At 66.8% G+C, this 57476-nt stretch carries 51 protein-coding genes (2 of these 51 running past the window's edge); 34 read left to right on the top strand and 17 right to left on the bottom strand.

Features of this window, described 5'->3' with window-relative positions; all coding sequences use genetic code 11:
• The 6 genes in view from AB4Y68_RS02070 to AB4Y68_RS02045 are tightly spaced (at most 7 nt apart) and all read left to right on the top strand, a layout consistent with a single transcriptional unit that may run on beyond the window.
• Positions 1-249 carry the final stretch of an NADH-quinone oxidoreductase subunit M gene (locus tag AB4Y68_RS02070; protein ID WP_441453620.1) on the top strand. 1239 nt of this gene lie to the left of the window's left edge, so the window shows 249 of its 1488 coding nt (coding positions 1240-1488); its start codon lies beyond the left edge, outside the window; it ends in the stop codon at positions 247-249.
• Between the two features lie 7 nt (positions 250-256).
• Entirely contained in the window at positions 257-1699 is a 1443-nt protein-coding gene (gene nuoN / locus AB4Y68_RS02065; protein WP_441453618.1) for an NADH-quinone oxidoreductase subunit NuoN, read from the top strand.
• A 6-nt stretch (positions 1700-1705) separates the two neighbouring features.
• A complete protein-coding gene (locus tag AB4Y68_RS02060) occupies positions 1706-2452 on the top strand; it encodes a biotin--[acetyl-CoA-carboxylase] ligase (RefSeq protein WP_441453617.1) in 747 nt (248 codons plus the stop codon).
• On the top strand, positions 2449-3222 hold the full coding sequence (locus AB4Y68_RS02055) for a type III pantothenate kinase (protein WP_441453811.1): 774 nt from the start codon (positions 2449-2451) through the stop codon (positions 3220-3222). The genes AB4Y68_RS02060 and AB4Y68_RS02055 overlap by 4 nt, the downstream gene beginning before the upstream one ends.
• 6 nt (positions 3223-3228) lie before the next feature.
• Positions 3229-4902: a ribonuclease J gene (locus AB4Y68_RS02050; RefSeq protein ID WP_441453615.1), complete on the top strand. Its 1674-nt coding sequence runs from the start codon at positions 3229-3231 to the stop codon at positions 4900-4902.
• Entirely contained in the window at positions 4902-5240 is a 339-nt protein-coding gene (locus AB4Y68_RS02045; RefSeq protein ID WP_441453613.1) for a DUF3088 family protein, read from the top strand. Before AB4Y68_RS02050 ends, AB4Y68_RS02045 begins: the two co-directional genes overlap by 1 nt.
• Before the next feature lie 51 nt (positions 5241-5291).
• Here AB4Y68_RS02045 and AB4Y68_RS02040 read toward each other — a convergent pair whose 3' ends face one another.
• Positions 5292-5651 carry a 5-carboxymethyl-2-hydroxymuconate Delta-isomerase gene (locus tag AB4Y68_RS02040; RefSeq protein ID WP_441453611.1) on the bottom strand — a complete coding sequence of 120 codons (360 nt, stop codon included), beginning with the start codon at positions 5649-5651 and terminating at the stop codon, positions 5292-5294.
• A 90-nt stretch (positions 5652-5741) separates the two neighbouring features.
• Between AB4Y68_RS02040 and AB4Y68_RS02035 the strand changes: the two genes are divergently transcribed.
• Genes AB4Y68_RS02035 through AB4Y68_RS02020 form a run of 4 tightly spaced genes read left to right on the top strand, consistent with a single transcriptional unit; the run spans position 5742 to position 9390 of the window.
• Positions 5742-6008 carry a DUF1467 family protein gene (locus AB4Y68_RS02035; RefSeq protein WP_441453609.1) on the top strand — a complete coding sequence of 89 codons (267 nt, stop codon included), beginning with the start codon at positions 5742-5744 and terminating at the stop codon, positions 6006-6008.
• 58 nt (positions 6009-6066) lie between these two features.
• The gene (gene proS, locus AB4Y68_RS02030) at positions 6067-7383 is read left to right on the top strand and encodes a proline--tRNA ligase (protein ID WP_441453608.1); all 1317 of its coding nucleotides are present in this window, start codon (positions 6067-6069) and stop codon (positions 7381-7383) included.
• Positions 7380-8690, top strand: a complete 1311-nt coding sequence (locus AB4Y68_RS02025; RefSeq protein ID WP_441453606.1) for a lipoprotein-releasing ABC transporter permease subunit — start codon at positions 7380-7382, stop codon at positions 8688-8690. Before proS ends, AB4Y68_RS02025 begins: the two co-directional genes overlap by 4 nt.
• 4 nt (positions 8691-8694) lie before the next feature.
• Positions 8695-9390 (top strand): ABC transporter ATP-binding protein, encoded by a 696-nt coding sequence (locus AB4Y68_RS02020; RefSeq protein WP_441453604.1) that lies wholly within the window; start codon positions 8695-8697, stop codon positions 9388-9390.
• Here AB4Y68_RS02020 and msrA read toward each other — a convergent pair whose 3' ends face one another.
• Complete coding sequence (gene msrA / locus AB4Y68_RS02015) at positions 9391-10035, bottom strand: peptide-methionine (S)-S-oxide reductase MsrA (RefSeq protein WP_441453602.1); 645 nt, start codon at positions 10033-10035, stop codon at positions 9391-9393. It lies immediately after the preceding gene.
• A 320-nt stretch (positions 10036-10355) separates the two neighbouring features.
• On the opposite strand from msrA, the gene dnaE reads away from it, so the two are divergent.
• The 18 genes from dnaE (at position 10356) to lpxB (ending at position 29495) form a co-directional block, all read left to right on the top strand.
• A complete protein-coding gene (gene dnaE / locus AB4Y68_RS02010) occupies positions 10356-13811 on the top strand; it encodes a DNA polymerase III subunit alpha (protein ID WP_441453600.1) in 3456 nt (1151 codons plus the stop codon).
• A gap of 17 nt (positions 13812-13828) precedes the next feature.
• Positions 13829-14224, top strand: a complete 396-nt coding sequence (locus tag AB4Y68_RS02005) for a DUF3224 domain-containing protein (protein WP_441453599.1) — start codon at positions 13829-13831, stop codon at positions 14222-14224.
• Between the two features lie 14 nt (positions 14225-14238).
• Complete coding sequence (locus AB4Y68_RS02000; RefSeq protein WP_441453597.1) at positions 14239-14589, top strand: GFA family protein; 351 nt, start codon at positions 14239-14241, stop codon at positions 14587-14589.
• 164 nt (positions 14590-14753) lie between these two features.
• Positions 14754-15602, top strand: coding sequence for a 30S ribosomal protein S2 (rpsB, locus tag AB4Y68_RS01995; protein ID WP_441453595.1), 849 nt, complete (start codon positions 14754-14756; stop codon positions 15600-15602).
• 101 nt (positions 15603-15703) lie between these two features.
• Positions 15704-16645 carry a translation elongation factor Ts gene (gene tsf, locus AB4Y68_RS01990; protein WP_441453594.1) on the top strand — a complete coding sequence of 314 codons (942 nt, stop codon included), beginning with the start codon at positions 15704-15706 and terminating at the stop codon, positions 16643-16645.
• Between the two features lie 138 nt (positions 16646-16783).
• A complete protein-coding gene (pyrH, locus tag AB4Y68_RS01985) occupies positions 16784-17521 on the top strand; it encodes a UMP kinase (RefSeq protein ID WP_441453592.1) in 738 nt (245 codons plus the stop codon).
• Between the two features lie 40 nt (positions 17522-17561).
• Positions 17562-18119 (top strand): ribosome recycling factor, encoded by a 558-nt coding sequence (gene frr, locus AB4Y68_RS01980; protein WP_441453590.1) that lies wholly within the window; start codon positions 17562-17564, stop codon positions 18117-18119.
• A gap of 30 nt (positions 18120-18149) precedes the next feature.
• Positions 18150-18917, top strand: a complete 768-nt coding sequence (gene uppS / locus AB4Y68_RS01975; protein WP_441453588.1) for a polyprenyl diphosphate synthase — start codon at positions 18150-18152, stop codon at positions 18915-18917.
• A complete protein-coding gene (locus AB4Y68_RS01970) occupies positions 18917-19735 on the top strand; it encodes a phosphatidate cytidylyltransferase (protein WP_441453586.1) in 819 nt (272 codons plus the stop codon). Before uppS ends, AB4Y68_RS01970 begins: the two co-directional genes overlap by 1 nt.
• The gene (gene dxr / locus AB4Y68_RS01965; protein WP_441453584.1) at positions 19732-20928 is read left to right on the top strand and encodes a 1-deoxy-D-xylulose-5-phosphate reductoisomerase; all 1197 of its coding nucleotides are present in this window, start codon (positions 19732-19734) and stop codon (positions 20926-20928) included. Before AB4Y68_RS01970 ends, dxr begins: the two co-directional genes overlap by 4 nt.
• 23 nt (positions 20929-20951) lie before the next feature.
• Entirely contained in the window at positions 20952-22169 is a 1218-nt protein-coding gene (locus AB4Y68_RS01960; protein ID WP_441453582.1) for a M50 family metallopeptidase, read from the top strand.
• A gap of 53 nt (positions 22170-22222) precedes the next feature.
• Positions 22223-24613 carry an outer membrane protein assembly factor BamA gene (gene bamA, locus AB4Y68_RS01955; RefSeq protein WP_441453580.1) on the top strand — a complete coding sequence of 797 codons (2391 nt, stop codon included), beginning with the start codon at positions 22223-22225 and terminating at the stop codon, positions 24611-24613.
• A 32-nt stretch (positions 24614-24645) separates the two neighbouring features.
• Positions 24646-25230 (top strand): OmpH family outer membrane protein, encoded by a 585-nt coding sequence (locus AB4Y68_RS01950; RefSeq protein ID WP_441453578.1) that lies wholly within the window; start codon positions 24646-24648, stop codon positions 25228-25230.
• Between the two features lie 9 nt (positions 25231-25239).
• On the top strand, positions 25240-26253 hold the full coding sequence (lpxD, locus tag AB4Y68_RS01945; protein WP_441453576.1) for a UDP-3-O-(3-hydroxymyristoyl)glucosamine N-acyltransferase: 1014 nt from the start codon (positions 25240-25242) through the stop codon (positions 26251-26253).
• On the top strand, positions 26250-26714 hold the full coding sequence (fabZ, locus tag AB4Y68_RS01940) for a 3-hydroxyacyl-ACP dehydratase FabZ (protein ID WP_441453574.1): 465 nt from the start codon (positions 26250-26252) through the stop codon (positions 26712-26714). The genes lpxD and fabZ overlap by 4 nt, the downstream gene beginning before the upstream one ends.
• Positions 26711-27499, top strand: coding sequence for an acyl-ACP--UDP-N-acetylglucosamine O-acyltransferase (gene lpxA / locus AB4Y68_RS01935; protein ID WP_441453572.1), 789 nt, complete (start codon positions 26711-26713; stop codon positions 27497-27499). Before fabZ ends, lpxA begins: the two co-directional genes overlap by 4 nt.
• Positions 27496-28332 (top strand): UDP-2,3-diacylglucosamine diphosphatase, encoded by an 837-nt coding sequence (gene lpxI, locus AB4Y68_RS01930; protein WP_441453570.1) that lies wholly within the window; start codon positions 27496-27498, stop codon positions 28330-28332. Before lpxA ends, lpxI begins: the two co-directional genes overlap by 4 nt.
• On the top strand, positions 28329-29495 hold the full coding sequence (lpxB, locus tag AB4Y68_RS01925; protein ID WP_441453568.1) for a lipid-A-disaccharide synthase: 1167 nt from the start codon (positions 28329-28331) through the stop codon (positions 29493-29495). Before lpxI ends, lpxB begins: the two co-directional genes overlap by 4 nt.
• Before the next feature lie 18 nt (positions 29496-29513).
• Here lpxB and AB4Y68_RS01920 read toward each other — a convergent pair whose 3' ends face one another.
• From AB4Y68_RS01920 to gltX, 3 genes are all read right to left on the bottom strand, one after another.
• The gene (locus tag AB4Y68_RS01920; RefSeq protein WP_441453810.1) at positions 29514-29672 is read right to left on the bottom strand and encodes a hypothetical protein; all 159 of its coding nucleotides are present in this window, start codon (positions 29670-29672) and stop codon (positions 29514-29516) included.
• A 161-nt stretch (positions 29673-29833) separates the two neighbouring features.
• Complete coding sequence (gene gltA, locus AB4Y68_RS01915) at positions 29834-31135, bottom strand: citrate synthase (RefSeq protein WP_441453567.1); 1302 nt, start codon at positions 31133-31135, stop codon at positions 29834-29836.
• A 65-nt stretch (positions 31136-31200) separates the two neighbouring features.
• On the bottom strand, positions 31201-32616 hold the full coding sequence (gene gltX, locus AB4Y68_RS01910) for a glutamate--tRNA ligase (RefSeq protein ID WP_441453565.1): 1416 nt from the start codon (positions 32614-32616) through the stop codon (positions 31201-31203).
• A 79-nt stretch (positions 32617-32695) separates the two neighbouring features.
• Between gltX and AB4Y68_RS01905 the strand changes: the two genes are divergently transcribed.
• Positions 32696-34789, top strand: coding sequence for a ComEC/Rec2 family competence protein (locus AB4Y68_RS01905; protein WP_441453563.1), 2094 nt, complete (start codon positions 32696-32698; stop codon positions 34787-34789).
• Here the strand turns inward: AB4Y68_RS01905 and lexA are convergent.
• The 4 genes from lexA to AB4Y68_RS01885 all read right to left on the bottom strand — a co-directional run bounded on the left by lexA (position 34770) and on the right by AB4Y68_RS01885 (position 37983).
• A complete protein-coding gene (gene lexA / locus AB4Y68_RS01900; protein ID WP_441453561.1) occupies positions 34770-35462 on the bottom strand; it encodes a transcriptional repressor LexA in 693 nt (230 codons plus the stop codon). The genes AB4Y68_RS01905 and lexA overlap by 20 nt on opposite strands.
• Before the next feature lie 66 nt (positions 35463-35528).
• The gene (gene trpC, locus AB4Y68_RS01895; RefSeq protein ID WP_441453559.1) at positions 35529-36338 is read right to left on the bottom strand and encodes an indole-3-glycerol phosphate synthase TrpC; all 810 of its coding nucleotides are present in this window, start codon (positions 36336-36338) and stop codon (positions 35529-35531) included.
• Entirely contained in the window at positions 36335-37387 is a 1053-nt protein-coding gene (gene trpD / locus AB4Y68_RS01890; protein WP_441453557.1) for an anthranilate phosphoribosyltransferase, read from the bottom strand. The genes trpC and trpD overlap by 4 nt, the downstream gene beginning before the upstream one ends.
• A gap of 5 nt (positions 37388-37392) precedes the next feature.
• A complete protein-coding gene (locus tag AB4Y68_RS01885) occupies positions 37393-37983 on the bottom strand; it encodes an anthranilate synthase component II (RefSeq protein ID WP_441453555.1) in 591 nt (196 codons plus the stop codon).
• A gap of 118 nt (positions 37984-38101) precedes the next feature.
• Between AB4Y68_RS01885 and AB4Y68_RS01880 the strand changes: the two genes are divergently transcribed.
• On the top strand, positions 38102-38281 hold the full coding sequence (locus AB4Y68_RS01880) for a hypothetical protein (protein ID WP_441453808.1): 180 nt from the start codon (positions 38102-38104) through the stop codon (positions 38279-38281).
• Here the strand turns inward: AB4Y68_RS01880 and trpE are convergent.
• Together trpE and AB4Y68_RS01870 are read right to left on the bottom strand one after the other, a co-directional pair.
• The gene (trpE, locus tag AB4Y68_RS01875; protein WP_441453553.1) at positions 38278-39816 is read right to left on the bottom strand and encodes an anthranilate synthase component I; all 1539 of its coding nucleotides are present in this window, start codon (positions 39814-39816) and stop codon (positions 38278-38280) included. The two genes, AB4Y68_RS01880 and trpE, sit on opposite strands and share 4 nt — an antisense overlap.
• Complete coding sequence (locus AB4Y68_RS01870; RefSeq protein WP_441453551.1) at positions 39813-41726, bottom strand: SurA N-terminal domain-containing protein; 1914 nt, start codon at positions 41724-41726, stop codon at positions 39813-39815. Before AB4Y68_RS01870 ends, trpE begins: the two co-directional genes overlap by 4 nt.
• Positions 41727-41857: 131 nt before the next feature.
• Between AB4Y68_RS01870 and tpiA the strand changes: the two genes are divergently transcribed.
• The 4 genes from tpiA to AB4Y68_RS01850 all read left to right on the top strand — a co-directional run bounded on the left by tpiA (position 41858) and on the right by AB4Y68_RS01850 (position 45107).
• On the top strand, positions 41858-42607 hold the full coding sequence (tpiA, locus tag AB4Y68_RS01865; RefSeq protein WP_441453549.1) for a triose-phosphate isomerase: 750 nt from the start codon (positions 41858-41860) through the stop codon (positions 42605-42607).
• A 107-nt stretch (positions 42608-42714) separates the two neighbouring features.
• Positions 42715-43128: a preprotein translocase subunit SecG gene (gene secG / locus AB4Y68_RS01860; RefSeq protein WP_441453547.1), complete on the top strand. Its 414-nt coding sequence runs from the start codon at positions 42715-42717 to the stop codon at positions 43126-43128.
• A gap of 121 nt (positions 43129-43249) precedes the next feature.
• Positions 43250-44902, top strand: coding sequence for a CTP synthase (locus AB4Y68_RS01855; RefSeq protein ID WP_441453545.1), 1653 nt, complete (start codon positions 43250-43252; stop codon positions 44900-44902).
• Positions 44903-44981: 79 nt separating this feature from the next.
• Positions 44982-45107, top strand: a complete 126-nt coding sequence (locus tag AB4Y68_RS01850) for a hypothetical protein (RefSeq protein WP_441453543.1) — start codon at positions 44982-44984, stop codon at positions 45105-45107.
• 64 nt (positions 45108-45171) lie between these two features.
• On the opposite strand, the gene AB4Y68_RS01845 is transcribed toward AB4Y68_RS01850, so the two are convergent.
• The 6 genes from AB4Y68_RS01845 to AB4Y68_RS01820 form a co-directional block, all read right to left on the bottom strand.
• Positions 45172-47961 carry a M14 family metallopeptidase gene (locus AB4Y68_RS01845; protein ID WP_441453541.1) on the bottom strand — a complete coding sequence of 930 codons (2790 nt, stop codon included), beginning with the start codon at positions 47959-47961 and terminating at the stop codon, positions 45172-45174.
• Positions 47962-48556: 595 nt separating this feature from the next.
• Positions 48557-49120, bottom strand: a complete 564-nt coding sequence (locus AB4Y68_RS01840; RefSeq protein WP_441453540.1) for an RcnB family protein — start codon at positions 49118-49120, stop codon at positions 48557-48559.
• Between the two features lie 86 nt (positions 49121-49206).
• On the bottom strand, positions 49207-50622 hold the full coding sequence (locus tag AB4Y68_RS01835; protein WP_441453538.1) for an efflux transporter outer membrane subunit: 1416 nt from the start codon (positions 50620-50622) through the stop codon (positions 49207-49209).
• Positions 50623-50631: 9 nt separating this feature from the next.
• On the bottom strand, positions 50632-53841 hold the full coding sequence (locus AB4Y68_RS01830; protein ID WP_441453536.1) for an efflux RND transporter permease subunit: 3210 nt from the start codon (positions 53839-53841) through the stop codon (positions 50632-50634).
• Positions 53838-56924, bottom strand: coding sequence for an efflux RND transporter permease subunit (locus AB4Y68_RS01825; RefSeq protein WP_441453534.1), 3087 nt, complete (start codon positions 56922-56924; stop codon positions 53838-53840). Before AB4Y68_RS01825 ends, AB4Y68_RS01830 begins: the two co-directional genes overlap by 4 nt.
• On the bottom strand, positions 56921-57476 hold the final stretch of the coding sequence (locus AB4Y68_RS01820) for an efflux RND transporter periplasmic adaptor subunit (RefSeq protein ID WP_441453532.1). 668 nt of this gene lie beyond the right edge of the window; 556 of the gene's 1224 nt are visible here — the last part of the coding sequence; its start codon lies off the right edge, out of view — the gene reads right to left on this strand; the stop codon is at positions 56921-56923. Before AB4Y68_RS01820 ends, AB4Y68_RS01825 begins: the two co-directional genes overlap by 4 nt.

Here is a 57476-nt window from a genome sequence, read left to right as displayed (position 1 = left end):
ATCGCCGCCTCGGGCGTCATCTTCTCGGCGGTCTATGCCCTGACGCTGTTCCGCAACGTCATGTACGGCGAGATCACCAACCCGGCGCTGAAGACCATCACGGACATCGACAAGCGCGAGCTGCTGATCTTCGTGCCGCTGATCGTGGGCACCATCTGGCTGGGTCTCTATCCCAACGCCGTCCTCGACTACACCGGGCCGACCGTTGAGGCCCTGACGACCGCCTATCGCGCAGCCATTGGCGGGTGAGAGCATAATGACTGATCTGTCCTCCGCCCTTCACCTTGCAGCCCCCGAAGTGACCCTCGCGGTCGGCGGGTTGGTGCTGCTCATGCTCGGCGCCTTTACCGCCGAAAAGTCGACGCGCCTGATCTCGGGCCTGTCGATTCTGCTGCTGGCTGTCGCCGCGGTGCTGGCCGCCGTCGGCCCGCTGGGCACGGCCTTCAACGGCGCCTATGTGGCCGATCCGCTGGCCGTCTATGGCAAGGTCGCCATCTTCCTGTCGGCGGCGGTCGCCATCGTCCTGGGCGACGGCTGGATCCATCGCAACGGCATCGCCAAGTTCGAGTATCCCGTCCTGATCGTGCTGGCCTCGGTCGGCATGTCGATGATGGCGTCCTCGGGCGACCTGATCTCGCTCTACATTGGCATCGAGATGCACTCGCTGGCCCTGTACGTGCTGGCCGCCTATCACCGCGACAACCTGAAGGCCTCGGAAGCGGGTCTGAAGTATTTTGTCCTGGGCGCCCTGTCGTCGGGTCTGCTGCTGTACGGCGCCAGCCTGATCTACGGCTTCGCCGGTTCGATGCGCTTCGTCGACATCGCCGCCTTCGCCACCGCCAACCCCGGTCCGGGCCTGATCTTCGGTCTGGTCTTCCTGATCTGCGGTCTGGCGTTCAAGGTTTCGGCCGCGCCGTTCCACATGTGGACCCCGGACGTTTATGAAGGCGCCCCGACCCCGGTCGTGGCCCTGTTCGCCACGGCGCCCAAGATCGCGGCCATGGTGCTGATCATCCGTGTCCTGATCGAGGGCTTCGGCATTGCGCACGCCCAGTGGGCCCAGGTCATCATCCTGATCTCGCTGATCAGCTTCGCCGTCGGTTCGTTCGGCGGTCTGATGCAAAAGGACATCCAGCGCCTGCTGGCCTATTCCTCGATCATCAACATCGGCTACGCCCTGCTGGGCGTGGCGGCGGGCACCCATGCGGGCGTCCAGGCCACGCTGATGTTCATGAGCTTGTACGCCATCGACCAGTTCGGCTTCTTCGCCGTCCTGCTGTCGCTGAGCCGCAACGGTCGTCCGATCCGCAAGGTCGCCGATCTGGCAGGCCTGAGGAAGGATCGTCCGCTGACGGCGGTGGCCCTGACCATCCTGTCGCTGTCGGCCGTGGGCATTCCGCCGATGTCGGGCTTCTGGGGCAAGTTCTTCGTCTTCGGCGCTGCCGCCGACGCGGGCTACTGGATGGCCGGCGCCGCCGGTCTGGTCGCCTCGGTTGTGGCCGGCTTCTACTATCTGCGCATCATCAAGGTGATGTGGTTCGATACGCCGGAGTTCGACGTGACGACGGACAAGGCTCCGGCCGAGGCCCAGGCGATCGCCCTTGCGGCCGCCGCTTTCTGCTTCCCGCTGGTGATCGTCGCCCTGACCTGGCTGGAGCCGCTGACCCGCGCCGCCGCCGCGGGCGTCGGGGCCGGGTAAGGGGCTTTGGCCGCCCCGGTCCTGATCCTCGACGAAACCGACTCCACCAACGCCGAGGCGCGACGCCGCGCCGAGGGAGGCGAGTTCGGCCCGCTGTGGATCACGGCGCGGCGCCAGACGGCCGGTCGCGGCCGTCGTGGACGCAGATGGGAGAGCGAGAGCGGCAATCTCGCCTCCACCCTGCTGTTGTTGACGCCCAAGTCGCCGGCCGAGGCAGCGCAGCTGACGTTCGTCGCGGCCCTGGCCGTGGCGGAACTGCTGGACCGCTATGTCCCGTCGGTCCTGGTCACGATCAAATGGCCCAACGACGTGCTGCTGGACGGGCGCAAGACGTCGGGCGTGCTGATCGAGTCCGGCCCGGCGCCTTCTGGCGGTCTGTGGCTGGCGGTTGGCATCGGCGTGAACCTGAGCCAGACGCCGGGCGACACCGAACGGCCCGCCACCTGCATCGCCGAACACCTGCGCCACGACGTGACCGCTGCGCCGACCGTCGAGGAGGCGGCGCAAGGGCTGGCCGAGACATTCGGCGTCTGGTTGGACCGATGGACGACGCTGGGCTTCCAGCCCATTCTCGACGCCTGGATCGCGCGGACGCCCGGTCTGCACGGTGCCTGCACGGCGCGGCTGACGCATGAGACCCTGACCGGCACGGCCGACGGGGTCGAGGCCGACGGGTCGCTGCGGCTGAAACTCCCGGACGGATCGCGGCGGGTGATCTCGGCGGGCGACGTCTTTTTCGGAGGGGCCGCCTGATGCTGCTGGCGATTGAGCAAGGCAACACCAACACCCTGTTTGCGATCCACGACGGGGCGGATTGGATCGCTCAGTGGCGGACCTCGACCTACGCCAATCGTACGGCCGACGAATACGCCGTCTGGCTGCACCAGTTGCTGACCATGCGCGGGCTGGAGATCGTCCAGTTGGACGGCTGCATCATCTCCAGCGTGGTGCCGCAGTCGATCTTCAACTTGCGTAACCTGTCGCGGCGCTACCTGAAGGTCGAGCCGCTGGTCATTGGCGACAATGTCGAACTGGGTATTCCGGTGCGTATTCTGAAGCCGAGCGAGGCGGGGTCCGACCGCCTGGTCAACGCCATCGGCGCGCACCTGGCCTATCCGGGCGACCTGATCGTCATCGACAGCGGCACGGCGACGACCTTTGACGTCATCGCGGCCGACGGCGCCTTTGAGGGCGGCGTCATCGCGCCCGGCATCAATCTGAGCCTGCAGGCGCTGCACGAGGCGGCGGCTATGCTGCCGCGCATCGCCATTCAGAAGCCCGATCGCGTGATCGGCAAGGACACGGTGTCCAACATGCAGTCCGGGGTCTTCTGGGGCTATATCGCCCTGATCGAAGGCCTGGTGGATCGCATGAAGGCCGAGTGGGGCAAGCCCATGACGGTCATCGGCACCGGCGGCGTCGCCTCGTTGTTCGAGGGCGCAACACAATCAATCGACCGGTTCGATCCGGACCTGACTATCCGCGGCCTACTCGAAATCTGGCGGCGGAATACCCACCTTTAGGGCCATATGAAAAAATCTGACTCCAACGAACTCGTTTTCCTGCCGCTGGGCGGCTCGAACGAGATCGGCATGAACCTCAACGCCTACGGCTTCGGCCCGGCGCATGACCGCAAATGGATCATCGTCGATGTCGGCGTGACCTTCGGCGATCCTTCCACGCCCGGCGTGGACGTGATCGTGCCTGATCCCTCCTTCCTGGAAGGAGAGAACATCCTGGGCATCGTGCTGACGCACGCTCACGAAGACCATATCGGCGCCCTGGGCTGGCTGTGGCCGCGCATCCAAGCGCCGCTGTATGCGACGCCCTTCACCGCCTATCTGATCCGCGAGAAGCTGCGCGACGCCAATATCCTGGATCAGGTCGAGCTGAACGAAGTGCCGCTGGGCGGCGACCTGAACCTGGGTCCGTTCGACGTGACCTTCGTGACCATCACCCATTCGATCGCCGAGCCGAACGGCCTGGCCATCAAGACCCCGCTGGGCACGATCCTGCACACCGGCGACTGGAAGATCGACAACGATCCGGTCGTGGGCGAGCGCACCGACGTGGAGACGATCAAGCGTCTCGGCGACGAGGGCATCCTCGCCATGGTGTGTGACAGCACCAACGTCTTCGTGGACGGCGTGGCCGGTTCCGAGGGCGATGTGAAGGTGGCCATGGCCGCCCTGATCTCGGACCTGAAGGGCCGCGTCGCGGTGGGCTGCTTCGCCTCCAACGTCGCGCGCATGGACAGCGTGATCCGCGCCGCTGAGGCCGCCGGTCGTCGCGTGGCCCTGGCCGGGCGTTCGATGCACCGCATCAGCGCCGCCGCCAAGTCGGTCGGCATGCTGAGCGACGTGAAGCCCTTCCTGAGCGAACAGGAAGCCCGCGTCTGGCCCGCCGACGAGATCCTGTATCTCTGCACTGGCAGCCAGGGCGAAGTCCGCGCGGCCCTGTCGCGCGTCGCCGAGGGCACGCACCCCTTCATCAAGCTGGGCAAGGGCGACCACTGCATCTTCTCCTCGCGGGTCATCCCGGGCAACGAGCTGTCGATCGGTCGCCTTCAGGACAAGATGGCCGACCGGGGCGTGCGCCTCTACACTGAGAAGGACCATCCGGGCATCCACGTCTCCGGCCACCCATGCCGTGACGAACTGCGTCAGATGTACAGCTGGGCCCGTCCGCAAATCGCGGTGCCTACCCACGGCATGCGCCGTCACCTGATGGAGCACGCCAATCTGGCCAAGGACATGCAGGTCCCGGAAACCGTGACGCCGCGCAACGGCGACATGGTGCGTTTGGCCCCTGGACCCGCGGCCATCATCGACGAAGTGCCCTCGGGCCGTCTGTTCGTTGACGGCGGCATGCTGGTCGAAGAGGCGGGCGAGGCCCTGCGTGAGCGTAAGCACGCGGCGACCAACGGCGTGCTGATCGTCAGCTTCGCCATGGACAAGCGCGGCAAGATCGTCAGCGACATCGATGTGCGCGGCATCGGCCTGCCGGGCGATGAAGACCGTCCGCTCGGCGACATTCTGGACGATCTGGCCGAGCGCGCCGAGCAGGCGGTTCGCAAGCTGAAGGGCGAGGCGCTGGACGACGAACTGGTGGTCGAACAGGCCGTCAGTCGTGTTCTGAAGAAGGCCAGCCAGCAGATCTGGGACCGCCGTCCCATCGTCGAAACCGTGATCCTGCGGCTGTAATGACCGACCGGCTTTATCTGCTGAACGCCGACTGGTTCGACGATCAGGGCGGGCCCTGGTATTGCCCGCCCGGCGCTCGCATCGAGGGCGTGTTGGGGCTCTATCCACGCCTGCGCGAGCAGGTTCAGGTCACGCATCTGGACCATCCTCGTCCGCGCGCCGCCGTGGTGGCCGAGGTGGGAGAGACGAACCAGAGCTGTCCGCTGCTGGTTCTGGACGGCGAGTTTGACTGGCCCGACGCCCAAGTCAGCGCGGAGACCGGCGCTCGGTTCCTGCAGGACGACGACATCCTGGCCTACTGGGCGGCTCGCTACGGCATCGGTCGGCCGCACCCGTAAGGCTGCCTCTTTCCTCCCCATGAAATGGGGAGGAAAGCCGGGGTCTGAGGCTCAACCTCCCAGCGTGATTTTGCGATAGTTGTCCCTGTCCAGGTTTCCGATCTCGACGGAGATCTGGGCCGGGCCCGCATAGGGCTTCACTCCCGCCAGCAGGGCCGCCTGCACCGCTTCGCCCAGAGCCGTCTTCTGCTCCTGGGTGCGGCCGGTCAGGATGCGCAGGTCGCAATGGACCATGGCCTGGGCCGGGTCGCCGTCGGCGATGATCAGGTCGTCGCAGCGCACGATGCGCGTCTTGCAGGCCTGGGTGGTGGCGCCGACCACGTCGACGCACAGCCGGTGGATCTCCAGCGCCAGGGCGCGCCAATCGGTCCCGTCGAAATGGGGGGAGTGTTCGAGGGTGATCTGTGGCATGAGGACGTCCTTGTTTCGCGCCTTTCCTTAGCCTGCCGACGACGCGGGCGGAATGCGAAGGGCGCACGAACCGTTGGATGGAATGTCCCGATGCCTCTTGGCCCCTTTACCCTGGTGGCGCTGTATCTGACCGCGTGGTGGATCGTGCTGTTCATGATCCTGCCGCTGGGATCGTCGAAGCAGGTCGAGACGCCGCCGACCGACGGCAGCCAGTGGGGCGCCCCCGCGGACCCGCAACTGAAGAAAAAGTTCATCACCACCACCTGGGTGTCCGCCATCGTCTGGGTGGTGATCGTCGCGATCATCTGGTCCGGCTGGATGCCGCTGCCGGACTTCTCGCGCGCGCCTGCGCTCTAGCTTTCGCCCCATTCGCCCGGTTAAATCTCGGGCCTGACTGATTTTGCCGAGAATCCACATGCGCCTGTCGCGCTTTTTCCTGCCGACCCTCAAAGAAGCCCCTTCCGACGCCCAGATCGTGTCGCACCAGCTGATGCTGCGCGCCGGCATGATCAAGCAGGAGGCCGCCGGCATTTATGCCTGGCTGCCGCTGGGCCTGCGCGTGCTACGCAAGATCGAAGGCGTCGTGCGTCAGGAGCAGGAGCGGGCAGGGGCGGTCGAACTGCTGATGCCGACGCTGCAACTGGCTGACCTGTGGCGCGAGAGCGGCCGCTATGACGCCTACGGCCCGGAGATGCTGCGCATCACCGACCGGCATGAGCGCGAGCTGCTATACGGACCGACCAACGAGGAAATGGTCACGGATATCTTCCGGGCCTATGTGAAGAGCTACAAGGCTCTGCCGCTGAACCTCTTCCACATCCAGTGGAAGTTCCGCGACGAGCGTCGTCCGCGCTTCGGCGTCATGCGCGGCCGCGAATTCCTGATGAAGGACGCCTATTCGTTCGATCTGGACGAGGCCTCGGCCCGCATCGCCTACAAGCGCATGTTCGCCGCCTATCTGAACACCTTCTCGCGTCTGGGCCTGAAGGCCGTGCCGATGCGCGCCGACACCGGCCCGATCGGCGGCGACCTGAGCCACGAGTTCATCGTCCTGGCCGAAACCGGTGAGAGCGAGGTCTTCTGCGACCGCAAGCTGGTCGAGATGGACGCGCCGGGCCACAATCTCAGCGTCGAGCAACTGGAAGGCGTCTTCAACGAGCGCACGGCCCTCTACGCCGCGACCGAGGAAATGCACGACGCGGCCCAGTTCGAGGCCCAGACCGCCGAGGGCGACCGCCTGTCGGCGCGCGGCATCGAGGTCGGCCACATCTTCTACTTCGGCACCAAATACTCGGTGCCGATGAAGGCCAAGGTCGCCGGGCCGGACGGTCAGGACACCGAGGTCCACATGGGCAGCTACGGCGTGGGCGTGTCGCGCCTGCTGGGCGCCATCATCGAGGCCAGCCACGACGCCGGCGGCATCATCTGGCCGGACTCGGTCGCGCCGTTCGACGTGGTGGTGATCAACCTGCGCGCCAACGACGAAGCCGTCTCGGCCGCCTGTGAAGAGGCCGTGGCCAAGCTGGAAGCCCTGGGCAAGGACGTCCTCTACGACGACACCGACGAGCGTCCGGGCGGCAAGTTCGCCACCGCCGACCTGATCGGCGTGCCGTGGCAACTGACCATCGGTCCCAAGGGTCTGGCCGACGGCGTGGTCGAACTGAAGCGCCGCGCCACGGGCGAGAAGCAAACCCTGCCGCTGGACGCCGCCCTGGAGCTGCTGACGAAATGACCGACGCCGCGACGGCTTCCGCGCCGCCTGCCGTGAAACCGGCCGGTCCCTTCTCCGCCTGGGAGATCGGACTGGCGTTCCGCTACCTGCGCGCCAAGCGCAAGGAGGGCGGGGTCGCCCTGATCGCCGTCATCAGCTTCGTCGGCATCATGCTGGCCGTGGCGGTGCTGATCAGCGTGATGAGCATCATGGCCGGTTTCCGTAGCGAACTGCTGGGGCGGATGTTGTCGTTCAACGGGCATATGTACGTGCAAGGGCCGGTGCTGACCTCGCCTGACCGCGACGCGGCGCTGAAGCGGATCAGCGACGTTCCGGGCGTGGTCTCGGTGTCGCCTTTGACGGAATCGCCCGCCATGTTCCGCGCGGGCGGCCAGATGACCGGCGGCATGGTCCGCGGCGTGCGGCCGCAGGATCTGGCCTCGACCAAGTACGTTTATGAGAGCCTGACGCCCGAGATGCGGGCCGCCTTCGGTCGCGGCGAGTACGGCGGCGACAATATCCTGATCGGCAAGGCGCTGGCCGACCAGATGGGGCTTCGGGTTGGGGATCCCATCTCGATCTATTCGCCAACTGGCGCCGACAGCGCCTTCGGCAATCTGGGCGGTCTGGAAAAGACCTACACCATCGGCGGGATCTTCAGCTCCGGGACCGCCGACTTCGACCGTGCCTTCGTCTTCATGCCGCTGGAGCAGGCCCAGCTCTTCTTCGGCAAGGAAGGCGTCTGGGACGTGATCGAGATGAAGGTCGCCGAACCGGACATGGTCGAGACCCTGCTGACGCCGGTGCAGCAGGCCGCCGGACCCGGCAGCATCGTCAGCGACTGGCGCAACCGTCTGGCCGCCTTCTGGGGCGCGCTGAAGGTCGAGCGCGTGGCCATGAGCATTATTCTGGGCCTGGTCGTCGCCATCGCCGCCATGAACATCATCAGCGGCATCGTCATGCTGGTGAAGAACAAGACCCGCGACATCGCCATCCTGCGCACCGTGGGGGCCAGCCCGTCGTCGATTCTGCGCATCTTCTTCATGTCGGGCGCCGCGATCGGCATCGGCGGGACCATCGCCGGTCTGGTGCTGGGTCTGCTGTTCTGCCTGAACATCGGCGCGATCCAGCACTTCATCGAAGGCATCACCGGGGTCCAGCTGTTCAACGCCGACGTCTATATGCTGGATGCCATTCCGGCCCTGGTCGATCCGTGGGACGTCACCTGGGTGGCGCTCTTCTCCTTCCTGATGAGTTGCCTCGCCAGTTTGCCGCCGTCGTGGAACGCGTCGCGCATCGACCCGGTGGAGGCGCTTCGCTTTGAATAGTCCCTTGACGACCCTGTCGCTGCGCGGCGTGACCCGCACCTATCCGACCGCTCAGGGCGGGCTGACGGTGCTGAAGGGCGTCGATCTGGACGTCATGCCGGGCGAGGTCGTCGGCCTGATCGGACCGTCAGGCTCGGGCAAGTCGTCGTTGCTGCACGCCGCCGGTCTGCTGGAGCGCCCGACCAGCGGTCAGGTCATGATCGACGGCGAGGACGTCGGCGGTTTGGACGAGCGCGCGCGCACCCGTCTGCGCCTGTCTCGGATCGGTTTCGTCTATCAATTTCACCACCTGCTGCCGGAATTTGATGCACGGGATAACGTCGCCCTGCCGATGCGGATTGCCGGTCATTCCGAGGCCGAGGCGCGTCGCCGGGCCGAGGACATCCTGACAGCCCTGGGGCTGGGCGAGCGTTTCCTGCACCAGCCGGCGCAACTGTCGGGCGGCGAGCAGCAGCGGGTCGCCATCGGCCGGGCGCTGGCCAACCGCCCACGGCTGCTGTTGGCCGACGAGCCGACCGGCAACCTCGACCCCGCCAACAGCCACGCGGTGTTCGAGGCCCTGCGCGAACTGGCCAAGACCACTGGCGTCGCCGCCCTGATCGCCACCCACAACATGGAGTTGGCCGGCCACATGGACCGCGTCTTCGCCCTGAAGGACGGCCATCTGGAAGAGCGCGCGGCCGAGAGCCAGGCCTACTGATCAGCCGACGGCGGCGTCGCCCCACAGGGCGTGCAGTCTGACGCTGCGTCGGCACCCGATGCGATAGGCTTCGTACTGGGCCGGGTGCAGACGGGCGAAATCCTGATGTTCGGGTCCAGCAGGCCAGAAGCGCATGACGGGATTGATCGGCGTGACGAAGGGCCTGTCGCCCGTGGCCTTGGCACCCAGCGCGGTCTGGGCCGCCGTGCGGGACGCCTGGGCCGTCGCCGTTTGCGCTTCGGTGGCATAGACCGCCGAGACGTAGGACGGTCCCTGGTCGCAGACTTGGCCCGTCGGATCGGTCGGGTCGATGGTCCGCCAATAGCGGTCGACCAGGGTGCGATAGCTGACGACGGCGGGATCGAACGTCACCAGCACCGCCTCGCGATAGCCGGTTCCGCCGCGCACCACCTGATCATAGGTCGGGTTCGACCGCGTGCCGCCGACAAAGCCCGACACCGCCGAGCGCACCCCAGGCAGGCCGTCGAACGCCTTTTCCTCGGTCCAGAAGCAGCCACCGGCGAAGATGGCCGTCTGATAGCCGGGCGGGGGCGGTTCCAGCGGGGCGGCGCTTGCGGGCGCGTCGCCGGGCGAACAGGCCGCCGTCAGAGCCATCACAATCAGGGGCAGGATGCGCAGGGTCATGGCTCTCGACCAGTTCACGACCTTGAACGCGCGGCGGGCGATTCCGGATGCCGGCGGTCGCGCAGTTCCACCGGGGGTGCTTGCAATGAGAACAAAACGGGAATAGGAACATTTCAGGAACACGCTAACTGGGGATAAGCCGATGTCGCGTTGGGTGAGAGATATGCTGTCGCTTGCGTCGTGCAGCGGCTTCGTCTGGATGATCTGGCAGGCGTCTTTCCTGGTGACGTGATCGCCGCGACGACTCTCTGCATGATTGACGTCCGGCCGCGCGGCGGCTGGACATGAGGTTCCGGCGTCCGGGACCAGCGGAGTAGATATTGGCGGAAACGGCGAACACTCAGGGCTTTGTCCATCTGCGGGTCCGCAGCGCCTATTCCCTGCTGGAAGGTGCGATCAAGGCCAGCAAGATCGGCAAGATGGCGGCTGACGCCGGCATGCCAGCCGTCGCCGTGGCCGACCGCGCCAACCTGTTCGGGGCGCTGGAGTTCAGCCAGACCGCCAAGGACGCGGGCGTCCAGCCCATCGTGGCCTGCGCCCTGCCGGTACTGGGCATCGGCGGTCAGATTTCCGACCGCTGGGCCAAGACGCCGACCGTGGTGCTGCTGGTCCAGAACGAGCAGGGCTGGCTGAACCTGTGCGCCCTGTCGTCCGCCGCCTATCTTGACGCGGGCGAGATGGCCGAGCCGGGCGTGCCCTGGGGACTGGTTGTGGATAAGTCCGAGGGGCTGATCCTGCTGTCGGGCGGACCCGACGGGCCGGTCGATCCTCTGTTCGTTCAGAACAAGCCGGCCGAGGCCCAGGCTGCGCTGGAGGAAATGCAGAGCGTCTTCGGCGATCGCTTCTATGTCGAACTGCAACGCCACGGCCTGCCGCAGGAGCCGATTGCCGAGCGGGGGCTGGTCGACTGGGCCTACGCCCACGACGTTCCCCTGGTCGCCACCAACGACGTCTATTACGCCAAGGCGGCGCAGGCGAAGTCGCACGACGCCCTGCTGTGCATCTCCGACGGCGCCTTTATCGGCCAGGAAGAGCGTCGGCGGATCACCGCGCAGCACTGGTTCAAGACCGCCGCCGCCATGCGCGAGCTGTTCTCGGACCTGCCCGAAGCCTGCGACAACACCATCGACATCGCCCGCCGCTGCGCCTTCCTGGTCCCGACACGCGCGCCGATCCTGCCGCGCTTCGATACCGGCGCCGGTCGCTCCGAGCCCGACGAACTGGCGCACCAGGCGCGCGAGGGCCTGAAGGTCCGCCTGCAACAGGTCACGCCCGCAGCGCCCGAGGAGGAATACTGGACCCGCCTGGAGTGGGAGGTCGGGATCATCCAGCAGATGGGCTTCCCGGGCTACTTCCTGATCGTGGCCGACTTCATCAAATGGGCCAAGCTGCACGGGATTCCCGTCGGGCCGGGGCGGGGTTCCGGCGCCGGTTCGCTTGTGGCCTGGTCGCTGACCATCACCGACCTGGACCCCTTGCGGTTCGGCCTGCTGTTCGAGCGGTTCCTGAACCCCGAACGGGTCTCCATGCCCGACTTCGACATCGACTTCTGCCAGGAGCGGCGGGAGGAGGTGATCGACTATGTGCAGGACCACTACGGCAAGGACCGGGTGGCCCAGATCATCACCTTCGGCACGCTGCAGGCTCGGGCTGTGCTGCGCGACGTCGGCCGGGTGTTGCAGATGCCGCTGGGCCAGGTGGACCGGCTCTGCAAGATGGTGCCGAACAACCCGGCCAACCCGGTGACCTTGGCTCAGGCCATCGACCTGGAGCCGCGCCTGCGCGAGGCGCGTGACGCTGAGGCCTCGGTCAAGACTCTGCTGGAGACGGCGTTGGAGCTGGAGGGGCTGTACCGCAACGCCTCGACCCACGCCGCCGGCATCGTCATCGGCGACCGGCCGCTGACCGAGCTGGTGCCCCTGTATCAGGACCCGCGCTCGACCATCCCGGCCAGCCAGTTCAACATGAAGTGGGTCGAGCCGGCGGGTCTGGTGAAGTTCGACTTCCTGGGCCTGAAGACGCTGACCGTGCTGGATCGGGCGCGGGAGTATCTGGAACGACGCGGCGCGGCCCAGGACTGGAACCTGCTGCCGCTGGACGACGCGCGGACCTATGAGCTGATGGCCTCGGGCCAGACGGTCGGGGTGTTCCAGCTGGAATCCCAGGGCATGCGCGACACCCTGCGCAAGATGCGCTGTGGCTCCATCGAGGAAATCACCGCCCTGATCTCCCTCTATCGGCCGGGACCGATGGAGATGATCGACACCTATATCGACCGGAAGTTCGGCCGGGCCGAGGTGGACTATCTGCATCCCTCGCTGACCGAGGTCCTGACCGAGACCTACGGCGTCATCATCTACCAGGAACAGGTGATGAAGATCGCCCAGATCCTGGCGGGCTACAGCCTGGGTGAAGCCGACCTTCTGCGCCGGGCCATGGGCAAGAAGAAGAAGGAGGAGATGGACTTCCAGCGCCTCCGCTTCGTGAAGGGGGCCTCCGAGAAGGGCGTGCCCGAGGCGCAGTCCGGCTCCATCTTCGACCTGGTGGCCAAGTTCGCGGGCTACGGCTTCAACAAGTCGCACGCCGCCGCCTATGCGCTGATCTCGTTCCAGACCGGCTGGCTGAAGGCCAATCACCCCGTCGAGTTCTTCGCGGCGTCGATGAGCCTCGACCTGTCGAACACCGACAAGCTGGCGGTCTTCTATCAGGACTGCCGCCGGTTCGAGGTTCCGGTCCTGGCCCCGGACATCAACCGCTCGTCGGCCGACTTCGACGTCTCGTGGAAGGACGGGCAGGGCAGCGTCCTCTATGCCTTGGGCGCCATCCGCAACGTGGGCCTGGAGGCGATGAAGCATGTCGTCGAGGTGCGCGAGACGGGCGGGCCCTTCGCCGACATCTTCGACTTCCTAGAGCGGGTCGATCCCAAGGCGGTCAACAAGCGGGCGCTGGAAGGCCTAGCCAAGTCGGGCGCTTTCGACAGCCTCAATCCCAATCGCCGCCAGTTGTTTGAGCAGGCGGACACCCTGATCGCCTATTGCCAGAGCGTGGCCGCCGAGCGCGCCTCGTCGCAGGTCAGTCTGTTCGGCGCGGATCAGGCGGGCGCCGCGCGGCCGCGTCTGCGCAGCGTCGAACCCTGGGCGGGGCCGGACAAGCTGGATCAGGAGCTTTCGGCGGTCGGCTTCTACCTGTCGGGACACCCGCTGGAGGACCTGACCCCGGCGCTGAAGCGCAAGCGCGTGACCTTCGTGGCCGAGGCGCAAGGCTTGGCCGAGGCGGGACACGAAGCCTTCCTGATGGCCGGCGTGGTCCGTCGCCGCCAGGAGCGGGCTAGCGCCAAGAGCGGCGAGAAATTCGCCTTCGTCACCTTCTCGGACCCGACGGGCGAGTTCGAATGTCTGTTCCCGCCGGAACAACTGCGGCGCTGTCGCGATATCCTCGAGGTCGGAACCTCGGTCCTGGTCAAGGTGCGGGCCAAGTCAGCGGATGGCGAGGTGCGCTTCTTCGGCGACGACGCCAGCCGAATGGAGACCCTGCTGGACGACACCCAGATCGGGCTGCGGGTCGTGCTGTCGGCGCAGTCGGCCGACGCCGAGGCGCTGAAGGCGCGGCTGGATCGGGCGCGGGCGCAAGGCAAGGGCGGCGAGGTCTGGATCCAGGCGACGCTGGGCGGGCGCATCGAGGTCGAGATCAAGCTGCCGGGCCGCTACCGCCTGGACGCAGCCCTGCGCGGGGCGTTGAAGTCAGCGCCGGGCGTGGTGATGTTGGAGGACGCCTGATGAGTGAGGGACTAGCCATGAAGCATGCCCACGGAACCTTCGACGTCGTCATCACGCCGGTCCAGCCGGCGACAGGCGCGGCGCCGGACGCGCCGGGCCGGATGTTGCTGGCCAAGACCTTTCACGGTGATCTGGTCGGAACCGCCGCTGGCGAGATGCTGGCGGTCATGGGCCCCGAGCGGTCGGGGGCCTATGTCGCTCTGGATCGGGTTCGGGGCGTCATTGACGGCCGCGAGGGCGCATTCACCCTGGTGCATCGCGGTCTGATGGATCGGGGCGCGCAGGAACTGCTGATCACCATCGTTCCGGGGTCTGGCGCGGGCGACTTGACCGGGATCGCCGGGGTCTTTCACCTGACGCTCGCGGACGGCGTTCATCGCTATGATCTGGAATACAGTCTGCCCACATCCTGAGTGAGAAAATCGACATGGCCGTGCACAAGGGTTCCTGCCACTGCGGCGCTGTGGCTTATCAAGTGGAGGTCGGGCTGGAGGGCCTGGTCGAGTGCAATTGTTCGCACTGCTATCGTAAGGGGTTCGTCCTGGCCTTCGCGCCGCGCGCGGCCTTTCGGCTGACGGCGGGCGAGGAGGCCACGACCTCCTACTTCTTCAATCGGCACAATATCGATCACCGCTTCTGCAAGACTTGCGGGGTCCAGCCCTTCGGCTACGGCGTGGCGCCGGATGGGTCGGAGGTCGCGGCGATCAATGTGCGGACGCTGACCGACATCGAGCCGTGGGCATGGACGGCGAAACGCGTGGACGGTCGCAGCTTCTGACTGATCCGCTTGCCTTTTCCGATCAATCCGCCTAGAGAGCGCGCGCACTTCGCACGTGGGCGTGGCGCGGTCCGGGGAGACATCCCGGCCTGCTCCGTTCCGAGGGACCGCAGGTCCTTTTACTCGCCCGCGCTAGGTTTGATCGGAAAAAGGATACCACGATCATGGCACTGCCAGAATTCTCGATGCGTACGCTGCTGGAAGCCGGCGCTCACTTCGGTCACCAGACGCACCGCTGGAACCCGAAGATGGACCGCTACATCTTCGGCTCGCGCTCGAACATCCACATCATCGACCTGTCGCAGACGATGCCGCTGTTCCACCAGGCTCTGGTGGCTGTGCGCGACGTCGCCGCAAAGGGCGGCCGCGTGCTGTTCGTCGGCACCAAGCGTCAGGCTGCTGACCCGGTTGCGCAAGCCGCCACGCGCTGCGCCCAGTACTACATGAACAACCGCTGGCTCGGCGGCACGCTGACCAACTGGCGCACCGTCTCGGGCTCGATCGCCCGCCTGCGCGAGCTGGAAACCGTTCTGGCGACCGGCGGCGAAGGCCGCGTCAAGAAAGAGCTGCTGACGCTGCAGCGCGAGAAGGACAAGCTGGAACTGTCCCTGGGCGGCATCAAGGACATGGGTTCGATCCCGGACATCATGTTCGTGATCGACACCAACAAGGAAGCGATCGCGATCCAGGAAGCTCGCAAGCTGAACATCCCGATCATCGCCATCCTGGACACCAACTCGGATCCGGACGGCATCACCTATCCGGTCCCGGGCAACGACGACGCCGCCCGCGCCATCCAGACCTACTGCGACCTGATCGCCGACGCCGTCCTGGACGGCCTGGCCGCCGGCGCTTCCGCCTCGGGCATCGACCTGGGCGCCTCGGAAGCTCCGGTCGAGCCGATGCTGCGCGAAGCTGCTGCTGCTCCGGTTGAAGCCGAAGTTGCTCCGGCCGGCACGGAAGCCGTGGCTGAAGAACTGCTCGCGACGACTGAAGAAAAGGTCGAGGGCTAAGACGCCCCGGGGGCCCGGTCGGTGATCGGACCTACGCCAAACTGACATGCGGCCGGGCTATCCAAGCCCGGCCGCTCATTTGAATTTCCAGGAGACTGAACATGGCCGAGATCACTGCCGCCCTCGTGAAGGAACTTCGCGAGCGTTCGGGCGTCGGCATGATGGACTGCAAGAAGGCGCTGGTGGAAACCAACGGCGACATCGACGCAGCTATCGACTGGCTGCGCGCCAAGGGCCTGTCCAAGGCCGCCAAGAAGGCCGACCGCGTAGCCGCTGAAGGCGTTGTCGCCGTCGCCACGCGTGAAGACGGCGAGGGCGAAGTCGCCGCCGCCATCGAATTCAACGCGGAAACCGACTTCGTCGCCCGCAACGACCTGTTCCAGACGGCCGCCAAGCAGTTCGCTGCTCTGGCTCTGCACCACGAAGGCGTTGAAGCCATCCACGGCGCCACGCTGGAAAGCGGCCGCACCGTTCAGGACGAAGTGACCCAACTGATCGCCACTATCGGCGAGAACATGCAACTGCGCCGCGCCGCCCGTCTGGCCGTGTCGCAGGGCGTCGTGTCGTCCTACGTCCACAACGCCGTGTCGCCGGGCCTCGGCCGCATCGGCGTGCTGGTCGCCCTGGAAGGCGAGGGCGACAAGACCGCTCTGCGCGAACTGGGCCGCAAGATCGCCATGCACGTCGCAGCCACGGCGCCGCTGTCGCTGAACACCGACGACCTGGACCCGGCCGCCATCGAGAAGGAACGCACCGTTCTGACCGAAAAGGCCAAGGAAGAGGGGCGTCCGGAAAACATGATCGCCAAGATCGTGGAAGGCCAGATCAACAAGTTCCAGAAGGACGTGGTGCTGACCAAGCAGCCGTTCGTCATGGACCCGGACGTGACCATCGAACAACTGGTCGTCAACTCGGCCAAGGAACTGGGCTCCTCGAACCTCAAGCTGGCCGGCTTCGTCCGCCTGGCTCTGGGTGAAGGCGTCGAGAAGGTCGAGAGCCCCGATTTCGCGGCTGAAGTCGCCTCGATGACCGGCGGCAACTAAGATCGAAGTTTCTTCCTGAAAGGGAAGAATTTTCAAAAGGGCGCGTTCGGCTTTGAAGGCTGACGCGCCCTTCGTCTATGATGAGCCGCCGATTCACCTCGCGCGGATGCGTAACCCCTGTATCCACGGACCCAGACCATGCCCGACGCCCCTTCCGAGTTTCGATATAAGCGCGTCCTGCTCAAGGTCTCGGGCGAGGTTCTGATGGGCGATCAGTCCTATGGCATCGACATGAAGACGGTAGATGTCGTGGCCGCTGCCGTGGCTCAGGTGGCGCGCGAAGGCGTCGAGATCTGCCTGGTCATCGGCGGCGGCAACATCTTCCGCGGGCTGTCCAAGGCCGCTGCGGGCATGGACCGCGCCAACGCCGACTACATGGGCATGCTGGCCACTATCATGAACGCCCTGGCCATGCAGGGCGCGCTCGAGAAGATCGGCGTCGATACGCGGGTCCAGAGCGCCATTCCCATGGCCGCCATCGCCGAGCCCTACATCCGCCGCCGCGCCATGCGGCATCTGGAAAAGGGTCGGGTGGTGATCTTCGCCGCCGGCGTGGGCGCCCCCTTCTTCACGACCGATTCGGGCGCCGCCCTGCGCGCCGCTGAAATGGGCTGCGACGCTCTGCTGAAGGGTACCAGCGTGGATGGCGTCTATACCGCCGACCCCAAGAAGGACCCGACCGCGACCCGCTATGAGACGCTGACCTATCAGGAGGTTCTGGCCAAGGACCTGCGCGTCATGGACGCCTCGGCTATCGCCCTGATGCGCGACAGCGACATTCCGATCGTGGTCTTCTCGATCCGCGAGGAAGGTTCGCTGCGCAAGACCCTGAGCGGCGAGGGCACTTTCACCGTCATCGCCAACAAGGCCGCCTGAGCGGCGACCGACCGATAAAGACCAGACCAGGAAAACGACAATGGCCAAGCCCGACCTCAAGACCTACCGGGACCGGATGGAAAAGTCCGTCGCCTCGCTGAAGGAAGACTTCGCCGGTCTGCGCACGGGCCGGGCCAACTCGGGCCTGCTGGACCCGGTTCAGGTCGAAGCCTACGGCTCGACCTCGCCGCTGACCGCTGTCGCCGCCATCAGCGTGCCCGAGCCGCGCATGATCTCGGTCAGCGTCTGGGACAAGGCCATGGTCGTGGCGGTCGAGAAGGCCATTCGCGCCGCCGGCCTGGGCCTGAACCCGATCGTCGACGGTCAGACCCTGCGTATTCCCGTCCCGCCGCTGACCGAAGAGCGCCGCAAGGACCTGGTCAAACTGGCCGGCAAATACGCCGAGCAGCAGAAGATCGCCGTGCGCAACGTGCGCCGCGACGCCAACGACGACCTGAAAAAGGCCGAGAAGGCGGGCGAGATCAGCCAGGACGAACAGAAGAAGATGGAGACCGAGGTCCAGAAGGACACGGACGCGGCCATCAAGCGCATCGACGAGGCCTTGAAGGTCAAGGAAGTCGAGATCATGCAGGTCTGACGCAGGTTCGCGTCAGGAGGGATCTTTTTAATGTCGGCCGAGACCGTCGCCACGGCGCCTGAAAAGGGGCCTCGTCACGTCGCCCTGATCATGGACGGCAACGGTCGCTGGGCCGAGCGTCGCGGCTTGCCGCGCGTGATGGGTCATCGCGAGGGCGTTCAGGCGCTGCGCCGCACGATCAAGGCGGCGCCGGACTTCGGCATTCGCTGCCTGACCGTGTTCGGCTTCTCCACCGAGAACTGGAGCCGCCCGGCGGACGAGGTGTCGGATCTGATGGGTCTGGTCCGTTCGTTCGTCGGCAGCGACCTGAAGCGACTGGCCGCGGCCGGCGTGCGCATCCGGGTGCTGGGCCGCCGCAGGGGCCTGCCCAGCGACATCGCCGCCATTGTCGATCGCGCCGAGGCGCAGACGGCCGGCAACGACCGGTTCCTGCTGCAGGTGGCTTTCAACTACGGCGGGCGGGCCGATCTGGTGGATGCGGCCCAGCGGCTGGTCGATCAGGCCCGCACGGGACAGTTCACCGGCGAAGTGACCGAGGACGACCTCGGGGCCGGCCTGTCGACGGCCGGGGCGCCGCCGGTGGACCTGATCGTACGGACCTCGGGCGAGCAGCGGCTGTCCAACTTCCTGTTGTGGGAAGCCGCCTATGCCGAACTGGTGTTTCAGGACATCCTCTGGCCCGACTATGGCGCCGAGGCGCTGGGCGAGGCGGTCGCTCTCTATGGCAATCGCGAGCGGCGTTACGGCGGGCGCGACGCCCTGCCGGACGCGGCTGCGGTGAAGACGGCGGCGAACTGATGGCTTTGAAAATCGGCGACATCGGCCTGAGAGCGGCCTCGGCCGTGGTGCTGGCGCCGGCCGCCGTGCTGGCGACATGGGCAGGGGGCGGCTGGTTCTGCGCCCTGGTCGTGGCGGCATGCGGCTTGCTGTCGTTTGAATGGTCACGCATGAGCGCGCCGCGCCATTGGCGCTCCGTCGGCGTGGCCGTGGCCTTGGCGTTGATCGTTGCCGTGATCGCCGCCCATGTCGGCCATATGTCGTTGGCGCTGATCCTGCTGGTGTTCGGCGCCTTCTCGGCAGGGCTGTTTGCCCGGTCGCGCGGGGCCGAGGCGCTGGATGCGGCCTATGGCGTTCTCTATCTCGGCTGGCCCTGCGTGCTGCTGATCTGGCTGCGCGATCTGAATGCGGCGCAAGGCCTCTATTGGACGGTGCTGGTCTTCGCCGTGGCCTGGGCCTCGGACATTCTGGCCTATCTGGTCGGCAGCGCCGTAGGCGGGCCCAAGCTGTGGCCGCGCTTTTCGCCCAACAAGACCTGGTCGGGCTTCATCGGCGGGCTTATCGCCGGGATGATCGCCGGGGCCGCCATGGCCGGCTGGCTGGAAATGGGCCGGCTGAACATCTTCTGGGGCGGCGTCCTGGGTCTGGCGGCGGCTCTGGCCACCATGGCGGGCGACCTGTGGGAGTCGGCCTTGAAGCGTCGCTTCGGGGTGAAGGACGCGGGCAATATCATTCCGGGCCACGGCGGCCTGCTGGACCGGGTCGACGGCCTGATGTTCGCGGTCGTGGTCGTGGCGGCGGGGCGTGTGATCGTTCTGATGCTGGGGCAGGGCGCATGATCGCCCGCAAGGTCAGCGTGCTGGGCTCGACCGGCTCAGTCGGCACCTCGACGCTGGACCTGATGGATCAGGCTGAGAAGGCAGGCTCCGGCGCGTTTCAGGTCGAGGTCCTGACCGGCGGAAACAATATCGCTCGGCTAGCTGAACAGGCGCGGCGCTGGCGACCGAAGCTGGCGGTGACCGCCGATCCCGCTCGCTTGAGGGAATTGCGCGACGCCTTGGCCGGTACGGATGTCGACGTCGCGGCCGGCCCTGAAGCCATTGTCGAGGCCGCGACCCGCCCCGTGGACTGGGTCATGGCGTCCATCGTCGGCGCGGCGGGGCTGCGTTCCGCCTGGGCCGCCGCCGGCACCGGCGCGACGCTGGCCCTGGCCAACAAGGAAAGCCTGGTCTGCTGTGGCCCGGCGCTGATCGAGCGGGTCAGGCACAGCGGCGGCAAGCTGATCCCGGTCGACTCTGAGCATTCCGCCATCTTTCAGGTGTTTCCGGCCGAGGCCCCGGAGCAGGTGTCGAAACTGGTGCTGACGGCTTCGGGCGGTCCTTTCCGCACCCTGCCGCGGGAGGCCATGGGGCGCATCACGCCTGAACAGGCGGTCGCTCATCCGAACTGGAGCATGGGCGCCAAGATTTCGGTCGATAGCGCCACCATGGCCAACAAAGGCCTGGAATTGATCGAGGCCGCCTATCTGTTCGGCATGGCCGGCGATCGCATCGACGTCGTCGTCCACCCCGAATCGATCATCCACAGCCTTGTGGAATATGTGGATGGATCGACGCTGGCCCAGATGGGGCCCCCGGACATGAAGACGCCGATCGCCTGCGCCCTGGCCTGGCCCGACCGGCTGGCCTGGCCGGCGCCCAAGCTGGACCTGGCCGCCCTGGGGCGTCTGACCTTCGAAGCGCCCGACGAGACGCGCTTCCCGGCCTTGCGGCTGGCGCGCGAAGCCCTGGCGAGGGGGGGCGTGGCGCCCATCGTTTTCAATGCGGCCAATGAGGTCGCGGCCCTGGCCTTCCTTGACCGCCGACTGGGCTTTCTCAATATTGCCGCAGTCGTCGCCGACACCTTGGAACGCGCGACGAACGCGGGGATGGGTTCCGGTTCCGACGATGCCTGCGATGCGGCCCTGGCCGTTGATGCGACGGCCCGGCGGATTGCGAACGACATCATCGCCTCGCTGGCGGTTGCTGCCTGAGGGCGACGGGAGACTTGACCGGCATGCTAGGTGTTCTGGGGCAGGCCCTGATCTATGTCGTGCCGTTCCTGCTGGTGCTGACGCTGGTCGTCACCATTCATGAACTGGGCCACTTCCTGACGGCGCGCGCCTTCCGGGTGAAGATGGACCAGTTCTCCATCGGCTTTGGCCACGCGATTTTTCGGCGCACGGACAAGCAGGGCGTCGAATGGCGTCTGGGCTGGCTGCCACTGGGCGGATACGTCAAGTTCTCCGGCGATCTGGATGCCACGGGCGTGCCGGACCGCGCCGGTCTGGACGTCCTGAAAAAGGAAGTCGTCGCCGCCCACGGTCCGGGGGCCGAGCGCGACTATCTGTATTTCAAGCCTTTGTGGCAGCGCGCCCTGGTCGTGGCGGGCGGTCCGTTCGCCAACTTTGTCCTGGCCATCACCATCTTCACCCTGCTGTTCAGCCTGGTCGGCGTCGAGCAGCGCCCCGCACGGGTCATGCAGGTCCAGCCGGATTCCCCTGCCGCCGCCGCCGGCTTCCTGCCCGGCGACCTGATCACGCGCGTCAACGGCAAGCTGATCGCAGACGGCGGTGAGGTGACCCGCGTCGTGGCCTTGAGCAGCGGCGATCCCGTGCGGTTCACGGTCGAGCGCGCGGGCGCCGATGTGTTGCTGACCGCCACGCCCGAGCGCCGGGTCGAGAATGATCCCATCGCCGGTCGGGTTTCGATCGGCCGCATCGGTCTGGGCATGGGCTCCAGCCGTGATGAAGTGCGTCACGTTCGTTATGGACCCGTCGCCGCCGTGGGGCAGGGGTTCAAGGAAACCGGCGCCATTCTGAGCACGACCTTCACCTATATCGGCCGCATCTTCACCGGTCGCGAATCAGGCGACCAGTTCAGCGGGCCGCTGGGCATCGCCAAGGCGTCGGGCGCACTGACCAATGCGGCGGTGGCGGCCAATCCCGACCCGCTGGCGATGGCGGGAAATCTCCTGCTGACGCTGACCAGCTTCGCCGCCATACTTTCGGTCGGAATCGGCTTTCTAAATCTGCTGCCTATTCCGGTTCTGGATGGGGGGCATCTGATGTTCTACGCCTATGAGGCGGTGGCGCGCAGGCCTGTGGCGGCCAAGGTTCAGGAGGCGGGATATCGGGTCGGTCTTGCTTTGCTGGCCAGTTTAATGTTGTTCGCGACCTGGAACGACCTGCAGAAACTCAATCTCTTCAAATTCCTCGGCGGGCTCGTCTCGTGAGCCGACGCCAGCCCCCGATGGTTCCCCGAATGATTCAGAACGACAGTCGCCTCATGATCCGAACCCGTGGCCGTATCCTTGGACCCAGCGCCCTGGTGCTGGCTGTCGCCGCCGGCCTGGCTGGGCCGGCGCTGGCGCAGACGCCTGCTGCGGTCCAGCAGGACCCGCAGGTCACGGTGGCGGCGCCCCCCCCGGCCGAGGAACGCGGCGTGGTCAGCCGGATTCTGGTTCGCGGCAATCAGCGGATCGATCAGACGACGGTTCTGTCCTACCTGCCCATCCAGCCTGGCGACACCGTTGACGCGGCCGTGATCGACGTGGCGGTGCGGACGCTGTCGCGGACCGCTCTGTTCGCCAACGTGCAGATCGGCCTTCAGGCCAACGGCGATCTGATCGTCGAAATCGCCGAAAACCCGATCATCAATCAGGTGACGTTCGAGGGAAACAAGGCGCTCGCCGAGAAGAAGCTTCGTGACGAAGTGACGATCAAGCCGCGCGGCATCTACACGCGCGCCCGCGTCCAGGAGGACGTGGGCAAGATCGTCGAGCTTTATCGCCTGTCGGGCCGCATCTCGGCGACCGTGACGCCGAAGCTGGTGCAACTGGATCAGAACCGCGTCGACGTGGTGTTCGAGATCGACGAGGGACCGGAGACCGGCGTCGCCGCCATCACCTTCCTGGGCAACAAGGCCTTCTCGGACAGCGATCTGCGCGAGGTCATGGTCACCAAGCAATCGCAGTGGTGGCGCCTGTTCAGCTCGAACGACAACTACGACCCGAACCGGCTGGACTACGACCGCGAGCAACTGCGGAAATTCTACACGAACCGTGGCTACTACGACTTCCGCATCCTGTCGTCGGTGGCGGAGCTGAAGCCGGACAACAGCGCGTTCGGCATGACCCTGACGCTGGACGAAGGCGACCGGTACAACTTCGGCGAGGTCAAGGTCGTCACCGAGAACGATCGTCTGAACGCCGACTTCCTGAAGCGCCTGCTGCCGATCCGTTCGGGCGATCTGTACGAGAGCGACCGCATCCAGAGCGCGGTCGACACCCTGACCTTCGCGGCGGGTTCAGCCGGCTATGCCTTCGTTGAGATCAATCCGACCTATCGCGCCAACCCCGACACCGACACGGTCGACGTCACCTTCAACATCAAGGAAGGTCAGCGGGTCTATATCGACCGCATCAACGTGGTCGGCAACACGCGGACCCTGGACTCGGTCATTCGTCGTGAGCTGATGGTCGGCGAGGGCGATGCCTTCAACCGCTCGCTGGTCGAGCGTTCGCGCAACAATCTGCGCGCTCTGGGCTTCTTCAAGGACGTGAAGATCGAGGAGACGCGCGGCAGCGCGCCGGATCGTTCGATCGTGAACGTCACCGTCGAAGAACAGCCGACCGGCGAATTGTCCGTCGGCGCGGGCTTCAGCTCGGTTGACTCCTTCGTGCTGAACCTGGGCATTTCCGAGCGTAACTTCCGAGGTCGGGGTCAGAACGTGGTGGCGCGCGCGGAATGGGGCTCGCTGCGTCAGCAGATCGACTTCCGCTTCACTGAGCCGAAATTCCTCGGTCGCGACCTGCGGGCCGGTTTCGACCTGTTCCACACGCGGTACGACCTCAGCCAGTACTCGTCCTACGACTATCGGTCGACCGGCGGCGGTCTGCGCCTCAGCTATCCGCTGAACGGCTATTCGTCCTTCAGCGTGCGCTACTTCCTGAAGTCGGACGAGGTCATCATCCCGTCGGGCTATTGCTCCAGCGTGGGGTCGTCGGCGCTGTGCGATCAGGCGGGCTCGTTCCTGAACTCGTCGGCGGGCTATACGCTGATGGTCAACCGATTGAACGACCCGGTCAGGCCGACCCGCGGCTGGTCGGCGTCGCTCCGTCAGGACTTCGCCGGCATCGGCGGCGATGTGAACTATCTGAAGACCGAGGCGGACGCGTCCTGGTATTATGGCATCCGCCCGAACTGGGTGGTCAGCCTGCAGGGCTCGACCGGTTACGTCACCGGCTGGAACGGCGACCCGATCCGCATCAACGACCGCTTCTTCAAGGGCGGCAACACCTTCCGCGGCTTCGAAACGGCCGGCATGGGCGCGCGCGATCTGACCACGACCGACGCCCTGGGTGGAAACTTCTACGCCATCGGCACGGTTGAACTGACGGTGCCCAACTACCTGCCGGAAGAATACGGCATCAAGACCTCGCTGTTCGCCGATGTCGGCACCCTCGGTTTGCTGGACGATCGCTATAAGGCCGACTCCCTCACCGGGGCGCTCAATCCGAACATCGCCGACAACCTCGCCCTGCGGGCGGCGGCCGGCGTCAGCATTCACTGGCGTTCGCCGATGGGACCGATCCGCTTCGATCTGTCCAGGGTTCTGTCCAAGGAAGACTACGACAAGACCGAGACCTTCCGCTTCTCCACCTCGACCCAGTTCTAACCGCAGCCTTCCAGACTGCTCAAAGGTTCAAGATGAAACTGTTCGCTATCGGCGCCGCCGCCCTCGTTTCGCTCACCGCTTCGGCGGCCATGGCTCAATCGCAAGGCCCGGCCAACCCCGGCCCGGTGATCCCGGGCGTCTGCGTCTATTTCAACCAGCAGGCGCTGGCTCAATCGTCCGTTGGTCAAGCCGTGCAGACGCGCATGGAGCAACTGGCCAAGGACGTTCAGGGCGAGATCGCCCCCTACGCCCAGCAACTGCAGACCGAGTACCAGGCGTTGCAATCGGGCGCCTCGACCATCCCAGCCGACCAACTGAACCAGCGTCGCCAGGCGCTGCAGCAGCGTGCTCAGGAAGCTCAGCAACTGGAGCAGACCCGCGACAACGAACTGCGCTACACCCTGGGTGAACAGCGCAGGAAGATCTCGGAAGCCATCGAGCCCATCCTGGTCGCCGTCTATCAAGAGAAGGGCTGCGGCATCATGGTCGACCGCGAAAGCGTCTTCATCATGAACCCGGCCATGGACGTGACGCCGCTGGTCATCCAGCGCCTGAACACGGCCCTGCCGACGCTCAGCTTCAACCGTATGCCGGTTCCGGCCCAGCCGCAGTCGTAAGACCGGGCCATGCCCGATCCGAGGTTCTTTGAGACCCTGTCGCCCCTGACGGTCGCCGCCCTCGCCGAGAAAATCGGCGGGGAGGTGGTCCGGGGCGGCGAAGTCGTCATCTCGGCCGTTGCGCCCCTGTCCAATGCGGACCGGGGCGCGATTGCGTTTCTGGGCGACCGAAAATTCGCGGCGGCCCTGGCTGAGACCCAGGCCGGTTGCGTCATCGTGCCGGCGTCGGCGGTCGAAGCGGCGCCCGAGGGCGCGGCGGTGATCGTGTCCGGCGAAGCGCAAGCCGCCTGGGCGCGGGCATCGGCCCTGCTGCATCAGCCGATCCGGCTGGATCGCGCAGCGGGCGTCGCGGAGGTCGTCGAGGACGGCAGCGTGATGATCGAACCGGGCGTGGTGCTGGGCGAGGGCGTCCGCATCGGTCGTGGCACGCGCATCGGCGCCAACACCGTGATCGGTCCCGGCGTGCAGATCGGCCGGGACTGCCTGATCGGCTCGAACGTCACCGTTGGGTTCGCCCTGCTCGGCGACCGGGTCAAACTTCTGTCCGGCGCGCGGATCGGCGAGGCGGGTTTCGGCGCCGCCGGGTCCAAGGCCGGCCCGGTTGATATTCCGCAACTGGGCCGCGTCATCCTGCAAGACGGAGTGACGATCGGCGCCAACTCCTGCATCGACCGCGGGGCCTATGACGACACCGTCGTGGGTGAGAACACCAAGATCGATAATCTGGTCATGATCGGCCACAACTGCGTCATCGGCCGCAACAACCTGATGGCGGCCCACACCGGCATTTCGGGTTCGGTCACGACGGGCGACAACTGCATCTTCGGCGGCCGCGCGGGCGTGGGCGACCACATCACCATCGGCGAAGGCGCGCGTGTCGCGGCTGGCGGCGGCGTTCTGGCCGATATTCCGCCGGGCGAGACATGGTCCGGCTATCCTGCAAAACCGCTTCGCCAATCCTTGCGCGAAGCCATCTGGCTGGCCAAACAGGCGTCCCAGAAGAAGACCCCGAGAGAATCATGAGCGACGCTGACAGGATCGACTATGCGGAAGTCATGCGGCGGTTGCCGCATCGCTATCCCTTCCTGCTGGTCGACAAGGCCGAGGCTTTCGTCGCGGCGACCTCGATCGTCGGCATCAAGAACGTCTCGCACAACGAGCCCTTCTTCCCCGGTCACTTCCCGATCGACCCGGTCATGCCGGGCGTGCTGATCGTCGAGGCCATGGCCCAGACGGGCGCTCTGCTGATGTCCAAGTCGCTGGACGTCGCCGTGGCCGACAAGGTCATCATGTTCATGTCGATCGACGGCGTACGCTTCCGCAAGCCCGCCCGCCCGGGCGACCAGTTGCGCATGGAGGTCAAGGTGATCCGCGCGCGCGGTGACGCCTACAAGTTCCGCGGCGAGACCTTCATCGACGGCAAGCTGGCTGCCGAAGCCGAATTCATGGCCATGGTCGTGACCGTGCCGGACCCCGCTGCGTGACTATCCATCCGAGCGCCGTCGTCGATGCCTCGGCCCAGATCGCCGACGGCGTCATGATCGGCCCCTGGTGCATCGTCGGCCCGGGCGTGACCCTGGCCGAAGGCGTCACGCTGGTCAGCCATGTGGTGGTCCAGCAGGACACGAGCGTCGGCGCGCGGACTGTGATCCACCCCTTCGCCGTCATCGGCGGCGACCCTCAGCACAACGGTTACAAGGGCGAGCCCGTCCGGCTTGAGATCGGTTCGGACAACGTCATCCGCGAGCACGCCAGCTTCAACCGAGGCACGCCGCAGGGCACAGGCGTGACCCGTGTCGGCTCTAACGGCCTGTTCATGACCGGTGCCCACGTCGGCCACGACTGCGTCGTCGGCGACCATGTCGTCATGGCCAACAACGCCACTCTGGGCGGCCACGCTCAGATCGGCGACAAGGTCTTCCTGGGCGGGCTGTGCGCCGTGCATCAGAACGGTCGGGTGGGGCAGGGCGCCATCGTTGGCGGTCTGGCCGCCGTGACGCGCGACGTCATCCCCTACGGCTCGGCCTGGGGCAATCACGCCAGCTTGCACGGGCTCAACCTGATCGGGTTGAAGCGCAAGGGTTACGGCAAGGACGCGGTGCGTCGCCTGCTGGCCGGCTATCGCGATCTGTTCGAAGGTGAGGGCGTCTTCGCCGAGCGGCTAGACCGCGTCGAGGTGGCCTATGCCGACCTGCCCGAGATCATGGAAATCGTCGCCTTCATCCGCGACGGCGCCAAGCGACCACTCTGCCTGCCGGGCAAGGAATGAACCCGGCGCCCAAGCTGGGCCTGATCGCGGGCGGCGGCGATCTGCCGTTCAAGATCGCGGCCCGGTGCGAAGCCGAGGGGCGGGCGGTCTTCATCATCCGTCTGGCCGGGTTCGCCGACGCCCACCTGGTGCGCTGGCCGGGCACCGAGTTCGGCATGGCCGAGATCGGCCGCATCCTGAAGACGATGAAGGCCGAAGGCTGCGAAGCCGTCTGTCTGGCCGGCTATGTAAACCGGCCTGATTTCAAGAGTTTGAAGCCAGATCTTAAAGGGGCGACCTTGCTTCCGGGCATCGTGGCGGCGGCGACCAGGGGCGACGACGCTCTGTTGCGCAAGATCTTGTCGGTGTTCGAGGCCGAGGGTTATGCGGTCGAGGGCGCGGACGACATTCTGGGCGGAGAGGCTCTGGCGCCTGGCGCCTTGGGCACCTTGACGCCGACGAACGAGCAACTTCAGGACTTGAGGAAGGCGCTGCACGTCGCTGAAAAATCAGGAGAACTGGATATCGGTCAGGGCGCGGTCGTCTGCGAGGGACTGGTGCTGGCGGTCGAGGCGCAGGAGGGCACTGACGCAATGTTGACGCGCGTCGCCGGTCTGCCCGCTGATCTGCACGGCGCCCCCGGCGTTCTGAAGGGTGCCTTGGGCAAGGCGCCGAAGCCGATTCAGGACCTCCGGGTGGACATGCCGGTCATTGGCCCTCGCACCCTCGAACTGGCCGCCGCCGCTGGTCTGGCGGGCGTCGGCGGACGGGCCGGACGGCTGATCCTGATCGACCGTGACGCGATCCGCGAGACCGCCGATCGTCTGGGCCTTTATGTCTGGGGCGAAGCATGAGCCGTCCGTTGAAGATCATGCTGGTGGCCGCCGAGGCGTCGGGCGACGCCCTGGGCGCTGGACTGGCGCACGCGCTGAAGGTGCGGCTGGGACCGGACGCCAGCTTCGTCGGCGTCGGCGGTCCCAAGATGGCGGCCGAGGGCGTCGTCAGCCCGTTCGACATCGCTGAACTGTCCATCCTGGGCTGGATCGAGGGGCTGAAGGCCTATGGTCTGGTCAAGCGTCGGGTGGCCGACACGGTCGAACTGGCCAAGGCCGAGCGGCCCGACGCGGTCGTCCTGATCGACAGTTGGGGCTTCACCATCCGCGTGGCCAAGGCGCTGCGCGAGGTGCTGCCGGGCGTGCCGCTGATCAAATATGTCGGGCCTCAGGTCTGGGCTTCGCGTCCGGGCCGAGCCAAGACGCTCGCCGCCAGCGTCGACCACCTGCTGTCGCTCTATAGCTTCGACGCGCCCTGGTTCGAGCGCGAGGGCCTGCCGACGACGGTCGTGGGCTCGCAGGCCCTGCATGTGGACATGGCGAGCGCCGACGGCGCCCGTTTCCGCGCTGCGCGCGGCATCGCCCCCGACGCGCCCCTGCTGCTGGTCCTGCCGGGCAGTCGGCCCAGCGAGATCACCCGCATGACGCCCGTGTTCGAGGCGACGGTTCAGCGGTTGAAGGCGGCGGACCCGTCGCTTGAAATCGCCGTGATCGCCGCCGGAACGGTCGCCGCCGACGTGGCCGGTCACGTCGCCGCCTGGCCTTTCCGCGCCCATCTGGTGCAGGAATCTAACAAGTATGATGCGATGAAGGCGGCCAATGTCGCCCTGGCCACCAGCGGCACGGTCTCGACCGAACTGGCGCTGGCCGGCGCTCCCATGGTCATCGCCTATCGGATCGACGGTCTCAGCTACGCCCTGATGAAGCATCTGGTGACGGCCAAGCACATCACCCTGTTCAACATCGCCGCCGACGAGCGCATCGCGCCCGAGTTCATCCAGAACGACGCCACGCCCGAGAACCTCGCCGGCGCCGTCGGCCGCCTGCTGGCGGACCCGCAGGCCTCAGCCGATCAGGCCACCCGCCAGACCGGGGCGCTGGACCTGATGGGGCGGGGCGGACCCGATCCGTCCGAACTGGCGGCGGACGCCGTGTTAAGAATCATCGCAGCGCGCGGCGGCTGACCGCGCCAAATCAGGCGGTCACTTGCTCATCCACGGGCGCGATGCGCCTGACTTGATGCGGGCGGCCTGTTCGCGCTGGAAGCGGCCGCCGCGGGGCGGTTTGGGGCGGGCGTCGAGCGCCGCCTGCTTCAGCCGAAGCGCGCGCTGGACTGGCGTTTCGCCCGGAATGTCATCCATGGCGCTGGCGGGGACGGGTTCGTCGTCGTTATGGTCGCTCATGTCGCCAGTCTAGCATGTCGGCGCGGCTGGAGCGCGGCGCCTGTTGAGTGGAGCGTCGCCGAACAAAAAACGCCGAGGCTCTCGCCCCGGCGTTTTCGGTTTCAGCTTTTGGCCGTCGATCAGCCGCGCTGTTCGATCGGCACGTAGTCGCGTTGCGTCGGGCCCGTGTAGAGCTGACGCGGACGACCGATCTTCTGCGACGGATCGGCCATCATTTCCTGCCACTGCGAGATCCAGCCCACAGTGCGGGCCAGAGCGAACAGGACCGTGAACATGGTGGTCGGGAAGCCCATCGCTGACAGGGTAATACCCGAATAGAAGTCGACGTTCGGGAACAGCTTGCGCGAGGTGAAGTATTCGTCCGACAGGGCGACGCGTTCCAGTTCCTTGGCGACCTGGAACAGCGGATCGTTTTCACGGCCCGTGGCGGCCAGCACTTCATAGGCCGACTGCTGCATGACCTTGGCGCGCGGATCGTAGTTCTTGTACACGCGGTGGCCGAAGCCCATCAGCTTGTACTTCTTGTCCTTAACGCCCTGGATGAACTCAGGAATGCGGTCCGGCGTGCCGATCTCCTTGAGCATGTTCAGCGCTTCTTCGTTGGCGCCGCCGTGCGACGGGCCCCACAGACAAGCGATGCCGGCGGCGATACAGGCGAACGGATTGGCGCCCGACGACCCGGCCAGACGGACGGTCGAGGTCGAGGCGTTCTGCTCGTGGTCGGCGTGCAGGGTAAAGATGCGGTCCATGGCGCGGACCAAGGCCGGATCGACCACATAGTCCTCGGCCGGGACGGCGAAACACATGCGCAGGAAGTTCTCGGCGTACGACAGGTCGTTGCGCGGCGAGATGAAGGGCTGTCCGACGTGGTATTTGTAGGCGCGGGCGGCGATCGTTGGCATCTTGGCGATCAGGCGGATGGCCGAGATGTCGCGCTGCACCGGATCATGGATGTCCAGGCTGTCGTGATAGAAGGCCGACAGGGCGCCGACGGTGCCGACCATGATCGACATGGGGTGAGCGTCGCGGCGGAAGCCTTCGAAGAAGCGGTCGAACTGAGCGTGCAGCATGGTGTGCCGCGTGATGTTCTCTTCGAACTTCTCGAACTGGGCGGCGGTCGGCAGTTCGCCGTGTAGCAGCAGGTGGCAGACCTCGAGGAAGTTCGACTTCGACGCCAGTTGGTCGATCGGATAGCCGCGGTGCAGCAGGACGCCTTCGTCGCCGTCGATGAAGGTCAGGGCGCTTTCGCACGCCGCCGTCGAGGTGAAGCCCGGATCGAAGGTGAAGGCGCCGGTGGAGGCGTACAGCTTGCGGATGTCGATGACGTCCGGTCCGGTGGAGCCCGCGAGGACGGGAAGTTCGACGTTCTTGTCGCCGTAGGTGAAGGTCGCCGTGCCGGCGGGTTTCGCTTGTTCAGTCATCTAGGCCCCTTTTGTTTTCCTTCGACCAGGCGCGGGGAGGCGTCGGCCTGCGTGGTTATGGGTGTTCACTTAGTCTGTTGCAGCGCATCATCCAAGCGCCCGAGACCTTCGTCGCGTCCAAGCGCCGCAAGAATTCGCGCGATATCCGGGGATACCGCGCCGCCGGTGAGAGCGCCGCGCATCGAAGGTCCTATTTTTCCGAAGCCTACGCCTTCTTCTTCTGCAAAAGCCTTAAGCTCGGCCTCTAGGGCGAAGACGTCCCAGCTCTGGAAAAGACGGAGGCGTTCACGGAGTCGTGAAATCCGTTCGCCGCCTTCTCCGGTCAACAGGCCGCAGGTCTTCTCGTCCAGGGCGAGCGGGCGCGTCTTCAATACGAACTCGGTCTGGGAGGCCAACTCGACGATGGTCTTGGCGCGGTCCTTGACGAAGGGCATGGCGCGCAACAGGCGAGCCTCGTCGTCGGGCTGCAGCGCGCGGCCCTTGGCCAGATGGGCGTCCAGCGTCAGCTTGGCCAAGCGGTCGTCGTCGGCCAGCCTGAGCCAGTGGGCGTTGACGTGGGCCAGCTTGTCGAAGTCGAGGCGGGCGGGCGCCTTGCCGACGCCGGACAGGTCGAACCATTCCAGGGCCTGTTCGTCGCTGAACAGTTCATGGTCGCCATGCGCCCAGCCCAGACGCGCCAGATAGTTGCGCATGGCCTCGGGCAGGTAGCCCATATCGGCATACTCATGCACGGCCTGGGCGCCGTGGCGCTTGCTGAGTTTGGCGCCGTCGGGGCCGTGGATCAGCGGGATGTGGGCGAAGGTCGGCCGGGTCCAGCCGAGCGCGTCATAGATCAGGCTCTGGCGGGCGGCGTTGTTCAGGTGGTCGTCGCCGCGAATGACGTGGGTCACGCCCATGTCGTGGTCGTCCACCACTACGGCGAGGTTGTAGGTGGGCGCGCCGTCGGAACGCAGAATGACCAGATCGTCCAGCGACGCCGAATCCCAGCGCACCGCGCCCTGCACCGCGTCCTCGACCAGAACGGCCTGATCCAACGGGCGGCGGAAGCGGATGGTGTGCGGCTTGGCCAGGTCGTCGACGCTAGGCTCACGGTCGCGCCAGGGCGAGACGAAGTCCTTGCCCGAGGCCTTGGCCTGATCGCGCAGGGTGCCGGTTTCCTCGGCGGTCAGGTAGTCGCGGTAGGCGTGGCCCGAGGCCAGCAGTTGCTCGGCGACTTCGCGGTGGCGGTCGGCGCGGGCGAACTGGAAGACGGGCTCTTCGTCGCCGAACAGCTCCAGCCAGGACAGGCCGTCGAAGATGGCCTTTACGGCGTCGTCGGTCGAACGTTCGCGGTCCGTGTCCTCGACGCGGATCAGGAATTTCCCGCCGCGGCTCTTGGCGTACAGCCAGTTGAATAACGCGGTTCTCGCCCCGCCGATATGCAGGTAGCCTGTCGGCGAGGGGGCGAAGCGGGTGACGACTGTCGAGGAGGGGGAGGTCATAAACAAGGGGTCCGTTGCGGAGGCCCTTATACGCCCGCGCGCGCCAAAGCGAAGCCTTGCCGTAAGTGTTCTTGACGGGGTGCGCGCCGAGGTCGCGGACCAGACCGATCGGTGGCGGTTGTGGGCGCCGGTCTTCTTCGGCGGTGGCTGCGCGATCTATTTTGCCCTGAAGGTCGAGCCGGCGAGTTGGCCGCTGATGGTCGCGGCGGTGCTGGCCGGCGGGGCCTGGCTGGCGGCGCGGCGGTTGGGGCTGGCGCGACGCTGGACCTTGATCCTGTTGATGATGGCCTGTCTGTGCAGCGGGGCGGCGGTGGCCAAGCTGCGGACCGAGGCGGTCAGCGGGCCGATTGCCCCGGCCTTGGCCGAACCGACCATGGTCGAGGCCTGGGTCATGGATGTCGACAGTCCCGGCGAGCGCGGCGCGCGAATCGTCGTGGCGCCGGTGCGGATCAGAGGACTGGCGCCCGAGGCGACGCCGGTGCGGTTGCGGGCCACGGTGCGGGGCGAGCCGCCGGCGCCGGGGACGGCGGTGCGGCTCTATGGCATTCTGAATCCGCCGCCGTCGCCGGCCAGTCCGGGGGCCTATGATTTTGGCCGCAACGCCTATTTTCAGGGTATGGGCGGGACGCTGTTCGCCTTGGGCCAGACGCGGCCGACTGTCCTGCCCGAGCCGCCGTGGCGGGTGCGGATGGCGATGAAGATCAATGCGGCGCGATACGCCTTGGCGCAGCGGATCGTGGCGCGGCTGGGCGAGCGGACCGGCGGGATCGCCGCCGCCATGACCACGGGGCACGAGACCTGGATCGGGCGCGAGGATCTGGACGCCATGCGCGATTCCGGGCTGGCCCACATCCTGTCGATTTCGGGCCTGCACATGGCTATCGTCGGCGGCTTCGTCTTCTTCGGCGTTCGCTTGGGCGTGGCGGCCTGGCCGTGGCTGGCGCTGCGGGTGTCGGGCAAGAAGGTGGCGGCGGTCGCGGGGCTGATCGCGGTCGGGACCTATCTGGTGGTGTCGGGCGCACCGCCGCCGGCCGAGCGGTCGGCGATCACGGCCTCCATCGCCTTTGTCGCCATCCTGCTGGACCGACAGGCGGTGACCATGCACGCCCTCGCGGTTGCGGCCTTCGCCGTCCTGTTGCTGCAGCCCGAGGCCATCGTTACGCCGGGGTTTCAGATGTCGTTCGCGGCGACGGCGGCTCTGGTGGCGCTGGTCGAGGTCTGGCCGCGCCGGATCAAGGAAATTTCGGCGCCCTGGCCCATCGTCGCAGCCCAACGACTGGGGAACTGGCTGCTGGTCGCCTGCACCGCCAGTCTGGTGGCGGGCATGGCGACGGGTCCGTTCGCGATGCAGCATTTCAACCGCACGGCCATCTACGGCCTGGTCGCCAACCTGGCCACGTCGCCGATCGCGGACTTCATCCTGATGCCGGCGCTGGCGCTGGGCGCGGCGCTGGAGCCTTTGGGCTTGGGCGCGCCCTTCCTGTGGCTGGCGGGCAAGGGCGTCGATCTGATGCTGGCTATCGGCCACTGGACAGCGGAGCTACCGGGGGCGGTGCAGACCGTGGCGAGCGCCCCGGCAGCGGCTTTGCCGGTCGCCTTTTTCGGCATCCTGTTCATCTGCCTGTGGCGAGGGCGGTTGCGCTGGCTGGGCCTGCCGCTGGCGGCGGCGGTGCTGATCTGGCCGCGCCCGACCGCGCCCGACCTGTGGATCGGCGACGGCGGGACCAATGCCGCGTTTCATCAGGGCGACGCGGCGGTCGTCGTGCGCCCCGGCGTACGTCAGTTCGCGGCGGACCTATGGTCGCGGCGGCGCGGCCTGACCCTGACCCCGCGCTCGGACGAGGGCTGGACCTGCAAGCGGTCGCTCTGCACGCCGGAATCGGCCGAGGCCGGGCCGGTCGCCCTGTGGTGGGGTAAGAAGCCGCCATCGGCGGAACAACTGGATGCCCTGTGCCGTTCGGCGTCGGTCGTCAGCAGCCGCGCCGAGCTGGCCTCGCTGCCGGCCTCATGCGCCGGGCGGTTGGTGCTGGACGGGGTCGACTATGCACGCGGCGGCTCAGTCGAGTTGTGGCGCGTCGGCAAGGGCTGGAAAGCGGTTTGGGCGGCCGACGTGCGCGGGCAGCGGCCCTGGACCCGTCAGGCCGACCCCGATTTCAGTGATAACGGCGGATAAGGCCGACCAGCTTGCCCTGAACCGCAACCTGATCCGAGCCATAGATCTTGGTCTCGTAGTTGCGGTTGGCGGGCTCCAGCGCGATCGAAGCGCCCTTCTTGCGAAGGCGTTTCAGCGTCGCCTGCTCGCCTTCGACCAGGGCCACCACGATCTCGCCGGACGAGGCGTCCGCAGTCGACTTGATGATGACCATGTCGCCGTTGAGGATGCCCGCCTCGATCATCGAGTCGCCCTCGATCTCGAGCAGATAGTGTTCGCCCGCGCCCAGCATGGCTTCCGGCACCGGATAGCGGGCGGTTTCATGCTCGATGGCGTCGATGGGCGTGCCCGCCGCGATCTTGCCCATCAGCGAAAGTTCGCGGGTGTCGTTAGCCGGCTCGGCGCTCTTCGGACGACCGCCTCCCTCAATGACGCCGGGCTTGAAGCCCGCATGGCCGCGCGGCGCGCCCGCCGTGGCCTGTTCCGGCAGCTTGACGACTTCCAGCGCGCGGGCGCGGTGCGCCAGGCGGCGGATGAAGCCGCGCTCTTCCAGCGCCGTGATCAGCCGGTGGATGCCGGATTTGGACGCCAGATCAAGCGCCTCCTTCATCTCGTCGAAGGAGGGCGAGACGCCCGTCTCCTTGATGCGCTCATGGATGAACATCAGGAGTTCGTGCTGCTTCTTGGTGAGCATCGGTATCGGGCTTCCAGAACAAGGCGTGAACCGTTGTCGATGTTCTGTAAGTGTTCTTGCCTAATGTCAACTTAACGCCAGCAGGGCCTTGGTGGCGGCTTCGACGTCGGCCTGACGCATCAGGCTTTCGCCGACCAGAATGGCCTGGGCGTGAGCGTCGGCGACGCGGACGACGTCGTCGGGGGTGAAAATGCCGCTTTCGGCCACCAGCAAGGCTTTGACGGGGCTGAGCATAGACAGGAGCTCGGTCGTGGCCAGATTGACCTCGAATGTGCGCAGGGAGCGGTTGTTGACCCCGACCAGGGCGTCGTCCCGATCGCTTACAAGCGCGCAGGCGCGGGCCATTTCGGCCTCGTCGTGGGTCTCGATCAGGGCGTCCATGCCAAAACGCTCGGCCTCGGCCAGCAGCTCGGCGGCCAGGGCGTCGTCGATCATGGCCAGGATGATCAGGATGCAGTCGGCGCCCAGGGCGCGGCTTTCGGCCACCTGCCAGGGATCGACCAGGAATTCCTTGCGCATGCAGGGCAGGGCGACCGCGTCGCGGGCGGCGGCCAGGAAGGCGTCGTCGCCCTGGAAGCTGGGGCCGTCGGTCAGGACCGACAGGCAGGCGGCGCCGCCGCGCTCATAGGCCTTGGCCAGCGCCGGCGGGTCGAAGTCGGCGCGGATCAGCCCCTTGGACGGGCTGGCCTTCTTGATCTCGGCGATCAGGGCGGGACGGCCGGTGTCCTGGGTGACGCGTTCCAGCGCGGCGCGGAAGCCGCGCGGAGGCGAGACCTGGGCGGCGCGGGCCTCGATGGCGTCCTGAGAGGTCGCGGCCTTGCGGGCGGCCACGTCGTCGCGCTTGTAAGCGGCGATCTTCGCCAAAACGTCGGTCATGCCGCCTCTTTTTTAGGATTGGGGTCAGGTTCGATAGGGGTGTTGGTGACGCGCATCAGGGTTTCGAGCGCGACGGCCGCGCGACCGTCGTCGATGACGGCTGCGGCCAGTTCAGCGCCTTCGCGCAGGTCCGCGGCCCGGTCGGCCACGACCAGAGCGGCCGCTGCATTCAGCACCACGATGTCGCGATAGGGGCCGCGTTCACCGGCGAGCAGGGCCTTCAGCGCCGCCGCATTGTGCTGAGCGTCGCCGCCGCGCAGGTCGTCCAGCGTGGCCAGCGGCAATCCGGCGTCGGCGGGGGTGACGGTGAAGCGACGGACGGCGCCGTCCTTCCACTCGGCCACCTCGGTCGGGCCGGTCGTGGTCAGTTCGTCCAGGCCCTGGCCGTGGACGGTCCAGGCGCGACGGGCGCCGAGGCGTCCCAAGACTTCGACCAGAGGTTCGAGCAGGGCGGGATCATAGACGCCCATGACCTGACGCGTCGCATGTGCTGGATTACAAAGCGGTCCCAGCAGGTTGAAAACCGTACGGAAACCGATCTCGGCCCGCACCGGACCGACGTGGCGCATGGCCCCGTGATAGGTGGGGGCAAACAGGAAGGCGATGCCGGCCTGATCCAGGGCGCGGGCCTGTTGCGCCGGCGTGGCGTCCAGATTGACGCCCAGCGCGGCCAACACGTCGGACGAGCCGGACTTGGAACTGATGGCGCGGTTGCCGTGCTTGGCGACCTTCAACCCGGCACCCGCCAGAACGAAGGCGGCGGCCGTCGAGACGTTATAGGTGTGCTGGCCGTCGCCGCCGGTGCCGCAGGTGTCGATCACCTCGTCGAAGGAGTGATCCAGCGACAGGGCGGCGTCGCGCATGGCGGTGGCGAAGGCGACGATTTCGTCCACCGTCTCGCCGCGGATGCGCAGGGCCGTGACGGCGGCGGCGACCTGAGACGGGGTCGGCTCGCCGCGCAGGCAGGCGGAGAAAAAGGCGTGGGCTTCTTCCGGCGTCAGGACGCGTCCGTCGACCAGCTTGGCCAGCAGGGGCTTGAAACCGTCCATGGCGATCAGACCGCCGCCAGACGTTTGACGCCCGCCAGATCGAGGAAGTTGGCGATCATGTCGTGGCCGTGCTCGGTGGCGATGGATTCTGGGTGGAACTGGACGCCGTGGATCGGCCGGGTGCGGTGGGCCAGACCCATGATCTCGCCGTCGGCGGTCCAGGCGGTGACTTCCAGTTCGTCCGGCAGGGTTTCGCGACGCACGGCCAGCGAGTGATAGCGGGTGGCGGTGAAGGGCGAGGGCAGGCCGGCGAAGACGCTGCGGCCCTCATGCAGGATGGGCGAGGTCTTGCCGTGCATCAGGGTCTTGGCGCGGACGACCTCGCCGCCAAAGGCCTGACCGATGGCCTGATGGCCCAGGCAGACGCCGAAGATGGGCATGTCCAGCGGTGCGGTCGTGATCAGGGGCAGGCAGATGCCGGCCTGATCCGGGGCGCAGGGGCCGGGCGACAGCAGCACGGCTTCGGGCTTCAACGCCCAGGCTTCTTGCACCGTCAGGTCGTCATTACGGACGACATGCGTCTGGGCGCCCAACTCCGCGAGGTAGTGGACGAGGTTGTAGGTAAAGCTGTCGTAGTTATCGACGACGAGGATCATGGCGGGGTTCTTAGGACGGGAGGGAGGGCACGCCAAGCGGAGGCGAAACGAAAGCGGACGTTAAGCTGTCCGCGCGATACAAGAGCATCGCCATCGGAAGAAATCCGTCTTGACCGCCATGAACGCCATCCGCGACGCCCGGGCTATGCTGAACGAGCCGCCCACCCCGCAGCCGAAACCGCTGCGCCTGCTGGCGGCGGCGGCCTTCGCCGCGACGGCGGCGGTGCTTCTGGCGGGGAGCATGGTGGTGGGCCCCGGCGTGTCGTTCGACCAGGGTTCCACGGTTTCCAATCCTTAGACTGAGCCGTTGCCTTGGCCGCGCGTGGTCGCGGTGAACCGCCACGAGTCCTCGGCCGCCTTCATCGGAGCGCGGGCCTTGGCCAGGGTTTCGGCGTATTCGGCGGCGGGGTCGCTGTCCGCCACGACGCCGGCGCCGGCCTGAACGAAAATCTTGTCTTTAGCGAACATGGCGGTGCGCAGGACGATGCAGATGTCCGCCTCGCCATTGGCCGAGATATAGCCCACGCCGCCGCCGTAGCCGACGCCGCGCTTCTCGGTCTCCAACTCGTCGATGATCTCCATGGCCCGGACCTTGGGCGCGCCGGATAGCGTGCCGGCGGGAAGCGCCGCCAGAAGCGTGTCCACGGCGTCCAGCTTGGGATCGGCGGCGCCGTGCACATTCGAGACGATGTGCATGACCTGGCTGTAGCGTTCGACGACGAAGCTTTCCGTCACCTCGACCGAGCCGGGCGATGAGACCCGACCGACGTCGTTGCGGCCCAGGTCGAGCAGCATCAGGTGTTCGGCGCGTTCCTTGGGATCGGCCAGAAGCTCGGCTTCCAGGGCCTTGTCCGCCTCGGGCGTGGCGCCGCGCGGGCGGGTGCCGGCCAGGGGGCGGATGGTGACGCGGCCGTCCTTCAACCGGACCAGGATTTCCGGACTGGACCCGGCCAGCTGGAAATCGACGTAGTCTAGGAAGAACAGATAGGGCGATGGATTGCCGCGACGCAGCGACCGATAAAAGGCGAACGGGTCCTGGCTCCACGGCGCCGAGAAGCGGTGGGCCAACACGACCTGGAAGATGTCGCCAGCGGTGATGTAGTCCTTGGCCTTGGCGACCATGGCGTCGAAACCGGCGGCGTCGACGGGCGTGTGGAAATCGGGCGCGGGCAGAGGCTCGGCCTCGCGCTGGATCGGCAGCGGGCTGCGCAGGCGCTCCTCGAAATCGTCAAGGCGTGCAATGGCCGCCGAGAAAGCCGTGTCGGGCTCGGCGCCGCTGTCGGGATAGGCGGCGGCGATCAGGACGATCTCGTGCTTTACCGAATCGAAGATCGCGACCAGCGACGGGCGCGCCATGACGGCGTCGGGCAGGTTCAGCGGGTCCGGGTTGGCAGGGCCTAGCGGCTCCAGCAGCCGCACCATGTCATAGCCGAAGACGCCGAACAGGCCGGCGGCCATGGGCGGCAGGTCGTCGGGCAGGTCGAACTTGGTGGCCGCGATCAAGGCGCGCAGGGAGTCCAGCGCAGGCCGGTCCTCAAGCGTGAAGCGGTGGGCCAGGACGGCCTCGCCGCGCGCCATCTCGGCCTGACCGTCACGGCAGCGCCAGACAACATCGGGAGCCAGGGTGACGATCGAATAGCGGCCGTTGACCGCGCCGCCTTCGACCGATTCCAGCAGGCTGGCGTAGGGCCGCCCGTGACCGACCTTGAGGAAGGCCGAGACGGGCGTCTCCAGGTCGTCGATCAAGCGACGCACGACGACCTGGGGGTGGCCCGACGTCAGGCCCGAGACAAACGCGGCGCGTTCGGTTTCTTGTCCGAGGCCTGGGCTCATTTCTTGACGGGCGCGGCCGGAGCCGCCGGAGCTTCAACACCCAGAGCGGCCAGGGCGGCTGCCGGGTCGTTCTTGGCCTTGGTGCGGACGGCGGCGGCGGTGAAGCTCTGTTCGACCATGGCGTTGGCCAGCGCCTGGGTCAGGCGCGGACGCACCTGCTCGACCAGCGGGGCGGCGAGGGCCGGGACGGCGCCGTGGATGGCGTCGACATGGCCGACCACGAAGCTGGTCTGCGACTGGGCGCCGCTGAAGACCTGGCCCTTGCCCTGACCGAACAGGCCGCGCAGCACGCCTTCGCCCAGTTGGGTCTGGCTGTCGCGGCTCTGCTGGACGCCGGCGCGGGTGGTCAGTTCGGCGCCGGAGGTGGCGGCCACCTTGGCGATGTCCTCGCCGGCGCGGACGCGACCGGCCAGTTCCTCGGCCTTGGCCGACAGGCGACGAGCGTTTTCGCGCAGGGTCCATTGCTGGGCCAGCGGTGCGCGGACTTCAGCCAGGGTCGGCAGCGAGGCCGGGCGGATGTCGTCGACGCGGACGGCGAAATACTGGCCTTCGCCAGCGTCGATGATGTCGCTCTCGCCGCCCTTGGACAGGGCGTAAGCCGACTCGAAGATCTGACGCGGAGCGTTCAGCGGCTGACCATCCGGCAGGCGGCCGTCGGCGGTGAAGGGCGGCAGTTGCACCAGGCGCGCGCCGACCGACTGGGCGGCGTCGGCCAGGTTTTTGCCGTCTTGACGGGCCTTTTCGTACTTCTCGACCTTGGCGTAGGTCTCGCCCTTGGCGTCTTCGGCGCGCAACTCCTGGACCAGGGCGTTGCGGACGCTTTCCAGGGTGGCGGGGGCGCCGGCGGTGACGGCCGTCACCTTGGCGACCGTGAAGCCGAGGCGGCCCTGGATCGGGTTGGAGACCTGATCGACCGGCAGGGCGAAGACGGCGGCGGCGACGGCCGGATCCCCCAGAGCGCTCTGCGGCGTATCGACGTAGTTGCCGGGCTCGATCTTGTTGGCGGCGGCGACCTGGGCCGGGGTCTGGCCGGCGCGCAGGGCGGCGGCGATGCGGTCAGCGGTTTCCTTGTTCGGCGCGGCCAGCGTTACGAACGTGCGCTTTTCGGCGCTCGACAGGGCGGCCTTGCGGAACTCGAAGCGTTCGCGAATGCGCTCTTCGCTGATCGGGGCCGGCTGGCTGTTCGGAGCCGCGTTGAACAGCACGATCGAGATCATGCGGAATTCGGGACGGCGCAGCTGCGCGGCGTTCTCGTTGAGGAAGGCGGTCAGCTGGGCGTCGGTGGGGTCGGGGGTCTGACCGGCCATCGCCTGGGTCACGGTGAACCAGCGTCCGTCGCGCGTTTCCAGCGCCTGACCGGCCAGCAGGGCGCCGTAGATGCGAGGCACGCGGGCGCCGGCGAAGACAGCCGCGCCGAACTGGCTGGCGACATACTGATCGCGCAGGTCCTGCTCCAGCATTTCCGACGTCATGCCCTGGGCGGCCAGAGCCTGCTGGTAGCGGTCCTGATCGAACTGGCCAGTAACCTGATTGAAGAAGGCCGGGATCTGGCGAATCTGCTTCAGCACCAGTTCCTTGCCGGGGCGGATGCCGGCGTTCCAGGCCCAGGCGAGGAAGCCCAGGCGCTGGGTCTGGCTTTCCAGATACTGAGTGTGGATGTTCTCCTTGACCATGTCGTCGAACGACACGGGGCGACCGGCCTGCTCCTGCAGGTTGGCGCGAACGCGCTCAAAGTCGCCGCGGAACTGCTGGGCGCCGATGCTGCGGTCGCCAGCGTCGATGACGTGTTTCGGGCCGAGGCTCGAGAACACATCCGACTGAGCGCCCACGATCAGGAAGCTGAGGATGATCAAGGCGAACAGGCCGGCGGCCCATTTCGACTTGGAGAAGTTGCGGAACAGCGAGATCATCGAGACAGAACCTGACGAGGGCCGGCGTCAAAGGGGCGCCACGCTCGCCTATAAGGGCAGTCCCTAGGGCGCCGCAAGCGGACGCACCCCAACATCTTGGCTTCCGCGACAACGGCGCCTAAACAGGCCCCATGAAACAATCTGTGAAGCTGGTCGCCGGCAACTGGAAAATGAACGGCCTGGGCGTGAGCCTGGGCGAGGGTGAAGCGCTGGCTAAAGCCTTGCAGGAACAGGCCGCTGCCTGCCGCGTGGCGCTGTGCCCGCCTGCAACCCTGACCGAGCGGATGGCGCGCGCCTTGGCCGGAAGCCCGGTCGAACTGGGCGGTCAGGACTGTCACGCGGAGGCCTCGGGCGCTTTCACGGGTTCCGTCTCCGCCGCCATGCTAGCCGACGCTGGGGCGACCCTGGTGATTCTCGGCCACTCCGAACGCCGCGCCGGATTCGGGGAAAGCGACGCGGACGTCGCCGCCAAGGTCGAAGCCGCGCTGGCCGCGGGTCTGGAGCCGATCATCTGCATCGGCGAGACCCTGGCCGAACGTGAAGCGGGTCAGGCGGTCGAGGTGGTCAGCCGCCAAGTGGCTGGTTCGTTGCCGGCCAGGCTGTCCGGCAAGGCTTTCGCCGTCGCCTATGAGCCGGTCTGGGCCATCGGCACGGGCCTGACGCCGACGCTGGAACAGATCGAGGAAGTTCACGTCGCCGTGCGCGCCGCCATGGTTGCGCGGCTGGGCGAGGGCGGTCGGGTCGCGCCGATCCTGTACGGCGGGTCGGTGAAGCCGTCGAACGCTGCCGAAATTCTAGCCGTGGCCGAGGTCGGCGGGGCCCTGGTCGGGGGCGCTTCGCTGAAGGCCGAGGATTTTCTGGGCATCATCCGCGCCGCCTAGAGGGCCCTATGCCAGGCCTGTTTTCGTTCGGCGTTTGCCCCGGTCCCGCATCGGTGTTAGACGCCGCCGCTTGATCGGCGCATCTGCGCGCCCACATGATTGACACCATGCTCCAGACCATCTTGCTCGTCGCCATGATCCTGATCTCGGTCGCTTTGGCAGCCGTGATCCTGCTGCAACGCTCTGAGGGCGGCGCCCTGGGCATGGGCGGAGGCCCGTCGGGCTTCATGACCGCCCGCGGCGCGGGCAACCTGCTGACCCGGGCGACTTCGGTTCTGGCCGTGCTCTTCTTCGTGTGCGCCATCAGCCTGACCATCGCGGGCAACTTCGCTCGCGGCTCGCGTTCGGTGATCGATGCGGACGCCGTCGGCGCCATCGCGGTCGGCAACGAACAGCAGACCGCTCCGGCCGAACAGCCGGCGCAAGTCGCTCCGGCCAAGCCCGCAGCACCGTCGCTCGACGATCTGGAGGCCAGCCTGCCGGCGGCCTCGACCCCCGCGACGCCGGCTCCGGCACCCTAGTCGGTCCGACAGTCACGAATTCCAGAAAGCGCGCCCTACGGCGCGCTTTCTTCTTTTGTTCAACGGTTGTTTTGCGTCGGGCCATGCTCCCGCCGCGAATCATGGAGTAAGGTGTCCGCCCATGGCTCGCTATGTGTTCATCACCGGCGGCGTGGTTTCCTCGCTAGGAAAAGGCCTCGCCTCCGCCGCTCTCGGCGCTCTTTTGCAGGCGCGAGGTTACAAGGTCCGTCTGCGCAAGCTGGACCCTTATCTGAACGTCGATCCGGGGACGATGAGCCCCTATCAGCACGGCGAAGTCTTCGTGACCGACGACGGCGCCGAGACCGACCTCGATCTGGGCCACTATGAGCGCTTCACCGGCGTCTCGGCGGCCAAGTCGGACAACGTCACGACCGGACGCATCTATTCGACCATCCTGGAGAAGGAGCGTCGCGGCGATTATCTGGGCGCGACCGTTCAGGTGATTCCGCACGTCACCGACCAGATCAAACAATTCTGCCTCAGCCCGGCCAAGACGGACGCGGGCGAGGACGTGGACTTCGTCCTGGTCGAGATCGGCGGCACTGTCGGCGACATCGAGGGCCTGCCCTTCTTCGAGGCGATCCGCCAACTGGGCCAGGACCTGCCGCGCGGCCAGTCCTGCTTTGTCCACCTGACCTTGCTGCCGTTCATCAAGACGGCCGGCGAGATGAAGACCAAGCCGACGCAGCACTCGGTTAAGGAACTGCGCTCCATCGGGATTCAGCCGGACATCCTGCTGTGTCGCTGCGAACAGCCGATCCCGGCTGACGAGAAACGCAAGATCGGCCTGTTCTGCAACGTGCGGGAAAGCGGCGTGATCCAGGCGATGGACTCGGCCGACATCTACGCTGTGCCGCTGGACTATCACCACCAAGGTCTGGACAGCGAAGTTCTGGCCCACTTCGGCCTCAACGATGCGCCCAAGCCTGACCTGTCCAGCTGGGAAGAGATCGTGCGCCGTCGCCTGCATCCGGACGGCGAAGTGACCATCGCCGTGGTCGGCAAATATACGGTGCTAAAGGACGCCTATAAGTCCCTGATTGAGGCCCTGCATCACGGCGGCGTGGCCAATAACGTCAAGGTCAATATCGACTGGGTCGAGGCCGACACCTTCGAAGGCGATCCCCAGGCCTGCCAGGAGCGTCTGCAAGGCGCCCACGCGGTTCTGGTGCCGGGCGGCTTCGGCGAACGCGGCGCCGAGGGCAAGATCGAGGCGGCGCGCTTTGCTCGTGAGCGCAAGATTCCCTACTTCGGCATCTGCTTCGGCATGCAGATGGCGGTGATCGAGGCGGCGCGGAACCTGGCGGGCTTCCCCAAGGCGACCTCGACTGAGTTCGGCCCTGCGGAAGAACCCGTCGTCGGCCTGATGACCGAATGGACCCAGGGCAACCAGCGCGTCCTGCGTCAGCAGGGCGGCGATCTGGGCGGCACCATGCGTCTGGGCGCCTATGATTCGACCCTGGCCGAAGGCTCGAAGATCGCGGAGATCTACGGCACGACCGAGATCAGCGAACGCCACCGTCACCGCTATGAGGTGAACATCAATTATCGCGAGGCGATAGAGCAGAAGGCGGGTCTGATTTTCGCCGGCCTGTCGCCTGACGGCGTCCTGCCCGAGACGGTCGAGCGCGCGGACCATCCCTGGTTCATTGGCGTCCAGTACCACCCGGAACTGAAGAGCCGCCCGTTCGCGCCGCACCCGCTGTTCGCCAGCTTCATCGGCGCGGCGGTCGTTCAGAGCCGGCTGGTCTAGCGGCGGGCTTCACGCACGCTTGTTGCAGCGTTTGTCCAGTGTTGTGCCAATATGGGCCGCAATCACTGGACAGACGCAAATGGCGGGTGAAATTCTCTATTTCCTGCATCGGCATTTCAAGGCCGTCCTGATCCTTGGAATGATCGCGAGTCTCGGCGTGCTGTTCGCCGTGGCGAACGCGACGTTTCTGCATCTGGATCTTTAGCCGCCAGGCGACGCGTGGCGTGGCCATGCAGGCGGCGGACGTATGGCCCGCCGCCTTTCTGAGCCTATCGGCCGGACTTCGCCGTCGTCGCCGGCCCGTAGAAGAGGGCGTTGAACAGCAGGCGGGCCGAGGACCGGGCCTGGGCGCGGTTGACCACGTCGGGGCCGAGCACGATCACCCGGCCCGCGCCGTGCGGCAGGTCGAGGATGGCGTCCGAGCCCGACAGCTTCTGCGGGCCGATGGCCCAGCCGCTCGAAACCGTCACCTGCTGCGGATAGCGGACGATGGAGCCGGTTTCCCCGGTGTGGCGGAAGCCCGAGTTGCGGTTGAAGAAGACGTCCATCCGGTCCGAGGCGCCGAAGGCCAGGGGCTGGGTGTTGTCGACCTCGGTGCGCAGGATGGCGCCGGGGATGAAGAAGTCGGTCGAGGCCGGGGCCTTGCCGTCCGCACCCAGCAGCACGTCCTGAACCGGCGCGCCCAGGGCCGTGGCCAGACGGTGGGCCGAGCCGATGGTCACCACGCTGCCGCCGCCGCGCACGAAGGCGTCGATCTGCGGCACGGAGGTCTCGGTCGTGATCTTGCCCAGCCAGCCGCGATACTCGGCCGGGATGGCGTCGGGTTCGGGTTGCTTGTCGTCGGCGTCCTGAGCCGCCGCCGACAGGTTGGCGGGGATCATGTCCGAGGCGAAGACCAGGACGTCGAAATCCTTGGCCAGATCGCCCGCGTCCAGACGCTGCGGATAGACCACCTCGAACGGATACTCGAACTGCTCCAGCATGAAGCGGGTCCAGCCCGAGGCCATCGAGCCGCCGTAGCGGTCGACGAGACCGACGCGCACCGGCTTCAGCGCGATCTTGTCGCCGCCCGGCGCGCGGGCGGCGGCGTGGGCGTTCAGGCCCAGGTCACGCACGGCGGCCTCGACGATCGGACGGGCCTTGGCGTCGGCGGGGATCCACAGGGCGCCGGGGGCCAGGATGGCGCGGCCCGCGCGGGTCTCGCCTTCCTGCCAATAGACGGGCACGCCCGCCGCCAGCAGGCGGTTGGTCAGGATGTAGCCGTTGACCGGGGCGTGATCGATCAGCCAGCCGGCGCGGCCCGAACCCTCGATCTTGCCGGGCGGCGGGGCCATGACGTCGGCGACGCGCTCGGTCGGGGCCTCGAAGCCGTCGAGGATGCGGTCGAACTTGACCCCCATCTGCAGCGCCAGCGTATAGCCGGTCGCGTCATAGGGCAGGGCGGGCGGGCCGCCCGGGTATTGCAGGTCGTGCGGGTGGTCCTGCGGCTCGAACATGTCCAGCACGTGCGGGCGATAGGCCTGGGCCGTCTTCACCACATAGGAGCCGGCCGGATAGGTCTTGCCGCCGACGGTGAAGGCGCGCGTGGCGCGGTCCACGTCGACGCCCGTCTTGACCAGGCTGTTGAGGAAGGCGACGGCGTTGGGCAGGTCGGCCTGATCCGCCGGGATGACATAGCCGCGCGGATCGCGACGGCTCGGATCGTGCAACACCTTGTCATACAGGGTCGGATCGACGCCGCGACGACCGGCGTTTTCGCCCGCCGCTTCGACCAGGGCCTCGACGCCGGTCGGCGTGATGCGCCAGGTGTCGGTGTTGCCCTTGTCGATGGCGTTCTGGCCCATGCGCCAGATGTTGAACAGCAGCCGGTCCTTGTTGCGCGAGGCGTAGTTCAGCACGGCGCGGTTGATCGACTGCGAGTATTCGATCGACTGGGCGAAATGCCAGGTCTGGGGTGCGACCGGCATGGGCAGATCGTTGCGGGCCAGCTGGTTCTGCGGGATCAGGCTGATCTGGCTCGGCGTCGGGTGGCCGGTGATCTCGGTCAGCAGGCCGACGGCGTTGTGGAAGTAGGTGATGGAGCGTTCCATCCCGTTGTTCCAGGTCGAGTAGCTGGCGCCGCTGCGCATGGTCGAGCCGGGCTTGCCCTCTTCGATCAGGCGGCTGTGCATGGCCGCGCCGACTTCGGACAACGTGCCCATGACCAGCGGGTCGTAGTTGTAATTGAAGGGGTCGCGGAAGGGCGGCATGAAGACCACGGTCCCGGCGGGCGCCGTCTGGTGGTGATTGTAGATGATCTGCGGGAACCACTCGCGGAAGAACTGGCGGTTGACGTTGGTCGTCTCGGCCATGGCCGACAGGTAGTAGTCACGGTTGTTATCGTGACCGACGTACTTCTGGTACAACACCGGGATCGAGGCGAACTCGCGCTTCAGCGGGTCCGCGTTGCGCATGTACCAGTTGGAGACCAGCTCCATCCCATCCGGGTTCAGCGGCGCGAACAGGATGATGGTGTCGTTCAGAACGCGCAGGGCCTCGGGGTCCTCGGCGGTCAGCCATTCGTGCACGGCGGCGATCAGGGCTTGCGGCGGGACGGTCTCGGTCGAGTGCAGACCGCCGTCGATCCAGACCACGGCTTTGCCCTCGGCGGACAGGACGCGCGCCTGTTCCTCGCTGACGCCCTCGGCCTTGGCCAGACGACGCGCGATCTCCTGATAGCGGTCCAGATGGGCCAGGTTCTCAGGCGTGGAGACGATGGCGATATACTGGGTGCGGCCCTCGGACGACTTGCCGATCTCGACCAGCTTCATCCGGTCCGACTGGCTGGCCAGCGTCTTCAGATAGGCTTCCCACTGGGTGTAGTTGATCAGGTGGTAGTCGGCCCCGACCTCATGGCCGAAGGCCTCACGCGGCGAGGTGATGCGCGAGGTCGTCGCGGATGCGTTCGCCGGTGCGGCGGCGGGCGGCTGGGCCAGTACGCCCTCATAGGCCAGGGCGCTGGTCGCCGACAGCAGCAAGGCCGCCAATCCAGCTGCCCAGGGGGCGGTTACTCGGGTCATGCGAACTCCTGGGACGTCTTCTGATTGCGATCCATAGTCAAGCTTGTCGCGGGCTTCGTCAAAGCCGGAGTTCGTCTGGCGGGGCGACACCCGAAAATTTTCGAGCGTCGAGCAGGTCTTAGCGGCTTGGCGAGAGATCGTCGGCGCCCAGGTCCAGCAGGGTGAGCCGGTCGCACAGCGTCGAAGGGGCGGTCGTTGTCAGCACCGGGGTCGTGGACCGTCTGCTGCGCGCCAACAAAGGGGGCTCGACGGAGGATCGTCAAATTGACCGTTCTCGATGGGGCGGTCAGCCGTCTCCACCCGACGGTTCAGCGTTGGACTGACAGCGCGCTTCCGAAGGGTCTCCCGAGAACCGTACCGATCACGAAGCGGCCGCTGGTCAGGCCGAAGCACATCATGACGTCATGAGCGGCGAACCTTCAGCGAGGTGCATTTACCGCACCGTCGGGGTCGACCAGGGCCAGAGCGAAATCCATCGACAGCCGTCACGTCGCCAAAGCGGCAGCTCAGTGGCGCATGAGCCCGACCGGAGCCGACGGTACGGCCATGCGCCGGATCGCCTTCACCAGACGAGCGGCAACCGCCAGCCACCAGCCTACCGGAACTCGTCGTAGACGACTTGGACGATTTCTCCCGTAGCAACGTCGACCAGGATGGCGTCTGGTCCGTAGCGCACCCATTCATAACCGACGGGAGGGATGTCCAGGCCGAACAGCCAGTAGTCCGACAGCCAGTATTGCTCGTCCCAGAAGATCAGCGGGAGCATTTCACCGAACCGCCAGCGCCGGTACTCGAAGCCTTCGGGGCCGTGATAAGGGCCAATGCGATGACCTTCATTGGCCTGGAAGTTGTGGTTCATGAAGTCACGGTCGAAGGAAGGGCGATTCTGAATTCCTTCCGGTCGGCTCGGTGGCATGTAGTCACGCGGCATTCTTTGCGGTTCACCGCGAGGCATGGGTCCCATGTCCCTTTGCGGTCCACGCTGCATATCGCTGCGGGGCGCCTGCATCTGCATCTGCCGGTGTTGCATATCTCCCGGCGGTTGCTGCATCTGCCCGTGCTGCGCATCCGGGTTCGAAGCGGCGTAGCTTGAAGCGGCGAGCGCGCCCGTGGAAGCGGTCAAGGCGACGAACGTGGTCAGCAGAATGCGACGGTTCATGGCGAAGCTCCTTGAATTCGACGGCGTTGCGAGGAGATTTGAAGGCCTCATAACGTCGTTCCATTCTGAAAGGTTGCGCCCCGGCGTCATGACGACGGCTCGGCGGTAAAGTCCCCGCCTAGGGCCTCGATCAAGGCGACGGCGGCCAGTTGGCGGGTGAGGACGGACTGGGCCAAGGCGCGGCGCGCGCTCAGGGCCGTAGCCTGGGCGACGACGACGTCTGTATAGGCGACCAACCCCGCGCGATACTGATTGAGGCTGATCTGCTCGGCGGCGTCGGCGGCTGCCGAGGCTTCGGCGAGGTGCTGGTTCTGCTGGGCGAGAATCCGCGTCGCGGCCAGTTGGTCTTCGACATTCCGGAAGGCGGTCAGGGTGATCTGACGGTATTGGGCCACGGCCTGATCATAGGCCGCGCGCGCCTGTTCCGTTCGACCGCGACGGGCGCCGCCGTCGAACACCGTCTCGGCCAAGGCGACGCCCAGCGACCACAGGCTGGACGAGGCGTCGAACAGGCGGTTCAGTTGCGAAGCGGCTCCGCCATAGTCGCCCGTCAGGGTGATGACGGGGAAATAGGCGGCTTCCGCCACCCCGATCTGGGCGTTGGCCGCCGCGACCCGGCGCTCGGCCGCGGCGATGTCGGGGCGGCGTTGCAGCAGGGCCGAAGGCAACTCTACGGGAACGTCGGGCGCGGTCTGCGACCATGAGGGGGCGACGGCCAGGGTGAAGTCGGCGGGCACCTGTCCGATCAGGACGGCGATGGCGTGTTCGGCCTGGGCGCGTTGCTGGGTCAGGGCCGACAGGCTGGCCTGGGCGTTGGCGAGCTGGGTTTCGGCCAGAAGGACGTCGCTGCGGGCGGCGATCCTGGCGTCGTACCGGTTGCTGGTGATCTGAAGCGATCGCGCATAGCCGTCGACCGTAGCTGCGACGAGGGCGATCTCGGCGTCTGCCTCGCGCAGTTGCAGATAGTTGGCCGCTAGTTCGCCCTGCGCCGAGAGCTTGGCGGCGGCGAGATCCCCGGCGCTGGCCTGGGCTAGGGCTCCGGCGGCCTCGACGGCGCGCCGCACGGCGCCCCAGACGTCCGGCGCCCAGGTTCCGCCGATGTCGAAGCGATAGGCATTGGCGGTGGATGCTCCCCCGCCGAGGCTGGCGGCTTTTGCACGCTGGCCTGACCCCTCCAGAAGCACGGTCGGGAAATAGGCCGCGCGCTGCTCTCGCACGAGGGCGCGCGCCTGACGGTAGGCGGCCTCGGCGGCCGCGAGATTCTGGTTGGAGACCTCCAGCCGCTGCTGCAGCGCGTCCAGAATGGGATCGTTGAACACCCGCCACCAGTCACGGCGATCGACGGCGTCGGCCGGGACGGCTTGCATCCAGCCCTCGGTCGGCGCCACGGCCTCCTTGTAGGCGGCGGAGATGGGCGTCGTGGGTCGGACATAGTTGGGGCCCGACGCGCAGGCCGTCAGAACCAGGCCGCCGACCACACTGATGCAGACCACGGTACGCATCTTCGTTTCCTAGGCGGTTCCAAGGGGGGATGGAGTAGCGGTAGGCGCGGCTCGCGCCGCCCTGGCGCGCGGGCTCCCGAGACGGTCCAGGTAGAGGAAGACCACCGGCGTGGTGAGCAGGGTCAGCAACTGGCTGGCCACCAGACCGCCGATAATGGCTATGCCGAGGGGTTGACGGAGTTCGGCCCCGTCGCCGAAGCCGATGGCCAGGGGCAGGGCGCCGAGGGCGGCCGCCAGGGTGGTCATCAGGATGGGGCGGAACCGCAGCATCGACGCCTCGCCGATGGCGTCACGCGCGCTCAACCCACGTTGGCGCTGGGCGTTGATGGCGAAGTCGATGATCAGGATGGCGTTCTTCTTGACGATGCCGATAAGCAGGATCAGCCCGATCAGGGCGATGATCGAAAACTCCATCTTGAAGGCCATCAGGGCGATCACGGCCCCGATCCCCGCCGAGGGCAGGGTCGACAGGACGGTGAGCGGGTGGATCAGACTTTCGTAGAGGACGCCGAGGACGAGATAGACCGCCAGTATGCCGGCGAGGATCAACAGCGGCTGGCTGTTCAGCGAGTCCTGAAACGCCTTGGCCGCGCCCTGGAAACTGCCTTGAACATTGGACGGCATATGGATTTCGGCTTCCGCGGCGGCGATCGCCGCCCTGGCGTCGCTGAGGGATTTTCCAGGTGGAAGGTTGAACGAAATGGTCGTCGCCAGCTGGCCGTCCTGATGGTTGATCGTCGTCGGTGCGGCCGAGTCGGAAAAACTGGCGAAGGCCGCGAGCGGCGCTGTCTTGCGCGGGGTCAGGGTCAGGGCGGATCCCTGGGAGGCGTTGCGGACAGGCGAGGCCGTCGGGCCGGTGCTCGCTTGAACCGAACCGGCCGCCAGAACCGTCGCCCCGCCGCTGACGGGCACATGGACGTCGTACAGGGCCGAGGGATCGCGGGCGTACTGGGGGGCGACCTCCTGGACGATATGGTACTGGTTGAGGTTCTTGTAGATCGTGGACACCTGCCGCTGGCCGAAGGCGTCGTAGAGGACGTTGTCGAGCGTCGCCGAATTGATCCCCAGGCGAGCGGCGGCGGTCCGGTCGATCATGACATAGGATTCCAGGCCGTTGGGTTGGGCGTTGGAATTGACGTCGACAAGGTCAGGGCGCCGGCTCATGGCGTCGGCCAGGGCCCCCGCCCAGGTCGCCAGATCGGCGGCGTTGTCGCTCTTCAGGGTGTACTGATATGCGGCGTTGCTTTGTCGCGCCCCGATGGTGACGTCCTGAACCGGGCTGAGGAACAGCGTCGCACCGCTGACGTGCATCAGCCTAGGGCGTAGTCGAGCGATGACGGTCTGGCTGCTGTCCTTGCGACCGGGCTTGGGCTTCAGGGTGATGAAGACGAAGCCGCCGCCCGCCCGCGATCCTCCGGTGAAGCCGACCACGGATTGAACGGCGGGGTCCTGACCCACCACGTCCAGAATTTGCTTCAGCTTGCCCTGCATGGCCTGGAACGAGATGCTTTGGTCGGCCCTCAGGCCGCCGCTGATCTGGCCGGTGTCCTGGATAGGAAAGAAGCCCTTGGGCACGGCGGTAAACAGATAGACGTTCAGCCCAATCACAATGGCCAGGGCGCACAGCATCAACCGACCGTGATCCAGCGCCCATTCGAGCGCCGATCCATAGCCGTCGCGCACACGCTCAAAGCCCCGGTTCAACGCAGACGCTAGTCGGCCGGGCTGTTTGGCCTGGCGGGCGGGACGCAGAAGGAAGGCGCACATCATCGGCGTCGCCGTCAGCGAGATCACCAGCGAAATCAGCACCGCCGCCGCCAGGGTGACGGCGAACTCGCGGAACAGGCGGCCGACGATCCCTTCCATGAACAGCAGGGGGACGAAGACCGCCACCAGAGACAGGCTGATCGAGACGACGGTGAAGCCGACCTCGCGCGCGCCCAGCAAGGCGGCCTGGACGCGGTCCATGCCCCTTTCCAGATGGCGGCTGGTGTTCTCCAGAACTACGATGGCGTCGTCCACCACGAAGCCGGTCGCCACCGTCAGGGCCATCAGGCTGAGGTTGTTGAGGCTGAAGCCCAGCAGGAACATGACGCTGACAGCGCCGAGGATCGACACGGTCACGGCGACGGCGGGAATGATCGTGGCCCGGACGCTGCCCAGGAAGACGGCCACGACCAGCACGACCAGCACCAGAGCGATGAGCAGGGTGATCTCGACCTCCTTCAGCGAGGCCCGGGTCGTCAGCGTCCGGTCGGCGGCGACGGCCATTTCGATGTCGGCCGGCAGGCGCGTCTTCAGCAAGGGCAGGGCGGCCCTGACGCCGTCAGCGGTCTTGATGACATTGGCTCCGGGCTGGCGGCTGATCAGCGCCACGACAGCGGGTTCGCCGTTGTAGAGGCCCAGGGTGTGCAGGTCCTCGACGCTGTCGACCACCTCGGCCACATCGCTCAAACGCACCGGGGCCCCGTCGCGCCAGGCCAGGATCAGGTCGCGGAAATCGGCCGCCGACTGGCCCGTGTCGTTGGTGTAGATCTGAAAGGCGCGGGCGCCGTCCTCGATGACCCCCTTGGGGCGGTTCGGGTTGGCGGCGGTGATGGCGGCGCGTACGTCTTCCATGCCGATGCCGTATTGGCTCAGGGCATGAGGGTTCAGTTCGACGCGCACCGCAGGCAAAGAGCTTCCGCCCAACTCGACCGAGCCGACGCCGTCGATCTGCGACAGGGTCTGCTGGACGATGTTGGCGGCGGCCTCATAGATCTGGCCCGGGGTGCGGGTCTGGGATTGCAGGGCGATGATCATGACCGGAGCGTCGGCGGGATTGGTCTTGGCGTAACTGGGGTTGGCCTTCAGAGTCGTGGGCAGGTCGGCGCGCGCGGCGTTGATCGCCGCCATGACGTCGCGCGCTGCCCCGTTGATGTCGCGGCTGAGATCGAACTGCAGGGTGATCCGGCCTTGGCCGGTGGTGCTGGACGAGGTCAGTTCGCTGACGTTCGAGATCACGCCCAGGCGGCGTTCCAGCGGGGTGACGACGTTGGCGGCCATGGTCTGGGGACTGGCCCCCGGCAGGCTGGCCGAAACCGAAATCGTCGGAAAGTCGACCTGGGGCAGGGGCGCGACCGGCAGGTTGAAAAAGGCGGCGATGCCGGTCAGGGCCAGGCCGAGGGTCAGCAGGATGGTGCCGATCGGACGACGGACGAATGGCCCCGACAGGTTCATGCCGACGCCTCCTCGCCCAGGGCGGCTGGCGCTCGACGCCGGGTCAGGCGGTCGAAGGCCAGATAGACGACAGGCGTGGTGAACAGGGTCAGGGCTTGGCTGATGATCAACCCGCCGAAGATGGCGATGCCCAACGGGTGACGAAGTTCGGAGCCCACCCCCCATCCCAGCATCAGGGGCACGGCGGCGAACATGGCCGCCAGGGTTGTCATCAGGATCGGCCGCAGACGCAGCAGCGCGGCCTGATGGATCGCCTCGCGCGGCGGCTTGCCCTGGTCGCGCTCGGCGTCCAGGGCGAAGTCGATCATCATGATGGCGTTCTTCTTGACGATGCCGATCAGCAGAATGATCCCGATGACGCCGATCACCCCCAGGTCGTTGCCGGTCAGCATCAGAGCCAGCAGAGCCCCGATCCCGGCCGACGGCAGGGTCGACAGGATGGTCAGGGGGTGGATGAAGCTCTCATAGAGAACGCCCAGCACGATATAGACGCAGACGACGGCGGCCAGGATCAGCCAGAGCTCGTTCTGAAGCGAGTTCTCATAGGCGCTGGCGGCCCCCAGGAAGACAATCTGGACGCTGGGCGGAAGCCCGATGGATTGGGCCGTCTGGCGGATCTGACCGACCGCCGCGCCCAGCGAGGCGCCCGGCGCGACATTGAATCCTACGGTCGCGGCAGGAAACTGAGCCACATGGTTGACCTCCAGCGGCGCCGACCGCTCCTCGATGGCGGCGATTACGGACAGGGGCGTCGGCGCGCCAGTGGTCGGAACGTGCAGCAGGGCCAGGTCCGCGGGCGTGGACACCAGCGTCGGGTCGGCCTCCAGGATGACGCGATACTGGTTGGTTTCGTCGAAGATGGTCGAGACGATCCGCTGGCCGAAGGCGCTGTAGAGGGTCTCGTCCACCGTCGAGGCGGTGACGCCGAGCCGCGCCGCCGTATCCCGGTCGATGTTGACGTACGCGGCCAGACCGGACGCGCCCGCGTCGGTGACGACGTTCCTCAGCTTCGATCCGTCCTGCAGGGCGGCTGCGAGCTTCTGCGTCCAGAGGTCGACGGTCGCCTGGTCCGAGCCCTGCAGGGCGAAACGGTTCTGGGTCGGGCCGGTCTCGGCGTCGATGGTCAGGTCCTGAACCGGCTGAACATAGAGGACCACGCCCGGCACGGTCGCCGCCGCCTGCTTCAGTCGGTCCATGATCACGGCCTGGGAGGCGGTGCGATGGTCCTTGAGGTTGATCAGCATCCGCCCGACGCCCAGCAGGGAGGTGTTGACGCCGTCGACGCCGATGAAGGCGCTCAGTGAGGCCACGTCCGGGTCCTGCAACAGGACCTTGGCGACTGCCTGCTGGGTTTCGGCCATGCCGCCATAGGAGATGGAACGGGCGGCGCGCACCTCGGCCTGAAGCTGGCCGGTGTCCTGGGTCGGGAACAGGCCCTTGGGGATGACGATATAGAGCAGGGCGGTCAGGGCCAGGGTGACGGCGACCACTGCCAGCGTCGCGCCCTGACGGTCCAGCACCCAGTCCAGGGCGCGATCATAGCGGTACAGCAGGCGCTGGAAGACGTCCGGCTTGGCTTCGGTTTGCCCCTCCGGTCGGGACGGGCGCGGCTTGAGCCAATAGGCCGACAGCATCGGCGTCAACGTCAGGGACACCACGGCGGAAATGGCGATGGTGACGGCCAGGGTGACGGCGAACTCGCGGAACAGCCGCCCCACCACATCGCCCATGAACAGCAGGGGGATCAGCACCGCGATCAGCGACACGGTCAGCGAGACGATGGTGAAGCCGATCTGGCGGGCGCCGTTCAGGGCCGCCTCGAACGGTTTTTCGCCGGCCTCGATGCGGCGGGCGATGTTCTCGATCATGACGATGGCGTCGTCGACGACAAAGCCCGTGGCGATGGTCAGGGCCATCAGGCTGAGATTGTTGAGACTGAACCCCATCAGATACATGAAGCCGAAGGTCCCGATCAGCGAGATCGGCACGGCCAGGCCCGCGATCAGGGTCGCGGGGCCGCTGCGGAGGAAGGCGAAGATCACCGCCACGACAAAGGCGACGGCCAGCAGCATCTCGAACTCGACATCGCGGACGGAGGCGCGGATGCTGGTCGTGCGATCGCTCAGCACCTCGACCTTGAGCCCGGCGGGAAGACCGGTCGTCAGGTCGGGTAGGCGCGCCTTTACGGCGTCGACCGTCGCGATGACATTGGCCCCGGGTTGACGCTGGACGTTGACCAGGATCGCGGGGGTCAAATTCGCCCAGGCGCCCAGCCGCGCATTTTCGGCGCTGTCGATAACGCTGGCGACGTCCGATAGCCGGACGGCGGCTCCATCGCGATACAGCAGCACCATGTCCCGATAGTCCTGGGCCGTGGTCAACTGATCGTTGGCGTCGATCGTGTAGGCGCGGCTCGGGCCGTCGAAACCGCCCTTGGCCCCGCTGGCCGCGCCGCTGGCGATCGCGGTGCGCAGGGCGTCGATGGTCAGGCCGTAGGATGCAAGCCGCTGGGTGTCGACCTGAACCCTGACGGCTGGCCTGGCGCCGCCGCTGAGCGACACCAGACCCACGCCGCCGACCTGGGAAATCTTCTGGGCCAGATGAGTGTCGACCAGGGTCTCCACCTGGGTCAAAGGCAGGGTGGCGGAGGTGATCGCGAGGGTCAGGACGGGGGCGTCGGCCGGGTTGACCTTGGCATAGATGGGCGGTGCCGGCAGATCGGCGGGCAGCAGGCTTCCCGCCGCATTGATGGCCGCCTGGACCTCTTGCTCGGCCACGTCAAGCGACAGGGACAGATCGAACTGCAAGGTGATCGCCGAGGCGCCCGCCGCGCTGGTCGAACTCATTCGGCCAAGGCCCGACATCTGGCCGAACTGGCGTTCCAGCGGGGCGGTGACGGTGTTGGCCATCACTTCCGGGCTGGCGCCGGGATAGAGAGTCTGGACCTGGATGGTCGGGTAGTCGACCTGGGGCAGGGCGGAGAGCGGCAGCAGGCGAAACGCCGCCAGTCCCGCCAGCACCAGCGCCGCCATCATCAGTGCGGTCGCAACCGGACGCAGGATGAAGGGGCCCGAGATATTCATCGGCCTGGGTGTTGGTGGGTCGCAGAGTTTGGGTTTCCCGCGTTCGACAGAACCACCTGTGCGCCGTCCGTCAGTTGATCGCCGCCGGCCGTGACCACCTGTTCCCCGACGGCGAGTCCCTGGCTGATCGAGACGAGGTCGCCGCTGGTCGGGCCGCGGCGGACGGAACGGAAGGTGGCCTTGGAGGCTGGGCTGACGACATAGACGAAATCGCCCCTGGGCCCGGTGCGAACGGCTGCGGACGGGACGAGGACGACATCCTCCTGAACCTCGAGCAGCAGCCGCGTATTGACGAACTGGCCGGGGAAGAGGGCGCCGTCCGTATTGGCGAAGCGGGCCTTGGCCTTCACCGTGCCGGTGGCGGCGTCCACGGCGTTGTCCAGGGTCAGGAACTGTCCCTGAGCCAGGACGCGGGTGCGGGTTTCGTCCAGGGCGGTCGCGGGCGGCGACGACCCCGCCGCCAAGCGGGTGCGGATGCGCGTCAGGTCCTGCTGCGGAACCGAAAATTCGACGTCGATGGGGGTCAGTTGCGCAATCGTGGCGACGCCGCCG

The organism is Brevundimonas sp. 2YAF1 (genome assembly GCF_052114745.1).
Taxonomy (GTDB): Bacteria; Pseudomonadota; Alphaproteobacteria; order Caulobacterales; family Caulobacteraceae; genus Brevundimonas.
Note: the sequence above shows the minus strand (reverse complement) of the source record. Positions and strands in the feature narration are given on the sequence as shown.

Coding starts and splice junctions, on each gene's coding strand:
- nuoN (WP_441453618.1), top strand. CDS start 257: ATGACTGATCTGTCCTCCGCCCTTCACCTTGCAGCCCCCGAAGTGACC.
- AB4Y68_RS02050 (WP_441453615.1), top strand. CDS start 3,229: ATGAAAAAATCTGACTCCAACGAACTCGTTTTCCTGCCGCTGGGCGGC.
- AB4Y68_RS02045 (WP_441453613.1), top strand. CDS start 4,902: ATGACCGACCGGCTTTATCTGCTGAACGCCGACTGGTTCGACGATCAG.
- AB4Y68_RS02040 (WP_441453611.1), bottom strand. CDS start 5,651: ATGCCACAGATCACCCTCGAACACTCCCCCCATTTCGACGGGACCGAT.
- AB4Y68_RS02035 (WP_441453609.1), top strand. CDS start 5,742: ATGCCTCTTGGCCCCTTTACCCTGGTGGCGCTGTATCTGACCGCGTGG.
- proS (WP_441453608.1), top strand. CDS start 6,067: ATGCGCCTGTCGCGCTTTTTCCTGCCGACCCTCAAAGAAGCCCCTTCC.
- AB4Y68_RS02025 (WP_441453606.1), top strand. CDS start 7,380: ATGACCGACGCCGCGACGGCTTCCGCGCCGCCTGCCGTGAAACCGGCC.
- msrA (WP_441453602.1), bottom strand. CDS start 10,035: ATGACCCTGCGCATCCTGCCCCTGATTGTGATGGCTCTGACGGCGGCC.
- AB4Y68_RS02005 (WP_441453599.1), top strand. CDS start 13,829: ATGAAGCATGCCCACGGAACCTTCGACGTCGTCATCACGCCGGTCCAG.
- AB4Y68_RS02000 (WP_441453597.1), top strand. CDS start 14,239: ATGGCCGTGCACAAGGGTTCCTGCCACTGCGGCGCTGTGGCTTATCAA.
- rpsB (WP_441453595.1), top strand. CDS start 14,754: ATGGCACTGCCAGAATTCTCGATGCGTACGCTGCTGGAAGCCGGCGCT.
- tsf (WP_441453594.1), top strand. CDS start 15,704: ATGGCCGAGATCACTGCCGCCCTCGTGAAGGAACTTCGCGAGCGTTCG.
- pyrH (WP_441453592.1), top strand. CDS start 16,784: ATGCCCGACGCCCCTTCCGAGTTTCGATATAAGCGCGTCCTGCTCAAG.
- frr (WP_441453590.1), top strand. CDS start 17,562: ATGGCCAAGCCCGACCTCAAGACCTACCGGGACCGGATGGAAAAGTCC.
- uppS (WP_441453588.1), top strand. CDS start 18,150: ATGTCGGCCGAGACCGTCGCCACGGCGCCTGAAAAGGGGCCTCGTCAC.
- AB4Y68_RS01970 (WP_441453586.1), top strand. CDS start 18,917: ATGGCTTTGAAAATCGGCGACATCGGCCTGAGAGCGGCCTCGGCCGTG.
- dxr (WP_441453584.1), top strand. CDS start 19,732: ATGATCGCCCGCAAGGTCAGCGTGCTGGGCTCGACCGGCTCAGTCGGC.
- AB4Y68_RS01960 (WP_441453582.1), top strand. CDS start 20,952: ATGCTAGGTGTTCTGGGGCAGGCCCTGATCTATGTCGTGCCGTTCCTG.
- bamA (WP_441453580.1), top strand. CDS start 22,223: ATGATCCGAACCCGTGGCCGTATCCTTGGACCCAGCGCCCTGGTGCTG.
- AB4Y68_RS01950 (WP_441453578.1), top strand. CDS start 24,646: ATGAAACTGTTCGCTATCGGCGCCGCCGCCCTCGTTTCGCTCACCGCT.
- lpxD (WP_441453576.1), top strand. CDS start 25,240: ATGCCCGATCCGAGGTTCTTTGAGACCCTGTCGCCCCTGACGGTCGCC.
- fabZ (WP_441453574.1), top strand. CDS start 26,250: ATGAGCGACGCTGACAGGATCGACTATGCGGAAGTCATGCGGCGGTTG.
- lpxI (WP_441453570.1), top strand. CDS start 27,496: ATGAACCCGGCGCCCAAGCTGGGCCTGATCGCGGGCGGCGGCGATCTG.
- lpxB (WP_441453568.1), top strand. CDS start 28,329: ATGAGCCGTCCGTTGAAGATCATGCTGGTGGCCGCCGAGGCGTCGGGC.
- AB4Y68_RS01920 (WP_441453810.1), bottom strand. CDS start 29,672: ATGGATGACATTCCGGGCGAAACGCCAGTCCAGCGCGCGCTTCGGCTG.
- gltA (WP_441453567.1), bottom strand. CDS start 31,135: ATGACTGAACAAGCGAAACCCGCCGGCACGGCGACCTTCACCTACGGC.
- gltX (WP_441453565.1), bottom strand. CDS start 32,616: ATGACCTCCCCCTCCTCGACAGTCGTCACCCGCTTCGCCCCCTCGCCG.
- lexA (WP_441453561.1), bottom strand. CDS start 35,462: ATGCTCACCAAGAAGCAGCACGAACTCCTGATGTTCATCCATGAGCGC.
- trpC (WP_441453559.1), bottom strand. CDS start 36,338: ATGACCGACGTTTTGGCGAAGATCGCCGCTTACAAGCGCGACGACGTG.
- trpD (WP_441453557.1), bottom strand. CDS start 37,387: ATGGACGGTTTCAAGCCCCTGCTGGCCAAGCTGGTCGACGGACGCGTC.
- AB4Y68_RS01885 (WP_441453555.1), bottom strand. CDS start 37,983: ATGATCCTCGTCGTCGATAACTACGACAGCTTTACCTACAACCTCGTC.
- AB4Y68_RS01880 (WP_441453808.1), top strand. CDS start 38,102: ATGAACGCCATCCGCGACGCCCGGGCTATGCTGAACGAGCCGCCCACC.
- trpE (WP_441453553.1), bottom strand. CDS start 39,816: ATGAGCCCAGGCCTCGGACAAGAAACCGAACGCGCCGCGTTTGTCTCG.
- AB4Y68_RS01870 (WP_441453551.1), bottom strand. CDS start 41,726: ATGATCTCGCTGTTCCGCAACTTCTCCAAGTCGAAATGGGCCGCCGGC.
- tpiA (WP_441453549.1), top strand. CDS start 41,858: ATGAAACAATCTGTGAAGCTGGTCGCCGGCAACTGGAAAATGAACGGC.
- secG (WP_441453547.1), top strand. CDS start 42,715: ATGCTCCAGACCATCTTGCTCGTCGCCATGATCCTGATCTCGGTCGCT.
- AB4Y68_RS01855 (WP_441453545.1), top strand. CDS start 43,250: ATGGCTCGCTATGTGTTCATCACCGGCGGCGTGGTTTCCTCGCTAGGA.
- AB4Y68_RS01850 (WP_441453543.1), top strand. CDS start 44,982: ATGGCGGGTGAAATTCTCTATTTCCTGCATCGGCATTTCAAGGCCGTC.
- AB4Y68_RS01845 (WP_441453541.1), bottom strand. CDS start 47,961: ATGACCCGAGTAACCGCCCCCTGGGCAGCTGGATTGGCGGCCTTGCTG.
- AB4Y68_RS01840 (WP_441453540.1), bottom strand. CDS start 49,120: ATGAACCGTCGCATTCTGCTGACCACGTTCGTCGCCTTGACCGCTTCC.
- AB4Y68_RS01835 (WP_441453538.1), bottom strand. CDS start 50,622: ATGCGTACCGTGGTCTGCATCAGTGTGGTCGGCGGCCTGGTTCTGACG.
- AB4Y68_RS01830 (WP_441453536.1), bottom strand. CDS start 53,841: ATGAACCTGTCGGGGCCATTCGTCCGTCGTCCGATCGGCACCATCCTG.
- AB4Y68_RS01825 (WP_441453534.1), bottom strand. CDS start 56,924: ATGAATATCTCGGGCCCCTTCATCCTGCGTCCGGTTGCGACCGCACTG.